The 56,154-nt window shown below is 62.7% G+C and carries 56 protein-coding genes (1 of these 56 only partly in view); 26 read left to right on the top strand and 30 right to left on the bottom strand.

The window, feature by feature from the left end; translation table 11 throughout:
• Positions 1-142 precede the first annotated feature (142 nt).
• Positions 143-1,606: an aromatic amino acid ammonia-lyase gene (locus AB0O52_RS20700; protein WP_364541728.1), complete on the top strand. Its 1,464-nt coding sequence runs from the start codon at positions 143-145 to the stop codon at positions 1,604-1,606.
• Positions 1,607-1,945: 339 nt separating this feature from the next.
• On the opposite strand, the gene AB0O52_RS20705 is transcribed toward AB0O52_RS20700, so the two are convergent.
• The 4 genes from AB0O52_RS20705 to AB0O52_RS20720 form a co-directional block, all read right to left on the bottom strand.
• Positions 1,946-2,320: a hypothetical protein gene (locus AB0O52_RS20705; RefSeq protein ID WP_364541731.1), complete on the bottom strand. Its 375-nt coding sequence runs from the start codon at positions 2,318-2,320 to the stop codon at positions 1,946-1,948.
• A gap of 522 nt (positions 2,321-2,842) precedes the next feature.
• Complete coding sequence (locus AB0O52_RS20710; protein ID WP_364541734.1) at positions 2,843-3,916, bottom strand: serine hydrolase; 1,074 nt, start codon at positions 3,914-3,916, stop codon at positions 2,843-2,845.
• Positions 3,917-3,996: 80 nt separating this feature from the next.
• On the bottom strand, positions 3,997-4,302 hold the full coding sequence (locus tag AB0O52_RS20715) for an antibiotic biosynthesis monooxygenase (RefSeq protein ID WP_234754291.1): 306 nt from the start codon (positions 4,300-4,302) through the stop codon (positions 3,997-3,999).
• Positions 4,303-4,330: 28 nt separating this feature from the next.
• Positions 4,331-5,068 carry a glutamine amidotransferase gene (locus AB0O52_RS20720; RefSeq protein ID WP_364541737.1) on the bottom strand — a complete coding sequence of 246 codons (738 nt, stop codon included), beginning with the start codon at positions 5,066-5,068 and terminating at the stop codon, positions 4,331-4,333.
• 384 nt (positions 5,069-5,452) lie between these two features.
• On the opposite strand from AB0O52_RS20720, the gene AB0O52_RS20725 reads away from it, so the two are divergent.
• The 4 genes from AB0O52_RS20725 to AB0O52_RS20740 all read left to right on the top strand — a co-directional run bounded on the left by AB0O52_RS20725 (position 5,453) and on the right by AB0O52_RS20740 (position 8,708).
• On the top strand, positions 5,453-6,754 hold the full coding sequence (locus AB0O52_RS20725; RefSeq protein WP_364541739.1) for an ammonium transporter: 1,302 nt from the start codon (positions 5,453-5,455) through the stop codon (positions 6,752-6,754).
• A gap of 46 nt (positions 6,755-6,800) precedes the next feature.
• Positions 6,801-7,124: a DUF6221 family protein gene (locus AB0O52_RS20730; protein ID WP_364541742.1), complete on the top strand. Its 324-nt coding sequence runs from the start codon at positions 6,801-6,803 to the stop codon at positions 7,122-7,124.
• A gap of 190 nt (positions 7,125-7,314) precedes the next feature.
• Entirely contained in the window at positions 7,315-7,512 is a 198-nt protein-coding gene (locus tag AB0O52_RS20735; RefSeq protein ID WP_364541745.1) for a helix-turn-helix domain-containing protein, read from the top strand.
• Positions 7,512-8,708: a HipA domain-containing protein gene (locus tag AB0O52_RS20740; protein WP_364541747.1), complete on the top strand. Its 1,197-nt coding sequence runs from the start codon at positions 7,512-7,514 to the stop codon at positions 8,706-8,708. The genes AB0O52_RS20735 and AB0O52_RS20740 overlap by 1 nt, the downstream gene beginning before the upstream one ends.
• A 21-nt stretch (positions 8,709-8,729) precedes the next feature.
• Here AB0O52_RS20740 and AB0O52_RS20745 read toward each other — a convergent pair whose 3' ends face one another.
• The gene (locus AB0O52_RS20745; RefSeq protein WP_364541750.1) at positions 8,730-9,626 is read right to left on the bottom strand and encodes a LysR family transcriptional regulator; all 897 of its coding nucleotides are present in this window, start codon (positions 9,624-9,626) and stop codon (positions 8,730-8,732) included.
• Positions 9,627-9,739: 113 nt separating this feature from the next.
• Between AB0O52_RS20745 and AB0O52_RS20750 the strand changes: the two genes are divergently transcribed.
• The 3 genes from AB0O52_RS20750 to mctP all read left to right on the top strand — a co-directional run bounded on the left by AB0O52_RS20750 (position 9,740) and on the right by mctP (position 12,686).
• Positions 9,740-10,564: an alpha/beta hydrolase gene (locus AB0O52_RS20750; protein WP_364541752.1), complete on the top strand. Its 825-nt coding sequence runs from the start codon at positions 9,740-9,742 to the stop codon at positions 10,562-10,564.
• A gap of 146 nt (positions 10,565-10,710) precedes the next feature.
• Positions 10,711-10,992, top strand: coding sequence for a DUF3311 domain-containing protein (locus tag AB0O52_RS20755; RefSeq protein WP_364541755.1), 282 nt, complete (start codon positions 10,711-10,713; stop codon positions 10,990-10,992).
• Entirely contained in the window at positions 10,989-12,686 is a 1,698-nt protein-coding gene (gene mctP, locus AB0O52_RS20760; protein ID WP_364541758.1) for a monocarboxylate uptake permease MctP, read from the top strand. The genes AB0O52_RS20755 and mctP overlap by 4 nt, the downstream gene beginning before the upstream one ends.
• Before the next feature lie 13 nt (positions 12,687-12,699).
• Here mctP and mmuM read toward each other — a convergent pair whose 3' ends face one another.
• Entirely contained in the window at positions 12,700-13,662 is a 963-nt protein-coding gene (gene mmuM, locus AB0O52_RS20765) for a homocysteine S-methyltransferase (protein ID WP_364541760.1), read from the bottom strand.
• Positions 13,663-13,732: 70 nt separating this feature from the next.
• The gene (locus AB0O52_RS20770) at positions 13,733-15,184 is read right to left on the bottom strand and encodes a DUF222 domain-containing protein (RefSeq protein ID WP_364541763.1); all 1,452 of its coding nucleotides are present in this window, start codon (positions 15,182-15,184) and stop codon (positions 13,733-13,735) included.
• Between the two features lie 193 nt (positions 15,185-15,377).
• Here AB0O52_RS20770 and AB0O52_RS20775 point away from each other — a divergent pair, with 193 nt between their 5' ends.
• From AB0O52_RS20775 to AB0O52_RS20790, 4 genes are all read left to right on the top strand, one after another.
• Positions 15,378-16,289, top strand: a complete 912-nt coding sequence (locus AB0O52_RS20775) for a LysR family transcriptional regulator (protein WP_364541766.1) — start codon at positions 15,378-15,380, stop codon at positions 16,287-16,289.
• 114 nt (positions 16,290-16,403) lie between these two features.
• Positions 16,404-17,561 carry a tartrate dehydrogenase gene (locus tag AB0O52_RS20780; RefSeq protein ID WP_364541769.1) on the top strand — a complete coding sequence of 386 codons (1,158 nt, stop codon included), beginning with the start codon at positions 16,404-16,406 and terminating at the stop codon, positions 17,559-17,561.
• A gap of 177 nt (positions 17,562-17,738) precedes the next feature.
• Complete coding sequence (locus AB0O52_RS20785) at positions 17,739-17,975, top strand: type II toxin-antitoxin system prevent-host-death family antitoxin (protein WP_184741881.1); 237 nt, start codon at positions 17,739-17,741, stop codon at positions 17,973-17,975.
• Positions 17,976-18,001: 26 nt separating this feature from the next.
• On the top strand, positions 18,002-18,379 hold the full coding sequence (locus AB0O52_RS20790; RefSeq protein ID WP_364541772.1) for a type II toxin-antitoxin system VapC family toxin: 378 nt from the start codon (positions 18,002-18,004) through the stop codon (positions 18,377-18,379).
• Between the two features lie 86 nt (positions 18,380-18,465).
• Here the strand turns inward: AB0O52_RS20790 and AB0O52_RS20795 are convergent, their stop codons facing one another.
• The 4 genes from AB0O52_RS20795 to AB0O52_RS20810 all read right to left on the bottom strand — a co-directional run bounded on the left by AB0O52_RS20795 (position 18,466) and on the right by AB0O52_RS20810 (position 22,264).
• Positions 18,466-19,680, bottom strand: coding sequence for an FtsX-like permease family protein (locus tag AB0O52_RS20795; protein WP_364541775.1), 1,215 nt, complete (start codon positions 19,678-19,680; stop codon positions 18,466-18,468).
• Complete coding sequence (locus tag AB0O52_RS20800; RefSeq protein ID WP_364541777.1) at positions 19,667-20,329, bottom strand: ATP-binding cassette domain-containing protein; 663 nt, start codon at positions 20,327-20,329, stop codon at positions 19,667-19,669. Before AB0O52_RS20800 ends, AB0O52_RS20795 begins: the two co-directional genes overlap by 14 nt.
• A complete protein-coding gene (locus AB0O52_RS20805) occupies positions 20,326-21,825 on the bottom strand; it encodes a hypothetical protein (protein WP_364541780.1) in 1,500 nt (499 codons plus the stop codon). Before AB0O52_RS20805 ends, AB0O52_RS20800 begins: the two co-directional genes overlap by 4 nt.
• A 175-nt stretch (positions 21,826-22,000) precedes the next feature.
• Positions 22,001-22,264 carry a hypothetical protein gene (locus AB0O52_RS20810; protein WP_284752975.1) on the bottom strand — a complete coding sequence of 88 codons (264 nt, stop codon included), beginning with the start codon at positions 22,262-22,264 and terminating at the stop codon, positions 22,001-22,003.
• A 1,536-nt stretch (positions 22,265-23,800) separates the two neighbouring features.
• Here AB0O52_RS20810 and AB0O52_RS20815 point away from each other — a divergent pair.
• Positions 23,801-24,475, top strand: a complete 675-nt coding sequence (locus AB0O52_RS20815; RefSeq protein WP_364541783.1) for an NmrA family NAD(P)-binding protein — start codon at positions 23,801-23,803, stop codon at positions 24,473-24,475.
• A 333-nt stretch (positions 24,476-24,808) separates the two neighbouring features.
• On the opposite strand, the gene AB0O52_RS20820 is transcribed toward AB0O52_RS20815, so the two are convergent.
• From AB0O52_RS20820 to AB0O52_RS20855, 8 genes are all read right to left on the bottom strand, one after another.
• Positions 24,809-25,462 (bottom strand): hypothetical protein, encoded by a 654-nt coding sequence (locus tag AB0O52_RS20820; RefSeq protein ID WP_364541786.1) that lies wholly within the window; start codon positions 25,460-25,462, stop codon positions 24,809-24,811.
• Positions 25,463-26,151: 689 nt separating this feature from the next.
• On the bottom strand, positions 26,152-26,787 hold the full coding sequence (locus AB0O52_RS20825) for an ATP-binding cassette domain-containing protein (RefSeq protein ID WP_364541789.1): 636 nt from the start codon (positions 26,785-26,787) through the stop codon (positions 26,152-26,154).
• Positions 26,788-26,798: 11 nt separating this feature from the next.
• Positions 26,799-28,220 (bottom strand): hypothetical protein, encoded by a 1,422-nt coding sequence (locus AB0O52_RS20830; RefSeq protein ID WP_364541792.1) that lies wholly within the window; start codon positions 28,218-28,220, stop codon positions 26,799-26,801.
• A gap of 104 nt (positions 28,221-28,324) precedes the next feature.
• Positions 28,325-28,684 carry a hypothetical protein gene (locus AB0O52_RS20835; RefSeq protein ID WP_364541794.1) on the bottom strand — a complete coding sequence of 120 codons (360 nt, stop codon included), beginning with the start codon at positions 28,682-28,684 and terminating at the stop codon, positions 28,325-28,327.
• Positions 28,685-29,279: 595 nt separating this feature from the next.
• Positions 29,280-29,852 (bottom strand): hypothetical protein, encoded by a 573-nt coding sequence (locus AB0O52_RS20840; protein ID WP_364541797.1) that lies wholly within the window; start codon positions 29,850-29,852, stop codon positions 29,280-29,282.
• A 29-nt stretch (positions 29,853-29,881) separates the two neighbouring features.
• The gene (locus tag AB0O52_RS20845) at positions 29,882-30,157 is read right to left on the bottom strand and encodes an uberolysin/carnocyclin family circular bacteriocin (RefSeq protein ID WP_364541800.1); all 276 of its coding nucleotides are present in this window, start codon (positions 30,155-30,157) and stop codon (positions 29,882-29,884) included.
• A 566-nt stretch (positions 30,158-30,723) separates the two neighbouring features.
• Positions 30,724-30,966, bottom strand: coding sequence for a hypothetical protein (locus AB0O52_RS20850; protein WP_364541803.1), 243 nt, complete (start codon positions 30,964-30,966; stop codon positions 30,724-30,726).
• Positions 30,967-31,048: 82 nt separating this feature from the next.
• Positions 31,049-31,246, bottom strand: a complete 198-nt coding sequence (locus AB0O52_RS20855; protein WP_364541806.1) for a hypothetical protein — start codon at positions 31,244-31,246, stop codon at positions 31,049-31,051.
• 1,172 nt (positions 31,247-32,418) lie between these two features.
• On the opposite strand from AB0O52_RS20855, the gene AB0O52_RS20860 reads away from it, so the two are divergent.
• The 7 genes from AB0O52_RS20860 to bcp all read left to right on the top strand — a co-directional run bounded on the left by AB0O52_RS20860 (position 32,419) and on the right by bcp (position 39,998).
• On the top strand, positions 32,419-33,222 hold the full coding sequence (locus tag AB0O52_RS20860; RefSeq protein WP_364541809.1) for a TIM barrel protein: 804 nt from the start codon (positions 32,419-32,421) through the stop codon (positions 33,220-33,222).
• A gap of 118 nt (positions 33,223-33,340) precedes the next feature.
• Positions 33,341-34,219, top strand: a complete 879-nt coding sequence (locus AB0O52_RS20865; protein ID WP_364541812.1) for a 2-hydroxy-3-oxopropionate reductase — start codon at positions 33,341-33,343, stop codon at positions 34,217-34,219.
• Between the two features lie 147 nt (positions 34,220-34,366).
• Positions 34,367-36,145, top strand: a complete 1,779-nt coding sequence (gene gcl, locus AB0O52_RS20870) for a glyoxylate carboligase (protein ID WP_364541815.1) — start codon at positions 34,367-34,369, stop codon at positions 36,143-36,145.
• A 22-nt stretch (positions 36,146-36,167) separates the two neighbouring features.
• Positions 36,168-37,391 carry a glycerate kinase gene (locus AB0O52_RS20875; RefSeq protein ID WP_364541818.1) on the top strand — a complete coding sequence of 408 codons (1,224 nt, stop codon included), beginning with the start codon at positions 36,168-36,170 and terminating at the stop codon, positions 37,389-37,391.
• Positions 37,384-38,745 carry an allantoinase AllB gene (gene allB / locus AB0O52_RS20880; protein ID WP_364541821.1) on the top strand — a complete coding sequence of 454 codons (1,362 nt, stop codon included), beginning with the start codon at positions 37,384-37,386 and terminating at the stop codon, positions 38,743-38,745. The genes AB0O52_RS20875 and allB overlap by 8 nt, the downstream gene beginning before the upstream one ends.
• Positions 38,746-38,869: 124 nt before the next feature.
• Positions 38,870-39,463, top strand: coding sequence for a winged helix-turn-helix domain-containing protein (locus AB0O52_RS20885; RefSeq protein WP_364541867.1), 594 nt, complete (start codon positions 38,870-38,872; stop codon positions 39,461-39,463).
• 67 nt (positions 39,464-39,530) lie between these two features.
• Positions 39,531-39,998: a thioredoxin-dependent thiol peroxidase gene (gene bcp, locus AB0O52_RS20890; RefSeq protein ID WP_284983164.1), complete on the top strand. Its 468-nt coding sequence runs from the start codon at positions 39,531-39,533 to the stop codon at positions 39,996-39,998.
• A gap of 238 nt (positions 39,999-40,236) precedes the next feature.
• Here the strand turns inward: bcp and AB0O52_RS20895 are convergent, their stop codons facing one another.
• Positions 40,237-41,331 (bottom strand): alanine--glyoxylate aminotransferase family protein, encoded by a 1,095-nt coding sequence (locus AB0O52_RS20895; RefSeq protein WP_364541824.1) that lies wholly within the window; start codon positions 41,329-41,331, stop codon positions 40,237-40,239.
• Positions 41,332-41,672: 341 nt separating this feature from the next.
• Here AB0O52_RS20895 and uraD point away from each other — a divergent pair, with 341 nt between their 5' ends.
• A complete protein-coding gene (uraD, locus tag AB0O52_RS20900) occupies positions 41,673-42,203 on the top strand; it encodes a 2-oxo-4-hydroxy-4-carboxy-5-ureidoimidazoline decarboxylase (RefSeq protein ID WP_364541827.1) in 531 nt (176 codons plus the stop codon).
• Positions 42,200-42,541 (top strand): hydroxyisourate hydrolase, encoded by a 342-nt coding sequence (gene uraH / locus AB0O52_RS20905; RefSeq protein WP_364541830.1) that lies wholly within the window; start codon positions 42,200-42,202, stop codon positions 42,539-42,541. The genes uraD and uraH overlap by 4 nt, the downstream gene beginning before the upstream one ends.
• On the opposite strand, the gene AB0O52_RS20910 is transcribed toward uraH, so the two are convergent.
• From AB0O52_RS20910 to AB0O52_RS20935, 6 genes are read right to left on the bottom strand one after another with little or no spacing between them, the layout of a single operon-like run.
• A complete protein-coding gene (locus tag AB0O52_RS20910; protein WP_336885442.1) occupies positions 42,538-43,308 on the bottom strand; it encodes a 3-oxoacyl-ACP reductase in 771 nt (256 codons plus the stop codon). The genes uraH and AB0O52_RS20910 overlap by 4 nt on opposite strands.
• A gap of 56 nt (positions 43,309-43,364) precedes the next feature.
• On the bottom strand, positions 43,365-44,729 hold the full coding sequence (locus AB0O52_RS20915; RefSeq protein ID WP_364541833.1) for an aldehyde dehydrogenase family protein: 1,365 nt from the start codon (positions 44,727-44,729) through the stop codon (positions 43,365-43,367).
• Entirely contained in the window at positions 44,726-45,532 is an 807-nt protein-coding gene (locus AB0O52_RS20920) for a gamma-glutamyl-gamma-aminobutyrate hydrolase family protein (RefSeq protein WP_364541836.1), read from the bottom strand. The genes AB0O52_RS20915 and AB0O52_RS20920 overlap by 4 nt, the downstream gene beginning before the upstream one ends.
• 4 nt (positions 45,533-45,536) lie before the next feature.
• Positions 45,537-46,937: a glutamine synthetase family protein gene (locus AB0O52_RS20925; protein WP_364541839.1), complete on the bottom strand. Its 1,401-nt coding sequence runs from the start codon at positions 46,935-46,937 to the stop codon at positions 45,537-45,539.
• The gene (locus AB0O52_RS20930; RefSeq protein ID WP_364541841.1) at positions 46,934-47,668 is read right to left on the bottom strand and encodes an FCD domain-containing protein; all 735 of its coding nucleotides are present in this window, start codon (positions 47,666-47,668) and stop codon (positions 46,934-46,936) included. Before AB0O52_RS20930 ends, AB0O52_RS20925 begins: the two co-directional genes overlap by 4 nt.
• A 58-nt stretch (positions 47,669-47,726) precedes the next feature.
• The gene (locus AB0O52_RS20935; RefSeq protein WP_364541843.1) at positions 47,727-49,271 is read right to left on the bottom strand and encodes an amino acid permease; all 1,545 of its coding nucleotides are present in this window, start codon (positions 49,269-49,271) and stop codon (positions 47,727-47,729) included.
• Positions 49,272-49,407: 136 nt separating this feature from the next.
• Here AB0O52_RS20935 and AB0O52_RS20940 point away from each other — a divergent pair, with 136 nt between their 5' ends.
• The 3 genes from AB0O52_RS20940 to purM all read left to right on the top strand — a co-directional run bounded on the left by AB0O52_RS20940 (position 49,408) and on the right by purM (position 52,645).
• Positions 49,408-49,806 (top strand): hypothetical protein, encoded by a 399-nt coding sequence (locus tag AB0O52_RS20940; RefSeq protein ID WP_364541846.1) that lies wholly within the window; start codon positions 49,408-49,410, stop codon positions 49,804-49,806.
• A gap of 62 nt (positions 49,807-49,868) precedes the next feature.
• Positions 49,869-51,488: an amidophosphoribosyltransferase gene (gene purF / locus AB0O52_RS20945; RefSeq protein WP_364541849.1), complete on the top strand. Its 1,620-nt coding sequence runs from the start codon at positions 49,869-49,871 to the stop codon at positions 51,486-51,488.
• On the top strand, positions 51,485-52,645 hold the full coding sequence (gene purM, locus AB0O52_RS20950) for a phosphoribosylformylglycinamidine cyclo-ligase (RefSeq protein ID WP_364541852.1): 1,161 nt from the start codon (positions 51,485-51,487) through the stop codon (positions 52,643-52,645). The genes purF and purM overlap by 4 nt, the downstream gene beginning before the upstream one ends.
• 67 nt (positions 52,646-52,712) lie before the next feature.
• Here the strand turns inward: purM and AB0O52_RS20955 are convergent, their stop codons facing one another.
• The 4 genes from AB0O52_RS20955 to AB0O52_RS20970 all read right to left on the bottom strand — a co-directional run bounded on the left by AB0O52_RS20955 (position 52,713) and on the right by AB0O52_RS20970 (position 55,391).
• Complete coding sequence (locus AB0O52_RS20955) at positions 52,713-53,498, bottom strand: VOC family protein (RefSeq protein ID WP_364541854.1); 786 nt, start codon at positions 53,496-53,498, stop codon at positions 52,713-52,715.
• Between the two features lie 110 nt (positions 53,499-53,608).
• Positions 53,609-54,589, bottom strand: a complete 981-nt coding sequence (locus AB0O52_RS20960; RefSeq protein ID WP_364541856.1) for a TIGR03086 family metal-binding protein — start codon at positions 54,587-54,589, stop codon at positions 53,609-53,611.
• The gene (locus AB0O52_RS20965; RefSeq protein ID WP_364541858.1) at positions 54,586-54,915 is read right to left on the bottom strand and encodes a metalloregulator ArsR/SmtB family transcription factor; all 330 of its coding nucleotides are present in this window, start codon (positions 54,913-54,915) and stop codon (positions 54,586-54,588) included. The genes AB0O52_RS20960 and AB0O52_RS20965 overlap by 4 nt, the downstream gene beginning before the upstream one ends.
• Positions 54,916-55,157: 242 nt before the next feature.
• Positions 55,158-55,391: a DUF3073 domain-containing protein gene (locus AB0O52_RS20970; protein WP_364541860.1), complete on the bottom strand. Its 234-nt coding sequence runs from the start codon at positions 55,389-55,391 to the stop codon at positions 55,158-55,160.
• 244 nt (positions 55,392-55,635) lie between these two features.
• On the opposite strand from AB0O52_RS20970, the gene AB0O52_RS20975 reads away from it, so the two are divergent.
• A protein-coding gene (locus tag AB0O52_RS20975) for a septum formation family protein (RefSeq protein WP_364541862.1) crosses the window boundary here: on the top strand, positions 55,636-56,154 show its 5' portion. It continues 84 nt past the right edge of the window; 519 of the gene's 603 nt are visible here — the first part of the coding sequence; its start codon is at positions 55,636-55,638; its stop codon lies off the right edge, out of view.

Consider the following 56,154-nt stretch of genomic DNA (forward strand, 5'->3'; position numbering starts at 1 on the left):
CCCCGGCATGGGCGTCATCCGCCACGCCGACGCCGGCTACGACCGCGCCATCGACGTCGCCCACGAACGCGGCGTCCGCATCCCCATGGAAGAAACCCGCTAACCAAGACCCGACAACCCCAACTGAGAAAGAATCACCTCCATGATCGAAATCGACGGCAAACAGCTGCGTCTGAGCGACGTCGCAGCCGTGGCAAGTGGCGGAACTAAGGTGACGCTGGCGCCGTCGGCGGTTGAACGGATGGCCGCATCCCAACGGTCCGCCCGTGCGACGGCACTCTCCCGTCCCGTCTACGGGCGGTCCACCGGAGTCGGGGCGAACCGATCTGTCGCGCTGGACGCCTGGGACAAGGACGTCAACGTCCACGGTTTGAACCTCTTGCGCAGCCATGCCGTGGATGCCGGACGGGTACTTGACCGGGAAATCGTCAGGGCAATGCTGGCCATCAGGCTGTCCCAGCTTGCTGCGGGCTCGTCCGGCATCAACCCGTCTGTGGCCCATGCAGTCGTGGACATGCTCAACGCCGATGCCTTGCCGGAAGTGCGGGAATTCGGCGGAATAGGCACTGCGGACCTGCCCGCGCTGGCGGGAACGGCGCTCACCCTCCTCGGCGAGCGCCCCACCATGGACGGCAAGTACGTCCCGGCGCCTCTGGACGCCTGGGCCACCGAGGATGCCCTTCCTTTCATCAGCTCCAGCGCCCTCACTATCGCCCAGGCCGCGCTTGCCCAGCAAAAGCTCGCCACACTGATGGAAAACCTAACCACAGTGAGCGCCTTGTCCTTTGCGGCAATGTCCGGGAATCCCGAGGCATTGAGCCCCGAAGTCGCGCGGGCAGCAGATTCCCCCGCAGTGACCGGGATGGCCGGAGTGCTGCGCGGCCTCGTGGGAGGCAGCGGTGACCCGGCGAGGATCCAGGACCCGTACTGTCTGCGCACCCTGCCTCAGGCCCTCGGCTCGGTGGCGGAGGAACTCGAGGCGCTCGGTATGCTTTTGGAGCGTTTGGTCGTGGCCGGTCATGAAAACCCGCTGGTGTACGGTTCCGCTGAGGATGGAAGCAACGGGGTAGCCCATCACGGCCTGTTCCAGATGACCAGCCTCGCCCGCCGCATAGATGCCCTGCAACTGGCCATCGGTGCGGCGTGCGCAACGAACCTTCGGAGGATCAGCCTGCTGTGCGATCCGGCATACACCGGTCTCCACCGATTCCTTGCGGGCGATGATGCCGGCCAGTCCGGCGTCATGATGCTTGAATACGTGGCAGCCGCAGCGGTCGGCCGCATTCGAGCCAGTGCACAGCCGGTAAGCCTGCAAACGGTGGTGCTCTCGCTGGGCGCCGAAGAAGATGCCAGTTTCGCGAGTGTGGCCAGCTCCCGCATGGATTCCACCGCGCAGGCGCTTTCAACGGTGGTTGGCATCGAACTCCTTTGCGCATCGCGCGCGCTCAGGCTGCAGGGCAGGACGCGAGGAGAATTCACGAGTCCGCAGTTCCGGAAGGCCTTCGACGCCGGTCTATCGTTGCCCGCCGACGTCCAGGACCGGGACCTCCGCCCCGATGTCGACGCTGCGTCCCGCGTGGTGACCCTTCGGGAGTTCGGGAGCTAAGCATACTTAGCTATGGACTGCCGCCCCGGACGGGCGTAACTTAGTACCCAGACACCGCACTGGGGAGGTGGAGTGTTTGGCTTGGCATCTGGGGTGCCGTGGCTTTTCTTTGGTTCGCCCCGTTCTTCTCGCCGTTTTCGGCGCATTGGCGTGGTTGCTGTGGCTGGCCGGTCCTTCGCAGGCCACAGACCTTCCGCCGGCGATTCCTGCTGTCCCGACACCGTCGGTTTCACAGCCCCCGGTTCCCCTCACCGGTCCCATTGGCACGCTCGTCGACAACGTCCCGTCCGTGGTTCCAAGCCCGGGTCAGTTGGCCACAGTTCCTGAAACCGTGGTCAGTCAGCCAACGAAGCAGGTCCTGACGCCAGTCGTCGGACTCGTCGACGCTTTGCCGCCCGTGGTCGAGAACACGATCAAGGAACTCCCGGCCTTGCCCGAGCCGCCTTCCGTGCCGCCGTTGCCGGCCCTGCCGCCCGTGCCGCCGTTGCCCTCCATACTGCCGCCTTCCGTGCCGCAGTTGCCGCCGTTGCCCGAGCCGCCTTCCGTCCCGGCCTTGCCGCCGGTGGCCGCAATACTGCCAACCCACGGACCAAGCGCTCCAGCTGTCCCGACGACCCGCTTTTCGCCCTCGGTCCAGTCCGGACCGGACGCGGTCACCCGGAACCCCGGATTCACAAGGAACACCGGATTCCTGCCGGACGGGGTTGTCTTCATGCCCCCCGCAATGTTGGCGACAACGGATGGGTCGCCGGTCTCCGGCGGACCTCCGCCTGACGCGCCGGTTCCTGAGTCGGTGTCGCCACCCGGGGCAGGATCGACGTCGGGCCCGGAGGGCGGTTCCGCCTTTGGCGCGGCAGATCTGCCGGAACAACGTGCGCTGGCACCGCCACCCCGCCATGGCCCGATCCCCGATAGCCGGCAAAGCCTCTCGGCCGAACCCGCATTCGATCCTGGTTCCTCTCCCGACTAGTCAGGCCGCCCCTGCCCTTTTGGCAGGCACGACCAACTGCGTCGCATCGCGCAGAACACCGTCTTAGTCAGGAGAAGACCATGCAGAACCAAACCCAATTCATAGGAAATTGGCCCGACCCCATGCGGAAGGAGGCATATAGATAGCACCGCGACAGGCGCTCAGCGCATATAAGGGAACAAGGACGGCGGCCGCGCAGTCAATCCGACTGCGCGGCCGGCGTCGTGATGCTGAAAGTCGGTCCAAGTCCTTTTAGAACGGGCCTTTTAGAACAGGCCGTTCACTACGGCCTGGGTGAGCTGGTGGAAGATGTCGGTGCGGGCGGGGATATCGCTCTCGTCCTGGCCTTTGGTGTAGACCACGAATGCATAGGAGTTGGCTCCGTTGGTGAGGATGCTGGCGTCGTGGAGTTCGTCGTCGAGCAGTCCGTACTTGTGGAAAACAGTGATTGCGGCCGGAACCGCGGCGGGGATGAGCGATTCGTAGTTGGTGTTCTGCATGTAGGACAACAACTGTGTGGTGTCCTGCTGGTTCAGGAGCTTCCCGCTGTAGAGGCCGGCCATGATGCTCGCCATTTCGCTGGGAGTCAGCGTGTTGTTCATCGGGTCATAGCTGACGCCGATCGATGCGGCATAGGCCTGAAGCTCCGAATAGCCGACCGCGTCCATGATCAAGGACCAGGAGTCGTTGTCGCTGTCCTGGATCATCTCCTTGAGCTGGAATCCGGCCGTGTAGCCGCCCAAGGGATCGTCAAGGGACACTGCGCCTGTCTCGACAAGGTGGTAGTACGCGGCGGCAGCCAGGACTTTGGCGGTGCTTGCTGCCTCGAACGGCGCCTGGACCCCGTACTGGTGGTTCGAGCCATTGGACAAGTCGATCAGGGTGACGCCGATCTGGTACTGGCTGTTGGCGTCGATGATGGCGTTGATCTCGGAGTCCAACGCCGAGGTCACGCCGGTACCCGCAGCAACCGGCACTGCGGCTGCCCGCGCTGCAGCCGCCGGAGCCGCGGGGGCTGGAGCGGCGGTGGGCGCCTCGGCGGCAGCCGACGACGGCGCGGCGGTCGACGACGGTGCGGCGGCCGACGGCGGTGCGGCTGCCGACGGCGGTGCGGCTGGAACAGCTGCCAACGGCGTAGCGTGGGCCATCGCCGAGACTGCACGAGAGACGGATGAGCGGGCATGCGCAACTGAGTAGACCGTGGCCGTCAGGGTCACGACCAGAACGGCCGCGAAGGCTGTCAGCAAGGCCGATCGACGACGGCGGGGACTCCAGCGGTTCCACCGGCTTCTCTTTCGTCCGGACCCTTGGCCGGGACGACGGGGCTCTTGCTCTTCCATAATGAACCAACCGTAGCTACTAGAGCTATGTGAGAGCTATGAAAATCCTGTCCGTCAGCCACGTGTCGCCTGGGTGAATATCAGGGGTTTCGGAGCGGTGAGCCCAATACCGTGAACCGCGTGCCGCCCATCTCTCCGGACAGCAGGGGCATCGCCTCACTTATGGCCGCCCGGACGCTGTCCAGCTGCAGCGATCCTTGGTGCGCTTCTGCCGATTCCCATAGTTCGCAGACAAAGACCGTGTCCGGCGATTCTTCGTTGACCCCCACCTCGTAGAGCAGGCAGCCCGCGCCCCGGAGTTCCGGTTTCGGTCTGAGCAGGATGGAGACGACGGCGTCGCGCTGGCCGGGTTTCGTGCCGAGGCTTCCCACATTTGCAAAAGTCATGGGCCCATTGTGCTTCATTCCTCCGACGTTATTGAGGAATCGCGTACCTGCGGACAAAGTTGCCGAGGATCTTCATCGGTTCGGTGACCGTGATCTTCCGGGCGTCTGCCATCAGCTGTTCAGCAGCCTCGGGCGGGAAGTATCCGGCGTGGCGGTAGGTGTCGATCCGCGTGACGAGCCCCTCGGCGTCGAGCTCGGGATGGAATTGGGTGGCGTAAAGATTCCGCTTGATCCGGAACATCTGCACGGGGCAAGTGGCCGAACCGGCCAACAACACCGCGTGCCCTGGCAGGACAGTGCAGGCTTCCTTATGGCCGGTAAAGGCGACAAAGCGCTCGGACATCCCTTGGAGGAGCGGGTCTCGGAGGCCCTCCGCCGTGAGTTTGATGGTTACCCCGCCGAGTCCTTCACCGTAGGTCCGGTCAATCACAGCGCCTTGGTGAAGCCCTAGGGTTCCGACCCCATAGCAGGCCCCCAGAAAGGGAAAGTCGGCGGCAACAATCGTGTCCAGCAGGTTTGCTAGTTCTTTCTCCACCCGTTTCTGGACCGGGCTCTTGTGCTCCGCCGGGTCGCTCGAAGTGAAGGGACTGCCACCCACAATCACGCCGGAATAATCAGAGAGTTCAAGCGGCGGGAGGGGCGCCGCCTCCATTCGGATGCGTTGCAGCTGCTCGGGAGCGAGCCCTCCAAAACGAAGATACGCCTGGTACTCTTCCTCGGCCGCGGCGTCTTCGGCGCGAGATGCGAGCAGGAGAAACGGCTTCACAGGCTAAGTGTGCACGCGGCGGCCGTGACGCGCCAGCGTCCGGCTGAAACATCCTTCGGGGGACGGTGAGGCGCCGTTCACGTCGAAGAAATGTGCGGATTCCCTGCCGGGTGGAAGGATTTCACCTTCCTTGGCCCTGGAATCCGCGGAATCACTGGGACCCAGGGGCGCCGCCTCCGGGGGCCACTCGGGCGCGCCGGGATGGCGTTTACATTCCCGAAACACGCCCGTCATGCGTTCTTCACGCCAAGGCGAGTTATGTAACGTCCCTGCAATTTTTCCCCGCATTGCTTGAAACACGGAACCGGAAATATTGGGCCGGGGAAGAACGGGGCCAAGCTACGGCGGTCCTCCTACGGCATTCCGACAAGAAGGGAAACGCGTGTGAATATCACTGCGGAAAACGTTTGGGTGATGGTGTCGGCGGCACTCGCACTGCTCATGACTCCGGCACTCGGCCTCTTCTACAGTGGCATGACCCGGGCCAAAGCCTCCCTCAACATGATCATGATGAGCTTCATCTCCGCGGGCATCGTTGGCGCCGTTTGGATCCTGTGGGGCTATTCGATGATCAGCGGCAAGAGTGTCCTGGGGATTTTCGGCAATCCGTTCAGCAGCTTCGGCTCGGCGGACCTTGTCGGTTCCACCGATCTCATTAAGCTCGGTTTCAGCGCTACCTTCGCCATTGTCACCGTTGCCCTGATCAGCGGCGCCATCGCCGACCGCGCCAAATTCACTTCCTGGGTGATTTTCGTCCCCATCTGGATCACCCTGGTGTACTGCCCGTTGGCGTTCATGGTCTGGGGCGGCGGCCTCCTCAGCCCTGGCGGAGCCATCAGTTCGGTCTTCGGTCAGGTGATTGACTTCGCCGGTGGCACAGTGGTGGAAATCAGCTCCGGCGCTGCCGCTTTTGTCCTGGCGTTGATCCTGGGCAAGCGTCACGGCTTTGGAAAAGACCCGAACCACCGCCCGCACAACCTCCCCCTCATCATGCTTGGCACCGGCCTCCTGTGGTTCGGTTGGTTCGGTTTCAATGCCGGCGCGGCCACGACGTCGGCGCAGGCCGGCTTGATCTGGGTGAACACCCTCGTTGCCCCGGCCGGGGCAATGCTCAGCTGGTTGGTCACCGAGAAGATGCGGCACGGCCACCCCACATCCCTGGGTGCCGCTTCCGGCGTCGTTGCCGGCCTCGTGGCTATTACACCGGCCTGCGCCAATGTGGCTCCCGCCGCAGCCCTCGGCCTCGGGCTGGTAGCCGGCGCAGCGTGCGCCGTGTTTGTCGACCTGAAACACAAGTTCGGCTTCGATGACTCCCTCGACGTCGTAGGTGTACACCTCGGTGGCGGGCTTGTCGGCACGCTCGCGCTCGGATTCATCGCGTTGCCGGTGAACGGCAAAGGAGGAGGACTGCTTTACGGAGGCGGACTCCAGCAGCTCGTGGCGCAGATCGTTGCCATTCTTCTCACCCTTGCGGTGTCAGGAATCATGACGGCAATCATTGCCCTTGTCATCCACAAGACCGTCGGATTCCGGGTCAGCCACGAGGCGGAGCTCGCCGGCGTGGACCTGTCCGAGCACGCCGAGACCGCCTACGAGTTCGGCAGCATGTCCCGGAGCCACTACAACGCCCTCCCCCACGTTGCCGCCGTCGAGCTCCAGCGCGAAAAGCAAGCCGACCCCGCCTAGGGAGGCAGGCATTTCCGCTGCCGCAAGGGACGCGTACGCTCAATTTGTGGATATCGTCGATTTCCTCTTGGACCGCCTGAATGAGGACGAGGCTGCGGCGCGGAAACTCCTCGGCGACCGTTCGGTCTCCGAGGCGGGCAAATGGTACGAGCGACGCCTTCTCATGGAATGCGAATCTAAGAGAAGGCTGCTCAGCATCGTGGAATCCGCACGGCAGACGGCCCTGGCCACGATGGTTCGCGGCTCGCTTGGTGATACGCCGCAGTGGATCCCGGAATCGATCGAATGGACCACGAAATCACTGAATGCCCTCGCGCTGCCCTACTCGGACCATCCGGACTTCGAGACCGAATGGCTGGCAGGTACATAGTAGGCGGGCCTACCACTGCTCAGCGAGCACGCGATGAATCGGCAGGATCTTGCCGAAATGAGGTTTTGATGGCCTCTGAGTAGCTTGAATCATCATCTTCGGCAGAATCTTGCCGATTTTGGAAAAGTGGGCCAGAATGGAGCTAGAAACCCACTAAATCGGCAACATCGTGCCGGATCATCGGAGACTCGTGGAAGACCTAGCGGCGATTGCGGCCAGTATACGGAGAGCACGCAAAGAGGCCGGAATTACGCAAGCGGATCTTGCCGACCTTGCCGGGACTTCCGAAAGGACCGTTCGGGCGATTGAGACGGCCACCGGGAATCCTTCGCTGGGGGCCGTCGTGGCAGTAGCCAACGCCGTAGGCTTGCACATGGCGGCGGCCTGATGGTCGAGGATTTCGAGGAGCTCAGGTTCGTTCGTGCAGCGGACGTTCACAAAGGCGGTGTCTTGGCGGGCCGCCTTGTCCGCACCGGCCACGGCGGCGTCGGTTTTTCCTACATGGCGGAGTACCTGGCTTCCGGCCTGCCCGCGGTTGCCAGTTCGTTGCCCCTGACCGACCTCCCAGTCGAAACTCCCGCTGGCGCTCTGCCCCCGTTCTTCGCGGGCCTGCTGCCGGAAGGGCACCGGCTTAGCGTGCTCAGGGACGCCACGAAAACCAGCCTCGACGACGAACTCACCCTCCTGCTCGCAATCGGAGCCGATACCCCGGGAGACGTCCAAGTGGTCCCTACCGGGGAAATTCCGGTGGAACCGGCACCCCTTGCCGACACATCCAGGCCCGAGGAACTGGACTTCGCCGCCCTCGCCAACGCGGTGGACCGTCATGCCATTCCCGGTGTGCAGGACAAGGCAAGCGCCTCTATGCTCACCACACCGCTGTCTCTCCGGGGGCAACGATATCTACTCAAACTCGACCCGCCCAATCACGCACACTTGCTGACCAACGAAGCGGCACACCTCTCCGCCGCCAAAGGCCTCAAGATCCCTGTAGCCAAGAGCCATATCATCACTGACATGCACGGGTTGCCTGGGTTGCTGGTGGAACGCTTCGACCGCGTCCAGGACAAGGACGGCTCCTGGGTGCGGCTGCCGATGGAAGACGGAGCCCAGGTCATGGGCCTGCCACCAGCTTCCAAGTATTCGGTCACATCGGAGGACGTCGCGGCTGCGCTGGCCGGGCTGTGCAAGGCCCCACTCGTGGCCAGCCGCAACCTGTACCTGCAGTTCGTCTTTGCTTGGCTGACCGGGAACGGCGACCTCCATGCGAAGAATCTCTCGATTCTCGGAGGCCAGAACGGCGGATTTGCCATGGCCCCGATCTACGACATTCCATGCACCTTGCTGTACGGAGACGACTCGCTCGCGTTGCCGGTGTCCGGGAAAACCAAAAACCTCAAGGCGAAGCACTGGGCCGACTTCGCGGCGACCCTCGGCTTGCCACAACGTGCTGCCGACAAGGCCAATGCACTGGCCCTGTCAGCTTCCGGGAAGGTCAACTTGGAGGACCTACCGTTCACCGGGTCACCACTGCGAGGTGCCCTGCGCGAGTTGAGGTTCCGGAGTGGAGAGCTGGCGGGCTGACTGGCGCCTCGCAAGCATTGCCTACGGTGGCTTAGCCACGTATCGCCGTGCATTCGCGACAAGCTGGGTGGTCAAGGGAGAGGCGTCGTTCCGAAGCCAGACCAGTACCGTGGGCACGGGATATGACACTCCGACAAAGGGGCGCCATACGACGCCGGGCGGATCACCAGGCACCACTTGATGCGGCGTTTTGAAGGACACCCCAAGTCCGGCCGCCACCAGGCTCATGGTAGTTGCGATGCTTGGCGACCAGCGGTGCGGGCCTGGAACCAGGCCACCATCCATCATCAGGCCCAGAACATGCTCGCGTACGTCGGGGTCGCCGTCGCGCTGTAGCCAAATCAGTGGCTGCCCGTTTAGGTCCGTGGGGCCGATCGCGGCGAGGCGTGCCAGTGGGCTGCCGGATGGAATGGCGACACCCATCGGTTCCGTTTCCAAGGTCAGCACCCCCAGCCGTTCATCGCGGGGCGGCACTGCATGAACGAAAATCGCGTCAAATTCCTTGTCAAGCAGCTTCAAGACGCCTTCCCTGGCCGCTGCGACTTTGATGTCCACGTCGGGCCCGCTCTCATCCGGGGCAAGACCCCTAAGCAGCTCTGCCAGCAACGGATACGCCACGCCCACCGCCACTCCAAGCTTGAGTGTCCCTTTGGGAGGACTGCGGATTTCTTCCATTGCTGTCAAAGCGGCGTCGTGCGCCTGAATGATGCGTTCCGCTTCCTCCCGCAGGCGACGGCCCGCCTCCGTGAGCGCAACGTGGTTGTGAGTTCGGTCCAGGAGCCGGAGTCCGAGCGACCTCTCCAAGGCCTTGAGCTCCTGGCTCAAAGCCGGCTGGGCGATATGGAGCCGGAGGGCGGCTTTGCCGAAGTGCAACTCCTCGGCCAACACAAGGAATCGCCGGAGTTGGCGGATCTCCATGCATCATCATAAAAATTTGTGATCGTCCGAGTCCATAGCGGTCTTGGACGCCGGAGCCTGCCCGGGCGTCCAATGGAAGGGAAGGATCAACCGGAATCGGAAGGGTGAAGACGATGAGCACCAACGGACGGGCTGCCTTGGTAGAGGCCAACGGCACCACGATTTATGTTGAAGCGGCAGGCCACGGAACACCCGTAGTACTGGTTCCCGGCGCCGGAGGTGACGCCCGACAGTACACTGGCCTGGTTCAACTATTGGCCCAAAACCACAGAGTCATCTCTTATGACCGCAGGAACAACGCTCGCAGCCCCAGACAAAAGGACTGGGAGGAAACCTCGGTTGAGCAGCACGCCGCCGACATTGTTGCCCTTTTGGAAACGTTCGGGACCGAGCCCTGTGTTGTGTTTGGAAACAGTACCGGGGCCCTCGTGGCATTGGCCGCCGCGCTAAAGGCTCCAGAGCAATTTTCCGGGGCAGTTCTGCATGAGCCAGCTCTCCTGAGTGTTCTGGCCAATTCCGACGCGGCCATGGCAACCGTACAACCGGTTATCGCAGCAGGCATGGAAACCGGTGGATTTGCCGGCGGCGCAGAGGCCTTCGTCAAGTTCGCGGCAGCGGACGCCGCTGAGCTCTTGCCACCAGATTTCCTCGAATCGCTCCGGAACAACGCCAGGGTCCTTCTTGAAGCGGAGTTCGGCCCCTTCGCGTCCTGGAGGCCCGAGCCGACAGCTTTGTCTGGACTAACCGTGCCGTTGGCCGTGCTTACGGCAGAGCAGACCGCGCCGTTCTTCGTCGAAGCGGCTGAATGGATAGCCTCCCGCGTCGGCATCACTCGCCAGACGGTACCCGGCGGGCACATGGGATTCCTTGACCACCCTGAGGAACTGGCCAGCGCTATCGACCATATGTTCACCGCCGTCCCACAGGCCGAGGAATAATCCATTCGAAGGCGCACTTCCCCTGTCAAAGAATTAATCCAGAATCTATTCTGTTGATGAACCGGTATATACACGGTCCATAAGGCCACCGGTACGTCCCGGGAAGCCCATCCCGCTCCGGGGGCCGTCTCTATGAGGAGGCGTCCATGTCAACTCCCGATGTGCCGACCCGGGGGCCCGCAAGGCCCGGCCCGTATATTGTGGCCGGGATCCTGCTAGCCATCGCCATTCTGGTTCCGCTGTACGTTCCTGCGTACTCAACTAATCAGCCGCGGCTAGCCGGCATGCCGTTCTTCTATTGGTACCAAATGCTCTGGGTTCCTATCACGGCATGCATGATTGGCATCGCTTATCGGCTGGTAACCAAGGAGGACCGCCGCCGCCGCGAGGCCGCGCGGGGCGCACGCACGAAGGAGCAGGAACAATGAGCAGGCTCGCCGTGCCACTGGCGACCACAGCGGATCGACCCGTCAACGGCGTCGCGCTCACCATCGTCGTCATCCTCTTTATCCTGGTGGCGGGCCTGGGCTTCTTCGCCGCACGCTGGCGCGCGGGCAAGGAGACAGGCCTGCACAGTCTCGATGAATGGGGCCTCGGCGGACGCGGTTTCGGAACCTGGGTGACGTGGTTCCTTCTCGGTGGAGACCTCTACACGGCCTACACGTTCGTGGCCGTCCCGGCGGCAATGTGGGCCACCGGAGCCGTGAGCGGTTTCTTCGCCGTGCCTTACACGATCGTGCTCTACCCGATCGTGTTCCTGCTGATGAGCCGTTTATGGTCGGTCTCGCATCGGCATGGGTTCGTCACGCCGGCAGACTTCGTTGGCGGGCGCTATGGCAGCAGGGCTCTGACGGTTGCGGTGGCACTCACCGGCATTGTCGCGACCATGCCGTACATCGCGCTGCAACTCGTGGGCATCAAAGCAGTGCTCACGGTGTTAGGCCTCGGCAGCGCGCAGAATGTGCTGCTGACTGACCTGCCGCTGATTATCGCCTTCGTCGTCCTGGCCGCCTACACCTACACCTCGGGCCTACGGGCGCCGGCGCTTATCGCCGTCGTGAAGGATCTACTGATCTACCTTGCGGTCATCGTTGCCGTGATCTACCTGCCGATCAAGTTCGGGGGCTGGGACAACATCTTCGGTGCAGCCCAGGCGAAACTCGACGCCATCAGTCCCGCCACCGGCAAGCCGGCCGGCGTCTTCATCCCGGGGGCGGCCAGCTACTCGGCGTACTGGACACTGGCCCTTGGCTCGGCCATGGCGCTGTTCATGTACCCACACTCGGTCACCGGGGTCCTTGCGACCAAGAGCAGGAACACCATCCGCAAGAACGCTGCGGTTCTTCCGTTGTATTCGCTCATGCTCGGGTTCCTGGCCCTCCTGGGCTACGCGGCCATCTATGCGGGCACCAAACCCATTGACCTGAACGGTGCCGTCAATCCGCAGCTGGTGGTTCCGCAGCTATTCCTGGACAACTTCCCCGCGTGGTTTGCAGGGATCGCCTTGGCGGCTATCGCCATCGGCGCGTTGGTCCCGGCCGCCATCATGTCGATCGCTGCCGCCAACCTGTTCACCCGCAACATCTACCGCGACCTGATCCGGCCCGACGCCGACCCTCGGCAGGAAGCGAAGGTCTCCAAGATCGCCTCGCTCGTGGTGAAGTTCGGGGCGCTGATTTTCGTGATCGCAATGGACCAGTCGGCCGCCATCAACATGCAACTCCTCGGCGGAATCTGGATCCTGCAGACCTTCCCCGCGATCGTGGCAGGGCTGTACACCAGGTGGTTCCACCGCTGGGCGCTCTTCGCAGGCTGGGTCGCCGGGATCATCTACGGAACCGTCGCAGCGTACAACGTGGTCAACCCCGTGACGAAGGCCAACTTCGGCGGCTCCATCGCTGCCATTCCCGGCACCAACGTGCAGGTCTATATCGCCGTCGTGGCGTTCGCGATCAACCTCATTGTTGCTGCCGTCTTGTCGCTGGTCTTCCGCGCGATGAAGCTCCCCGACGGAAAGGACATCACCCGGAACTCCGACTACGGAGCCGACGAAGACGATCCGAAAGTTGCACAGCTCCAGCGCGAGTACCCCCTGGGCGAAACGCGAGGCGGCACGTTCTGATCGGACCCGCGCGCTAACGCTTCGTCGACAGCCTTGCCACGGCAGCGATATCCCGCGGCGTCGTCCGGCAGCACCCGCCAATGAGCCTGGCCCCGAGGTCGTGCCAAGTGGCAGCCCCTTCGGCGAGGCTTGACGGGCCTCCTCCGTTTGCTCCGGCGCGAGGCTTCCACGTCTTGGTAACGGCGTCGTAGCTTTCGCCCGAGTTCGGGTACGCGAGCAGCGGCTTATCCGTCGCGTTGCGCAAGGCCTCAAGTGCCGGGGAGACCAGGTTCAACGGTACGCAATTTACGCCGATTGCCGCCACGCGCGGCTGGGCCCCGCACAGCGCCGCCACCTCGGCAAGAGGCGTGCCGTCGCTGATGTGTCCGCCGTCCCGGAGCGTGAAGGAAAACCAGGATTCGACGTCGAACTCTTCCACGAGCGCCAAAAGGGCCTCAGCCTCCGCGAAGGAGGGCAGCGTCTCACAGGCCAGCAGGTCCACCCCGGCCGCCACGAGCGCCCGGATCCGCGGCCGGTGGAACTCCTTGAACTCGCGCTTGGTGAGAACGTAGTCGCCCCGATACTCGGAACCGTCCGCGAGATAGGCGCCATAGGGGCCAACAGATCCGGCAACCAGCAAGGGTCCGGCATCCGGGTTTTCCGCCAAGTACTCGCGCCGGGCCTCGTCGGCCAAGCGAACGCTTAAGGCCACCAGTTCCAAAGCATCCGCCTCGGCAATGCCGCGCCGGGCAAATCCCTGGGGCAGGGCTTGATAGCTCGAGGTGATGGCGATTGCGGCGCCGGCGTCGAAATAGTCGCGATGTACCTGCTTGATCAGTTGAGGTTGTTCCAAAAGGACCTTGGCCGACCATAGCGGATCGTCCAAATCGCAGCCGCGTGCTTCAAGCTCGGTGGCGAGGGCACCATCCACGGTCAGGTCTGCACCGGAGTCGAGCATGCGGGACAAACTGGTGCCGTGACTGCTCCTCCTGTCCATAGCTCGAGCCTACGTTCCTTCCAGTGGGTTTGTACTAGAAAGGCGTCGGCAACGGAAGGGGAAGGGTAGCTCAAGCGGCGCGGGGCTCCGGTCGGTGGGGCCTGCGGAACAGGTCCCCGAAATAATGTGCCGCCATGACGGGCGGGTCGGTGCTTCTTGTCAGTCTGGTTCCGGGCAGGGGTGGGGCTGTTGATTGGTAGGTATGGCCGGTGGGGGTGCGGATGTCCAGGACGTGCCGTGTCCCGGGGCTTGTTCTTGCCATCCAGCCGGGGAGTTCCTTGGTGTGGTTGCAGGCTTCGCACAGGCCTGCGCCGTTGGCCAGGCTGGTTGGCCCGCCGTTGTGCCAGGGAACGACATGGTCGAAATGCCGGATGGGTGCGTCGCAGTAGGGGGTCCGGCAGGTCTCGTCCCGGGCCTGGATGAAGCGCCGCAGCCCTGCCGGGAAGAGCCGCGCCCGCGAATCCGCGGCGACAAGCTCCCCGGTCCCGGGGGCGGTGTAGAGGCGCCGGAGCCAGAGCTTGAGATCCTGACCGCTCTCAGGCTCGCCCGCCGTGAGCAGTGTCCGTGCCCAGGCGGCGGGAACGATGCCGTAGCCGGGCAGCCGTGCCGGCTCGGCATCGCCCTGGAACAGGGTCCGGTCGGTCATGACGAGCTGGACTTCCACCCCGCTGATCCCGCCGGGGGTGCCGGTGGTCCGTTCGACGAGGGCGTCGGCCATGATCTGGCCCCGGGACCGGGTTTCCCCTGCGGAGCGGAGGGTGTCGGCGTGCCGGGACAGGGCCGCGTGCACGGCCACGCCCTGGGCGACGGGGAGCAGCGCGGTCAAATACGTCATGGTGTCCGGTGCCGGGCGCAGGCTGACGTGCCGTTCCTCGGCGGCGTGGCTGGCCCGCCGGGTGACGGAGCGGGGGTCGCGGCGGTAGGCCGCGGTCCGGGCCGCGGCGATGATGGTCTTGTCTCCGGCGCCGTCGAAGGTTCCGGTGTCGGCGGCGAGTTCCTCGTCCACGGCGCAGCGGTCTTCGGCGGACAGGCAGGCCGTTTCCTTCACGAGCAGGGTGGCGCGCCATTCGTTGAGCTGTCCGGTCTGGAGGGCGGCGAGGGTGTGCGGCATTTCGGTCACGAGGGCTGTGGCGAGTCCGTGGAGCCGGGAGCCGCGGGCCGGGGATTCCCGGCGGGCCAGGGCCACCTGCGCGGCGACCCCGCGTCCGCGTTCCTCGGCCGGGATGCCTGCGGCCGCGTCGGCGCTGCGCTGGGCGGCATCGAACGCGACCGCGATCCTCGCCTGCGCCGCGGCGGCCGCGGACTTCAAGTCCTCCAGCCCACGCAAGAGGTCGATCAACTCGGCACTGTCGGCCGGTTCGGTGCCGCCGTCCGCTGCCGCGCCGTTCGCGAGGCCCGGCCGAAGCGAGTGCACGGCATCGATCAGGTCCCGCACCTGGACGCCCCGGACAGCAACGCCCGGACCCGCGCTGCCCGACGGCGCGCCCGATCCGATCAGCTGTGTTCCCCGGTTCCCGGCCATAACCAAAGCCTCGCAGGAACCACTGACATTATTAGGCCCGAGAGCCGCGCCCGGGCGAAAGATCTTGGGAAGGAACCGGATTTTTTCGGGCGGGCCAGCGAGGGATACCAGACAGCCCTGCCATCGCTCGATGCCCTGATAGGCGTAGGCTATCGATCGTTTCGGAAGACCGCCCAGCCAGAGGAGCCGCACCGTGGACACGCGAAAACTGAAGTACTTCCTCGCCGTCGTCGACCACGACGGTTTCAACCGCGCTGCCGAGCATTTGCTTATCGCCCAGCCTTCGCTTTCGCAGACCATCGCGAGCCTCGAGAAGGAGCTCGGCGTTCCGCTGTTCCACCGCATCGGCCGCAGGGCCGTGCTCAGCGAAGCCGGCAAGGAACTGATCGGCCCGGCGCGCCTCGTCATGCGGGATCTCGACGCCGCGCAATCCGCGGTCCAGTCACTACGCGGAATCAGAAGTGGCCGCCTCGACATCATCACCATGCCTTCCCCCGGTATCGAGCCGCTCACGTCCATGATCGCGGCCTTCACCAAGGCCTACCCCGCGGTCCGGCTCAACGTCAGTGCTGCGTTCACTCCCGAAGAAGTGATCGAATCGGTCCGGACCGGCAGCACCGAGATCGGACTGTCCGGCTCCCCTACGCCGATCCTGGTTCCAGGCTTCGAGGTCCTCGAACTCGAAAAGCAACCGCTTATCCTTATCGTCAACCCGCAGGCCGACGTCTTTGGCTCCGAGCAAACAGCCATTCAACGGGAGGACCTCGGAGGCCAGCGCATCATTGCCAGCCAACGCGGCTCCCTCATGCGTTGGCTCGTGGATGATGCCCTGGCACACGGCGTCGAGGTGGAGATCGTCGTCGAAGTCGCCCACCGGACCTCCATCCTGCCCCTGGTTCTGGCGGGTGTCGGGCACGCGGTGATGCCGTCGTCGTGGGCTCCCACCGCGCACAAAGCAGGGCTACGCACAATGCTCATCGAACCGGTGAGTCATTTGGACGTCGCGGTCCTCAGCCGCAGGGACAACCTCACGCCAGCGGCCAAAGCGTTCTTGAAAGTCGCTGCGGAGCACATCGAGAACACCAACAGCCAGTCAAACCAATAGGCCCTACCTATCAGCCGGATCAAAACTAAGTCTTGGACGCCGCCTACCGGCCGCCCGTCTACTTGATGAGGAAGGCAGTGTGACTCTGCCAACAAACTCAACGAGGAGGTAGGCATGAGCGCCACCCAGAAATTCAGCATCGCATCGATCCCCGCAGACGGCGTCGGGAAGGAAGTTGTCTCCGCAGGCCGCCGCGTCCTGGACGCCTTGGCCGCAAACTCCAACGGCAAGTTCGCCTTCGAATGGACCGAGTTCCCGTGGGGCAGCGGCTACTACGAGAAGACCGGCCAGATGATGGACCCCAAGGGCCTGGACGCACTCAAGGACTTCGACGCCATCTACTTCGGAGCCGTCGGCTGGGAGAACGTCCCGGACCACATCAGCCTCTGGGGCCTGCGCTTGAATATCACGCAGAACTTCGACCAGTGGGCCAACATCCGACCGGTCAAATTCCTCCCCGGCATCCAGTCCCCGCTCCGCAAAGCTGACAACACCGAACTCGACTGGATCGTTGTCCGCGAAAACAGCGAAGGCGAGTACGCCGGACTGGGCGGCCGCAACCTGAGCGGCCGCGGCCCGGGCAACGAGGTAGCGCTGCAGACCGCGCTGTTTACGGAGAAGGGCTGCGAGCGCATCATGCGTTTCGCCTTCGATCTCGCACGGACCCGCACGGTCAAGAAGGTCTCGTCCGTCACCAAGTCCAACGCCCAGCAGTACGGCATGGTCCTCTGGGACGAAACCTTCCAGCGAGTCGCCCTCGATTACCCGGACGTGCAGACCGAGAGCGTCCTGGTTGACGCCATGAGCGCCAAGTTCATCCTCCACCCCGAGGAACTGTCAGTGGTGGTCGCGTCCAACCTGAATGCCGACATCCTCTCGGACCTCGGCTCGGCACTCGCCGGCAGCCTCGGCCTTGCCGCGAGCGCCAACCTGAACCCGGAGCGCCGCCTCCCGTCGATGTTCGAGCCGGTCCACGGATCCGCGCCGGACATCGCAGGCAAGGGCATCAGCAACCCGATCGGCGCGATCGCCAGCGCCACCCTGATGCTCGACCATTTCGGCCTCCATGAAGAGGCCCGCCTGGTGGAGGCCGCCATCGAGCAGACAACAGCCGCCGGGTTCTTGACCCGCGACGTCGGCGGCGAGGCCAACACAGACGAGGTCACCGAAGCGATCATCAAGGCACTTAGCCACACCGCGGAGGTCCCTTCCCAACACTCGCAAGCTCGCATCGGGGCCCTCGGGACGCCGCTTAGCGCCAGCCTGCGGTGACGTACGACGGCAGCTGGCCGGCCGCCGTCGTACGCGGCGTCGCGGGCCGCTCGGTGCTGGCGCGGGAGCGGTGGTCCGAGATGTCGCTTCGCGCGTCTACACGCGGGGGGGCTTGTTGGACGTTTTGCGCCGCACTAGAACTCAGATTCGCCGTATCACCGGTGATACAATTTATGCATGGGAACTGTGACAGTGCGCGAGCTAAGGAACCATGGCGGCGAAGTCCTTGAGCGGGTCGCTCATGGCGAGACGTTGATCGTCACCCGCGACGGCCACGAGGTGGCCGAGCTCCAGCCCGTCCGCCGGCGCAGCCGCCAAACAGAACAATTGATCGCCAGCCGCCGGCACCTGCCGCGCGTGGACATTGAGACATTCCGGGCAGATCTGGACGAAATCCTGGACGCGGGCCTGTGATCCATGGGACCCCGGAACGGGGAATTTTGGACACATCCACCGTCATCGGGCTCGGAGACCTCGCCGAGTCCGAGTTGCCTCATGAATGCCTCATCAGCGCCGTAACCCTCGCGGAACTCTCGGTCGGACCTCTGGTCGCCGCCACAGACAAGGAACGGGCGGCGCGGCAGGCGCACCTCCAGCAGGCGGAAGCCGACTTCGACCCGCTCCCCTTCGATGCGGCCTGTGCCCGGGCCTTCGGTCAGGTGGCCGCGTCGCTGCGCCGGAATGGCCGTAAACCCAAGGCACGAGCTTACGACGCCCTCATAGCCGCAACCGCGATCGCTAATAACCTCCCCCTCTACACCCTCAACACCGCAGATTTCGAAGGTATAGAAGGACTCAAGGTTCACTCCGTCCGCTGAGTTCTGCCCTAACAGACCCAGCGCAGCCTCCCGGCTCCTTCCCGGATACGCGGCAAACAAGGTTCCGGATCTGGCGCGCGCCGGAGCTACAGGTCCCTCAGCGACGAATCCGCGTCGAGCCGAGCGAGTCTTGCGACGTGGCCAACGGCTCCGAGGCACAAGAACAAAGGCACGCAGAAGAGCGCACCGAGCACGAGCAGCCAGTTCGGCATTGCCCACGCAGCCACCGGCAGGAGGTCGAGCTGAAGTCCGCTGAAGACCGCCGTTCCTACGATGGAGCAAAGAGTTCCCAGGAGCGTCCCAACCACGCCGATGATGAGACCCACTGCTGCCAGCTCGACCATGTAAACCCCTGCTATCGAAGCCCCCGACCAGCCGATGGCCTTGAGGAGACCCACTTCGCGGGCCCTTTGCTTAATCCAGCTGCCACCGACCGACACCCCAACCCCGAGGCAGAAGATGATCAGGAACCCACCGATCACCCAGCTGACAAGGGCAAGAAGGGCAAACAAGCCTGACAGGGACCGGATTTGGCCCGCGACGCTATTCACTGAGTATCCGAGCGCTCGGACTTGATTTTGTATATTGACCACTTCGTCTGCCGAGTCAACGCGAACATAAGCGCGGGGATAGGCCAGCGCTTTTTTATCCGGCCGGGCATTGGCAAGCGTTGACTTGAGTACCTTGCTGGATACGTACGCGGCTTGCGCGCCATCGGTACCGGGCGACGAGTTGTCATAGATGCCTGCCACGCGCAGAGATATGTAAACGGGTTCCCCGTTACCGGGGCCGATTTCCTTTGTGTACACGAAGCTCATTTCCTTGCCGAGTAGCTGAGCATAATTCTGGCCTTGACCCTTGTCGGGAAGCAGGATCTGGCCTTCCCCAGGGCCGCCTCCGGAGACGTCTCCGAGCAGTACCTTCGGGGTGATACCGCTGATAAAGGGTGTACCCATGAACGCGCCGGGGTTGTTCGGAGACGGCCAGTTCGCAGGATCCTCTATGGCTAGGTCAATTTGTGCCCAGCCGAAGGACCCCACCACATGATCGATTTGGTCGAACCGGGACAACGAGTCGTCGGTGATCTCGCGAGCTGAGTCTGGACCTACTGAAGTTACCTCAACATAATTCAAGGCGGAGTTGGTGGTGATCTTATTTGAGTATGAACTTATGCCGGCCCCCACGATGCTGTCGGCGAAAATGAATACAGCAATGCCAAGACTCATCAGGACCGCGAGCGGCCTCAGTTTCGAGAGGGAAAGGCGCACTGACCTGGCAGCAAAGAGCCTATTTCTGTTCAAGGAGCAACTCCTTCATGGGAAGCTGACGATGGGCCACCTGCTGGAAGACTTCGTCGTGCGAAGCGACCAGGACACCGCACCCGCCGGCGGCGCCTGTTCGCATGGCGTCCAGGATGGCTTCGGTATTTGTCGCGTCAAGGCCCGAACTTGGTTCGTCTGCCAGGAGTAGCGACGGTTGGTTGACCAGTGCGCGGCAAAATGCGACTCTTTGCTGCTGCCCGCCGGAAAGCCTCTTCGCTTGCCGGTCAGCGACCGCCGCAAGGCCGAAGCGATCCAGCTGCGCCGTAATCGTTGCGCGTGTCATGGGCTGGCTGCTGGCAAGGAGAATATTTTCCAACGCCGTAAGTTCAGGCAACAGGTTACTGCTCTGGAAAACCATTCCAATTTGGCTCGAGCGGACAAGACTCGCCGTCCGCGACGATGCATTGGTTCTGTTGTCACCGTTGATCCACACTTTGCCGGCATCGGGGGTTGACAGAAGGCCGGAGATATTGAGGATCGTTGACTTCCCCGAACCTGACTCGCCCCGCAGCCAGACGATTTCACCAGCCTCAACGTTCAGGCTGATTCCAGGAAGGACCAACTGTCGAGTCCCGCGCTCATCTGCAAAAGACTTCGCGATCTCCTCAAGACGGAGTACGGAGGTCACTTGTTCTCCCCGAAGTCGTAAGCACCTGGGACCGCGATCATGGCGGCTGAAACCGAAAGGCTACACGGTGACGCTTTGTCTGCTTCCATGCGATACAAGGACCGATATTCTTCGCAGCCTTTCAGAGTCCGGAGTCCCTCGGCCGCCTTATCGAAGTCGTTTGATCCAAGTCCGGAGCGACTTGCGTTCGTCATCGCGGTCAATGCCCGAAAATAGTTCAGGCCGTTTCCTTTGGGTGAACCGATGAGCTGCGGGAGAGCGGACTGGACTGCCGGGAACATTGATCTCACTTCCTCGCTGTTTGAGAAGTACATGGAGTTGGAGAGCGCCATTAGAGCTCCGGAGAGTAGATCTTCAACTCCGGGGTCTGCATCGAACGCCTCCAGTCGCCCCAACCGGACACTGGGCTCAAGCTGCACCAGAACATCCACCAACTCGATGTACCCGCTGAGATTCGCGAAGGTCACGGTGTCCGGAAGCGCGGCCCTCCCTCGGTCGATGACCGCACCGTAGCTCCCCCAGGACGAGGAGCCAGAGCGCTTAAGTGCCACAAGGGCCTTGAGTTGAGTGACCGGATCGGTTTCGGGCGACTTCAATACCCGTTCCAGTTCATCTCGGGTTCGCTCACTTGCGAGCTCTGGGAAGTTCGTGTCGAGGAGTCTCGCGGCAAGATACGTCCCATGGACCGACCCATTGGCGAGAGACGACGAACGGATAAGTCCTGTCTTCTGGTCGAGCCGCGGTGCAATCCGGTCCCTGACAAGTCGTTGTGCCTCGTTCTGCGCGTCCAGCAATTCCAGGGAGCGCAGCATTGAGGCGATCAGCGCATCATCATGCACCTCCCTTGAATCCAGAAGCCCGACGATATGGTCTTTAGCTTCGTTGGGAACGACGAGATCCTTTCTAAGAGCTGCTCTCGCTTCGAGAGCAGCTTGAAAGTCAAGGGTCGATTCATAGTCGTTGGGGAGCTTCTTGGAATCCACGTTTTTCAACGCTCGTTCCAATTCGCTGGGTTTCCGCATTTGCAGAGCCGAATAGGAATCGAAGAGCCGCCAAAGAAGATAGGGCTTGTTCTTGATCGAGTTGACGTCAATGGCCCCAAGCCGCACGAGCACTTCTTCCCGAAATGACCTTCCACCGATCGCGGACCAACCTTGCATCCTACCGATATCAACCCAAAACCAGAGCGCGGCGATCTCGGCGCCTACATCCTGCTGCCTCGGAGGAATCGCGGCATTAACCAGTCCCGCATCCAATTCGGCAGGCAAAGATGCGCGAGCAGCCCTAAGCAACTTGAGCGCCGACCAGAGCGTCGGCAGGTCGGTCGAGGTCTGCCCTCTGAGCGCCTCACGGACGGATCTATTGGCGTCGTCTGCGGCCAGCAGGTAGGAACCAAGGTCCGCGGAGTACAACGCGGTGGTGTACAGATCCCCGCGCTCTTTGTCTTCCCCTTCGGGCATCCTTATTAGGCCATTGATTCCCTGGAGCTTCTTCAAGTCATCTTGTATGGCAGAAACATCGTTAGTCGGCGCGGCGAGACCGGCACTGCAGGCAGGCAGGCAAAGCAAAGCTACGGTTAGCGCCGCCAATAGTTTGGCGTTTCGTGTGTGCTGTAACTTTCGAAGGCATATACCCGGGATTCTTTTCATTACTGCAGTGCCGATCTCTTCGCTATACGCGTGCGGAAGCAGTGCGCAAATTGCCGTAGTAGTAAGCAGTGGCCGCCACATCCGCACCTAGGTAGAACGCTCCCCAACCCATGCAGACAGTGCCGCTCAGATAGGATCCGCGGGCACCGTTACTGTTGGTCCACTGAAGTGTCGCGGGATTGCTCGTTCCGGATCCCGATACGTTGACACCCTTGATGCTGATGGACCCAACTCCGTACTGATAGAAGGATGTCGTGTTGCGGATCCAGTTTGGTGATACGTTCATTACCGCCGATGAGGAAAAACTCCCACAACCGCCATTTGAAACCGACTGAATCCACATATTTGCCGTGATCGGTTGCCTGTTATCGAAATAGGCGGTGCCCGACGCGCTAGTGGCCTGTGCACCCGAAGCCGCCCCAATTGCCATGAGGGTCGTCAGCCCGCCTGCCGTAACTGCGTTCCTTACATTCCTAACCATTTTCATTCGATTCCCCATTTTCAATTACTGGTCTGTCTTGGAATTCCAACCGCTTTCCGGTCAGACATGAATATCGAAGATGCTCTCCACCCTGACGCGATCGCACGGAACTAGTCCGGGAGCGTGCTCGTGAGTCCTTTATTGCAAGTAAGGGGGAGCCCGCTCTCGACCCCAGATCAGACACGCCACGAACAGGACCACTGCCAGCGCGAGAACAAACAGCCTTCCCATCGCCGATGCCTATAGCCGACTGGCGGATTTGTTTTGGGTCTCCTCTGGATCGACGACGAGTGTCATGGTTCCAAGACAGATCGCGCCGATCGTCCAAAGGCATATCGGAAGCGATCCGGGGAGACTAACGGTCGACGCTCCCATGAAAACGCCACTGCCCATCCCGCTGATCGCGAACAGACCAGCATCGCGTTTCGGACTTCGCTTTGTTGTGAGCACTAGGACCAAGGCAACCGCGCCAAGAGCCAAGGAGGTCCAGGCAAGCGGTGGCGTCTTCGGTTGGTGAAGGAGCCCGACAATAGTGCTGCCAGCGACACACGCGAGCACGAAGACTGTGGCCGTCCTGCGGATGGTTGATGAAAAGATCACTATCGAACCCTTTCTCTGGGGGGCCCGAGCGGCCGTCGCAAAAGAACTAGGGCCGCCTGGGCGACAGGGAACTAGGGTTCGCATGCGCGTCGCTTTATCTGTACGCTTCGATAGCGTCTCTTCGGTAATAAACGGTCGTGCGGCGGAACTCAGCAGCCCTGATTGCAGTGGGCGCGCGATGACCGCACCAGAACGGGCTGGCGTTGGCGCTTGGACTTCCCAAGCAATCAAGACGCGATTTTCCATGAATCCCCCAATCCATCTATGGTTCCGATTTGAAATCGAAACCCGTACAGGAATGCTAAGGGCGAAAACGGCGACTCAGTGTTGAAAACAACGAATTAAGTGGAGCCGTTGACGAATCTAAGTGGTCAAACATGGCAACACGTAGACGGAAACGTGGCAACACGTAGACGGAAACGCAAGTTTTCCTTATGCTCAGGCCAACGTCAGTTTGACCTCATCGTCCACGTTCCGGCCAAGGAACACTATCCGACCTTCCCGGGGAAGTCTCTACGGTGCTATCGCCGATCAATGTCCGACCCAAAAGCACCAATGGGTTGTCGGGTCAAGACGCGAACTTCGTTCGTCTGCAGTCCGCCGCGCTCGCCACACACTTAGTCCTGCACGGTCGGCGCCCCACCCCAACGCTGGGTCCGGCCTCAAACTAAAATCCCCTCACGCCGCTGATACCCGATACCGCGCGTTCCCGGCTATGTTTTCATCGTCATATAAGTCGGAATGGTCCATCAGCGCCCGTGCCGCGGCAAGCGGGCTTTGGAGATCGATACCGAGGGCAACACCAACCTCGCCATCGCCGCGCACCGGCCCGGCGTCCGGCGGTTTGTCCTGGTCAGCATCCTCACCGCGGACCAGACGCCGGATGTCCCGCACTTCTGGCACAAGAAGCTCAGCGAGGACAAGCTGGAGGCTCTTGAGGTTCCGTTTGTCGCCCTTCGCCCCGGCGCGTTCCTCGACCAGTTAACCAGGATGGGTGGCGACCCGTTCGAGAAGAAGCGCCTCACATGGTTCGGCACCAAGACCATCCCGCTGGCCTTCGTCCTCGCCTCCGACCTCGCCGGATACCTCGCGGCAGCGGTCGACGCCGATGTCGCCGACGGCGAACGGATCGACATCGGATGGGACCGGCCGGTGAGCGTCCAGGACATCGCCGACATCGCTTCGACTTATGCGGGCGGACCTGTGAGTGTCCGCTCGATGCCCGCCTGGTTTGTCAACGGGCTAGGCGCGGTGATGGGTCCGTTCGTCCCGATGGTCAAGGACATGAGCTCCATGCTCGGCTGGTTCGAGACGGGCAAATACGTCGCAGACACCAGGCGTCAGGCGGAAGTCTTCGGACCAGTCCCGACGCCGGAAGACGCCGTCGCGCGCTTCGCCCGGAGTTTAGGGCACTAAGGGATAGCTGGCGCGGGTTCGTGGTCGCCGGGGTCAGCGGGGTTTATCCGGGCTTCTTCAGCATCCGCGACGAGAACAAGCGTGGCGATGGCCATCGACCCAATTGTCCAGAGAGCCAGATCGAAGGCGAACCAGGAAATCCAACAGTCGAGGCTCCCAGAAACCCGCTGCTACATAGGCCGCTGACTGCTAAAAGGATGGCATCACGTTTCGGACGCAGCCTTGTGGCCAGGGCTATTGCAAGGACGGTTGCAGCGATCGCAACGGAGGCCAAGTAAAAGCGGCAGGCCAGTCGGCGCCGAGACCCTTTTTCGCGAAAGTCGGACGGCGCAGTCAGTCCTCCGGAACCACGGTCTGCCTCGGGCGAACAAGGTAAGCCTCTAGACCGGGGGCACTCAGCACCGCAGCGACCGCCGCGACCGAACCTCCAACGAAGACTGATCTCGCGTAAATGTCGTTCCCAACAAACCAGGCGCCATCGTCCGGTATCCAATTCATGGCAAGTCGGGTCGGCGGAAAATCGATCGGTTCGAGGGCAAGCTCAATGCTTCCACTCCTGACATGCATGACCCTCTGCTCGCCAATGGTGATGGTTGGACTCTCGCGTACCGCCTCCAGCAGAGAGTCGTAGCCTTCCCAGGCCAAGAAAGTGAAAGCGGAAGATTGAGTGTGCTTGGCCAAGACCGCGGACAGCCGAAGAGCAACTAAGCTGTCTATGGTGCCAGTCTCCGGTTCGTAGTATTCGTTCGGATCAGGGTTGACTATCGAAACGATCTCACTCCATTGGGTTTCGCTGTCGACGGTCATCGCGCTGCCCGCAATGACCGACCATCGCAGACGTTGGCCTTTGGAGGTCCTCACCGGATTCATAACGCGTGCAAAGGCGGGAAAGCTGTGGGGTACCAGGCTGGCAAGTGCAGCAGAAGGTTGCCCATAGATCTCCCCCGAATACCAGCTGAGCACTTCTTCCTGATTCAGAATGATCACTATCCTTTTACGAGAGCTATCTGATGTCGAGCGGAAGGACCCAACTCACAGTGTTCACGAACCTCTCAGAATGCAGTTCTGGTTCTGCTAGGTACTCTGCACCAATCGACACGACGACGCTTCCGCTGCGGGGCAATGCATCTCCAGGCAAGCTCACAAGCAGCGAGTTGTCCTGCACGCTTGTGGTGCAGGCGGCGTCGACTGTCGGGCTGCAAACAAAGGACCGGTCCGGTGCCGCCAAAGGATCAACGTAATCAATTGACCCATCAAAAACAGCGACCCGCAGATACTCAGGAATTATTGCGTCACTCAGGGTGAACTGAACAGGAGCAATTCCAGCTATTGCAAACGCTGATGGCATAGTCCCTGTCCGGTCTAGGCTTTCCGTATGATCTCCATGCTTCCAGTCAACTGCATAAGGACTGACCTGTGTTGGAAACCAAAGTCATCCTTTCCGACGAGACTTAAGCCAGCGGCTCGCAAAATCAGATAGGGCGACGAAGGCAAGCGAAAGAGCAAACGCCAGGGCGACCGTGAGTGCCTCACGATTTACATTTCTGCCCGTCCACAAACTGTTGTTGACAAGCATCAAAATGATCGTCATGAGCCCAGCCCTTCCGAAGCGCGATATCCATACTTTTTCGTTCGGACCTTTCGAGCCTTCCAACGGTTACCTCCTCCCTTACGACTCATTTCGCCCCCAAGCTTCCTGCGTCCAGACCGCCCACGGCTTGCGACTTGAGATCCTCAAGCCGGACGGTAGCCGCTTCCGGGAGCAAGTCCGGGAGTGAATGGGTCACGATAACCACGAGCTTGGACTCCGCCCAGCGCCTGATCTCGTCAACCATGTAGGCAACACCCTCGGTGTCAGTCCCGTTGAACGGTTCATCCAGCACCACGCAATCGAACTGGCCGACGGTGTTCATGACGTACCAGAGTTTGCGCACATTCCCTGTGGACAGGTTCCCCGCGTTCTCGCCTAGCCACGGTTCCATACCCAGCTGGGTCGCCCGCAGTATTTCGGGGCCAGGATCGAGATCTCGTGCAATACAGGCAAACACAAGGTGGTCACGGGCGGTCATCTGAGCGAAGAGCGCCGCTTCGGACCGGCACACCCTCCGCCTGTTCCTACTTCCAGGGTCATCGGCGCTCGCTCCGTTGACGAGGACCGTTCCGGCCCACGGGGACAGATAGCCACTGGCCAGTTCTACGAAGGTCGATTTTCCGGATCCGTTCTTTCCCTGCAAATGGATCAGTGCGGGTCCGCTGAAAGCGAAGGACACGTTTTCGTAGACGGGACGTTCGGAGGAATATCCGGCAAACACGCGGTCAAAGACTATTTGTGGGAGAGAATTCTGCGTTGCAGGCAAATCTTTGCACCTCCAGTGAGAAGAGCCGTGTAAGTGGCGGCGGCAATGGTTGCAGGGGCATCGCCAATGAGGAGAAGCCCGAGCAACGGAACTGCAAGCAGCAGGCCAATGAACGCTGCCACTAGGGACATTTCCATCGAGCCGTCGGCCTGCTTGACTTTGACCTTGCTGTAGGCGTTTCCAATGATGTTGCTGCCCGCAATCGACCACGGAATCAGGAGGGTTTCCAGGGGCAGGGCGCCTGTCGCAGCCCAGACGATAATTCCGATCGCTGGTGCCGCAAGCAGCGCCAGCAGCACTGACTGACTCAGGGTCACACCCCATGCAAGAGAATTGAGGCCGAACCCGGATTCCCAGCTGTACCTCAGCTGCGGAAGAAGTCCGATGGGATTGTTCGCCTTGCACAGGAGTTCATTCCCGACAACTCCAACCATGAAAACGATGCAGGCGGCCGCGTTCTGAATTCCGGGGATCTCCCGAAGGAATTCCGGCCCGATCCCGCCCACCCGAAAGCCGATCGCAGTGGCGGCAGCCAGAAGCAGGCAGATTCCGATTCCACGGAACAGGACAAACGACTTGTCCCTGACGAGATTGACTGTGAGGACCCGCCAGAGCATGGCGACCGGCGTCGTCGTCTTCCATACGGACTCCCTGACGCGCGGCGGAATCCGGGCGGTTACCGGAAACGATTGGCTCCGGATCGCCCCAACGTTCCGGAGTGTGAGAAAGGAAAGCACGACGACGGCGACCGCCACCGCCGTCGCGATCCAGCCGCCTTCCGCACCGCTTGCGTTGAGTTCCAAGTCAAACCCGGGAGGTGTCGAGGTCAGTGACTGCAGTCCTCGGGCGAGGATGGCGCCTAGGAAAGCGGCCAGGAGACAGCCCCCGGCGAAGACTGTCCACCCCGCTGCCAGACTCGGGACGCGAGGGTCAGTTGCGGCCAGCTTGGAACTCCAGGCAAGCCAGGACGCAGCGACGGCGAACGGGGCAGCTAAGAGGGTCAGTGCCAATGGGCCTCCGCTTCCACCTTCCTCTTGCACAACAACCCATGCCGCGGTGCAGACGGCGCCTGACAAACCAAGCAAGATGCCGGCCCGAGGAACCGCCTCGGCCAGGAACACATGGTGCATTGAAACATCGGTCGCCCGGAAGAGCTCCCTGTTTGGATTGAACCGGACTGCAAATCTCCGGCTACTGAGTGCTTCCCGTGCGAGCGCACCGACGGAGATATAGGCGCAGACGGCGAGTGCCAACAGGAGGATTGCCGTCGTTGCAGCGCTGCCCGCGCGGGTACCCGCGCCGTCGAGCGATGACGCCTCCTGCAGCAGCCGCATCACGAATAGCGATCCAGCTAGAACAGCACCGACCAGCGCAATCCCGCTAGCCACTCCAAGCGCCACGAGTGTTCGAATGGATATTGGCCATCCCGTGACCGCCAATATGCGCACTCCCGAAAACTTGTAAGCGGCTCTCAGACTTCCCATGCCGGTGCCTAGAGACGATTGACGGATTCGCTTTGGGCAGACTCCGCGTCGACGATGAGGGCCACGGTTCCGATACAGACGGTGCCTATCGTCCAGAGCCATATCGGAAGCGTGCCCGGAAAGCCCACCTTCGCGGCTGCAATGAACACGCCGCCACCCATCCCGCTGATGATGAACAGAACCGCGTCGCGCTTGGGGTTTCGTTTTGTTGCGAGCACTGTCAACAGGGAGATTGCTCCAACGGCCGAGGACGTCCACGCAAGGAGTGGAGTTCTTGGTTCGTGAAGGAGCCCCACGACGATACTGCCAACGAGACACGCGAGTACGAGAATGGTGGCGATGGTTCGGACCGTTAATGAGTAGATCAATGTCAGACCCTTTCTAGGATTCAGAGGGCTAGAGAAACCGCGGCCGTTGCGAGAGAGGCTGCGAAAATGGCCGCAGTCGTTTTGGAGGAAGAGCTCGACCACTGCTTTCGGAACATGAAGGGCGAGCATGTCCCTACGAGGACCACGTATACGAATGTCGCCCAGTGGTCCTTCGGGGATGCAAGCGTCAACAGAAGGCTGACTAGCTGGACTCCCAGGATGGACACGATTGCGGTGCACCCCAGTAGCCCGACTCGGAAACGGAGTCCTCCACGCTCTAGCCCGGGAAAGAAGGTGCTCTCGGAGATGGATGTCAGCGAAAAGTACAGCGTCGAAAGTAGTGTTGAGAGGACGACTCCGACGTAGAACCCCACATTCACCGCGAGCTCGGCAACTGCAGGATCGCTAATCGCCCTAGCGGCATCAGTCTGCGCTACTTGTCCTGCTACGACTCTGTGAAGCTGTTGACTCCTCAACAGCAGGAGCCCCAAAAGTGCCCCGGCGCAACACAACCAAACAAGAGGAGACGTATTTCTTCGCGGTCTCCGAGAGGGCTTATCTCCGGCCGGCTGTTCCACACTCAACGAATATGACGTCATGGGGCGAATCCTTTTGTAGCTAGAACTGTGGCTTCGAGAAGGGCTGCGGCAAGGACAAGGACCCAAGCAATTCCGAACATCTTCAGGGCCAATGGGAACTTTGCGACATACTGCCGCAGCGGTCCTGCCTCCTCAGAAGGGGAAAGAGCTGACCGGATAGCGGCGACGACGGGAATGAGGCCAGCCCCGGCGCCGAGCAGAAGGCCTAGAAATTCGACCGGTGCATAAATCCAAATCGAAGCCACCACCTCACCAATTCCCATGTGGGTCCGCCCGAGGCGCATCGTGGAGCCGATGTAGATTGCTGTAAGTGGCCACGCGATCAGCGTCGAGGCTCCCCCGGTAATGACGCCGGAAAACAGGAGACACAAGGCGGGTACATTTGCAGCGAGAATCCGTCCCAGCGCAGATAGCCAGGTAAGGCCAGCTTCAGGGGACACAGGCTGAAGCGATTCGGATTGAATCGCGATGTCCGTTTGGAAACCGACGATGAATCCGGCAAGCATGAGCGCCAGGGACAGCATCATCGCAACGAGGAGCAATGGCTTATCGCCGTTCCTGACGCTCATGCGCAGTTTCGGTTCCGTCGGTGCTGCGGCTACGCGATCGCTGCCCGCTTACCCCATCGGAGGATCGCCCAGCGCGCTGTCGCGACAACTGCCGCTGCTATGCCGCCAGAAAGCACCCCCATCACGATGGCGAGGGCAATCCCGCCAACTTCTATTGCACTTACGATCTGTGAGGCGAACGCATGCGACAGGCCGAACATTCCGGCGATGTACATGACGCTCGCGCTGGCAAGGGCAAGTCCTGCCAGGCTGACCGCAGTTGCGAAAGTGACCGACTTGATGGACGGGCGGATCGTTGCTTCCATGGTTCCTCCTTGGGTTGTGACCGAGACCGGTGATCCGGTCCCGCTCACAATCCAAAGGCATGTTTTACCCGTCTCAGTGGTGAAATCGGAAAACTCAGTGGTCCGAAACCCAAATCTCCGTGCAAAAAGGCCGTACACGGAGGCGTAAATCGCGTTCATGGAGTCTCGTCTACGTGTTGCTGATAAGTAACCCGTAGCGTCGTTGAGGCTGTGGGTTCGGAATTGAGGACGGGGTGGTTTGGGGCCAAGCCCGTGTTTCACGGGACACGCGACAGTGGTTCCGCGCCATCGACGCCGACCACCCCGGAAAACAGGACTGATGCATCCGCCACCAATGCATGTACACACGGCTTTGAGCTTCGGCTTGCTTGCCCTGATGTACCAGGGTCATGGCTTCATAGAGCAGTTCCTCCCAATGCGCTCCAAACGCAGCGCGCCAGAACAGCTACAAAGGAGCAAGCACAATTGCAAGCGCGCGGATGAACGTCTATTCGAGCGCCAGTTGTAAGTTAATGTCAGACCTTCCGGGTTCTGGTGAGCAGAGGAAGTCATCAAAAAGGCAGACTCTAGGGTTCGCTCTCTGTTTGGCGATAGGCCGCCAATGCGTCTCTGCGGGCCCAGCGAACGACGAGAGCGATGTCGAGGACGAAAGAAACGCAAAAGAAGGCAACAAAGACGGGAAATGGTGCTCCAGCGAGGAACAGGACGCCCGCGATCCCGATAAAGACGACGCCGCTGATCAAGTTGTATCGACGCCGGCCCGGAGTCGCGCGCATTGCTGTCAGGAGTTCATCTAGGTAGTAGAGCACGTCCCTCCTCTCTGACGGCCGCCCTCAGCGGCAATATCCACCGGTATAACGGAAAGCCTGCCGACCAATCGGGGCGCGGGTATCACTGACCGTTTCCTTCGATCTTTGATGCCTTGGCGCAGCGCACGAACTTCCACAGCGAAATAAGTGAAGCCATTACGAGGACGACTCCGGAAATGATGCTCCACGGTGATTCGCGGTGAATGGTCGAAAAGATGTATGCGGAGTAGAGACCAAAGATGAGCGCCAGTAGAAGCCAAATGATGGCGTTGCTTTTCATGGCAAGTTCCTTGGCCCTTGGACGCCGGTAATCCATCGACCCACAGCTGCGGCAAAGGTCTGTTGCTGGCTCAGCTTCAATTCCCAACCCCCATAAGCTTGCCTGTCGCACTGACAACTGATCCTCCGGAGCGGCTCCGATTCCCGATTGCTCGGGGCCGTCCTTGTGAAGGAGGCTAACGCCAAAAAAGCCGTCTCAGTGTAGAAATACGGAAACTCAGTGCTAGGAGACCTGAATTTCCGTGTGAAATCGAGCAATCTCCGTGTGGTCGGTGGCCCTTCTCCGTGTAAATCGAGGTTGAACACGTAGAGCGGCATCGTCCGGCCTGGATCGAGTCAGTTCGACTTAGGCACAACCAAACCGGCTTAGGTCCTTCGAACCATCGCCCGCGTAGCCTCCCCCTTGTACTCCAGCGCTGTGAATCCAAGAGCACGCAGACAGCGAACCCCTTTCGGGCTAGCCGGCAATACCGGGATCGGCGTCGCCGGGGGGCAGGGCTACTTTAATGACTTCCTTGGCAAACGTCACACCTGCACCCCACTCGACACCTTCGCGCTTCGCGAGCCACGCAACACACTGTATGCTGGCTCGTCCAACGACGCTATCCACGTTTTGCCCGCCACATGGGAGCAATACCCGTGAGAACGATCGTGAAAGCGAAGCCAGTTAGCAGGATCCGCGGCACCCGGCCGGAAAACCACACGGCGCCGCCCCAGCGGTATCAGGATGAGCATTAATTCACGGTCTGCGTGCCAGACCCGCTTAGCGCGGACTCGACGAAGTATCTCGCTCCGGTAGCCGAAGAAACAGGCCGCAGCAAGCAATTCGCGAAAGGACGCTCTAGCCTGCGCCGCGACAGCCCAGGCAATGATCCCCGCCAACCACGACACATCGAACTTCGTCGCCAATCGCGGCGTTCCGAGACCGGAACCTTCGCGCGGCGAGCGCGCATGATGTTTATCATCTGTATCCCACCCCACCCAACAGCACCTCTTGGTATCCCAAACCCCCTCCCCACGGAACACCCCCTTGACTCCCACCCGCTCCTTCCCTAAACTTTTCATAAAGCAGAATCTAAATTCCACAAAGCGGAAATTCAACAAGGCGAACTGGCCCTAGAGAACAAGCCAAGAGGAAGATGGATCCCAAGCCCTCCCGGAAGGACACCTACGATGACGTACACAGTGAACTGCTCCATCCTCCTGACGGAGCTCCCCCTGCTCGAGCGCCCCGCGGCCGCGAAGGCTGCCGGCTTTGACGCCGTCGAATTCTGGTGGCCCTTTGAAACCTCCGTCCCGTCGGACGCCCAGGTAACCGAGTTCGAGAACGCCATCAAGGACGCTGGCGTTCAACTCACCGGCTTGAACTTCAACGCCGGCAACATGCCCGGCGGCGACCGCGGCCTGGTTTCCTGGCCCGCCCGCTCTTCCGAGTTCCTGGACAACATCGACGTTGTCGCAGGCATCGGCGAGCGGCTCGGCTGCAAGGCCTTCAACGCCCTCTACGGCAACCGCGTGGACGGCGAATCGGCCGAAAAGCAGGACGCCATCGGCGCCGAAAACCTGGCCAGCGCCGCAGAAGGCGTCGCACGCATCGGCGGCACAGTCCTCCTCGAGCCCGTCAGCGGCGCACCCAAGTACCCGCTCCTGAAGGCCGCCGACGCCCTCAAGGTGATCGACCGCGTCAAGGAAGAATCCGGCGCAACGAACGTCAAGCTCCTCGCCGACTTCTACCACCTGGCAGTCAACGGGGACGACGTCGCAGCCGTCATCGAGAACCACGCGAAGGACTTCGGCCACATCCAGATCGCCGACAACCCCGGCCGCGGAGCGCCCGGAACCGGTGAGCTTCCGCTCGGCGAATGGATCGCCCGCAGCCGCGAACTCGGCTACGGAGGCTACATCGGCCTCGAGTACAAGGAACCGCAGGAAACGGCCTTCAGCTGGGCCATCCGCCAGCGCGCCAACTCCCACTAGTCCCCACCTGCCCAACTGGGTAGCAGTTGATGTCGTTTAGAGCCCTCAAAACGACATCAACTGCGAGCTAGTTGGGTCCAGCACACCTGAGCTAAAACAGACTTCAGTAAGGAAAATCATGAGCAACGTTGCAGTTATCGGACTCGGAATCATGGGTCTTCCCATGGCCATCAACCTGGTCAAGGCCGGCCACACCGTCACCGGTTTCAACCGCAGCCAGGACAAGATCGACAAGCTCGTCTCCGAAGGCGGCAAGGGTGCCACGAGCATCGCCGATGCCGTCAAGGACGCCGACGTCGTCATCACCATGGTGCCGGACTCGCCCGACGTCGAAGGTGTCGTCAGCGGGCCGGATGGTGTCTTCGCCAACGCGAAGAAGGGCACTCTCTGGATCGACGCGAGCAGCATCCGCCCGGACGTCGCCGCCCGCCTCTCGGCAGACGCCGTCGCAGCCGGCATCCGCCCGCTCGACGCACCTGTGTCCGGCGGCGAACAGGGCGCCATCGACGCCGTCCTGTCCATCATGGTAGGCGGCGACGCGGCGGACTTCGAAGCGGCACAGGATGTCCTCAACGCGGTCGGCAAGACCATCGTCCACGTCGGCCCCTCCGGCTCCGGCCAGACCGTCAAGGCAGCGAACCAGCTGATCGTGGCCGTCAACATCGAGGTCCTCGGCGAGGCCATCGCCTTCCTTGAGGCCTATGGCGTGGACACGGACGCAGCCCTCAAGGTCCTCGGCGGCGGCTTGGCCGGCTCCAAGGTCCTCGAGCAGAAGGGCCAGAAGATGCTCGACCGCAACTTCGACCCCGGCTTCCGCCTGGCCCTCCACCACAAGGACCTCGGCATCGTCACCTCTGCAGCCCGCGAAGCCAACGTCGCAATCCCGCTCGGCGCCGTCGTCGCACAGCTCGTCGCCGCCACTGTCAACCAGGGCGACGGCGGACTCGACCACTCGGGACTCTTCAAGCAGGTCCTCCAGCTCTCCGGCCGAAAGTAAAGCCGGGCCGCAAGTAAGCCGCCCGCCCGAAAAGGCGGAAACAAGCGAAAACCAGCAGCCGGCGTCGGGCACTTCCGACGCCGGCTCCCCCAGACACACCCAAAAACCGCCCGTAGCGGGCAAAACAGACTTTTCAAGGAGCACACCATGACGAAGATGCGCACTGTAGACGCAGCCGTCGCCATCTTGGCAAAGGAAGGCGCCATCGAGGCGTTCGGCCTGCCAGGCGCGGCAATCAACCCCTTCTATTCCGCGATGCGGGCACATGGCGGCATCCGCCACACCCTGGCCCGCCACGTTGAAGGCGCCAGCCACATGGCTGACGGCTACTCCCGCGCAGCGGACGGAAACATCGGTATCTGCATCGGCACCTCGGGCCCCGCAGGAACGGACATGATCACCGGCCTGTACGCAGCCTGGGCAGATTCCATCCCCATGCTCTGCATCACCGGCCAGGCGCCCGTTGCCAAGCTGCACAAGGAAGACTTCCAGGCCGTGGACATCGAATCCATCGCCAAGCCGGTCACCAAGATGGCCATGACCATCCTGGAACCGGGCCAGGTTCCCGGAGCCTTCCAGAAGGCCTTCCAGCTGATGCGCTCCGGCCGTCCCGGCCCGGTCCTGCTGGATCTGCCGTTCGACGTCCAGATGGCGGAGATCGAGTTCGACATCGACGCGTACGAGCCCATCGCCGTCGAAAAGCCGAAGGCCAGCCGCAAGCAGCTGGAAAAGGCACTGGACATGCTCACCGCAGCCGAGCGCCCGCTGATCGTCGCCGGTGGCGGCATCATCAACGCAGGCGCCTCCGCGCAGCTGGTTGAACTGGCCGAACTGCTCAACGTTCCGGTCATCCCCACCCTGATGGGCTGGGGCACCATCCCGGACGACCACGTGCTGATGGCCGGCATGGTGGGCCTGCAAACCTCGCACCGCTACGGCAACGAGACCATGCTGGCCTCGGACTTCGTGATCGGCATCGGAAACCGCTGGGCCAACCGCCACACGGGCGGCCTGGACACCTACACCGCCGGCCGCAAGTTCGTGCACGTCGACATCGAGCCCACGCAGATCGGCCGCGTGTTCTCGCCGGACTTCGGCATCGCGTCCGACGCCGGTGCGGCGCTGGACGGGCTGATCGAGCTGGCACGCGAGCGCCAGGCAGCGAAGTCCCTGCCGGACTACTCCGCGTGGGTTGCCGAGTGCACCGCACGCAAGGGTTCCCTGCAGCGCAAGACCCACTTCGAGAACGTGCCGATCAAGCCGCAGCGCGTGTACGAAGAGATGAACAAGGCTTTCGGCAGGGACACCACCTACGTGTCCACCATCGGCCTCTCGCAGATCGCCGGCGCGCAGTTGCTGCACGTTTTCGGCCCGCGCAAGTGGATCAATGCCGGCCAGGCCGGCCCCTTGGGCTGGACATGTCCTGCGGCCCTGGGCGTTGTCCGCGGCAAGCCGGACGAGACCGTTGTTGCCCTGTCCGGTGACTACGACTTCCAGTTCATGATCGAAGAACTGGCCGTGGGCGCACAGTTCAACCTGCCGTACATCCACGTGGTGGTGAACAACTCGTACCTGGGCCTGATCCGCCAGTCGCAGCGCGGCTTCAACATGGAACAGAACGTGTCCCTGGCGTTCGAGAACATCAACTCCCCTGAAACCAACGGCTACGGTGTGGACCACGTCAAGGTTGCCGAAGGCCTCGGCTGCAAAGCCATCCGCGTGGAAGACCCGTCCGACCTGCCTGCCGCGTTCGACAAGGCCAAGGCACTCATGGACGAGTTCAAGGTTCCCGTGGTGGTCGAAGTGATCCTGGAAAAGATCACCAACATCTCCATGGGCGTTGAAATCAACGGCGTGAACGAGTTCGAAGAACTGGCCGAGCGCGGCGAGGACGCCCCCACGGCGATCATCGCCCTGCTGGACTAGTAAGTACTGAAGGAGGTACGGAATGCGTGTGGTCATAGCCCCGGACAAGTTCAAGGGATCGCTCTCAGCCCCCGAGGTCGCCAGCCGCTTGAGCACGGGATTGCGGGCAGGTTTTGCCGCCAGCCGCCCGGGCGAGGGCTTTGAAACCACGCTCATTCCAGTGGCCGACGGCGGCGAGGGGACTCTCGACGCCGCCGTCGGCTCCGGCTTCACCCGCCGCCGCGCGACGGTCACCGGGCCCACCGGCCAGCCGATCACGGCCGAGTTCGCCGTCCGCGGCGAGGAAGCCGTCATCGAAATGGCCGCGGCCTCCGGACTCGCGGTGCTGCCAGGCTTCGGCAACGGGAGCGCCCCGAACACCGAAACGGCCAAAAGCTCCACAAGCCAGGGCACCGGCGAACTCATCCGCGCGGCCCTGGACCTCGGCTGCCGGCACATCATCCTCGGCGTCGGCGGCAGCGCCAACACCGACGGCGGCGCCGGCGTGCTCCAAGGCCTCGGCGCGGTCCTCCTCGACGCCGAAGGCAACGAACTCCCCGGCGGCGGCGCAGCACTGGCGCGCCTGGACCGGATCGACTTCTCGAACCTCGACGTCCGCGTGGAGGTCACCGAGTTCGTCCTGGCGTCCGACGTCGACAATCCCCTTTTGGGCCGCACCGGCGCTGCCGCGATCTTCGGACCGCAGAAGGGCGCGACGCCGGAAGACGTCGCCACGCTCGACGCGGCCCTGGCCCACTTCGTCCAGGTGCTCGCCAGCGAAATCGGGTCCGAAGCCCGGGACGCCGCACAGGCACCGGGCGCAGGCGCGGCAGGCGGCGTCGGCTACATCGCCATCGCGGCGCTGGGCGCGGCACGCAGGCCGGGCATCGACGTCGTCCTCGAATTCACCGAACTCGAACAGCGGCTCGCGGGCGCGGACCTCGTGATCACCGGCGAAGGCAGCCTCGACGAACAGAGCCTGCTCGGCAAAACGCCCATGGGCGTGGCGCGGGCAGCAGCGCGTTCAGGGATCCCCGTGATTGCCGTCTGCGGCCGCAGTACGCTGAGCCTGGAACAACTTACGGAGTCCGGTTTCGAGTCGGTCCACGCGTTGACCGAACTCGAATCCAATGTAGAGAAATGTATAGCTGAAGCAGGGCCGCTGCTTGAAGAATTGGGTCAGCACATCGGCGTGCGCCTGTCTGAAAAATCGGCACCCACCCAAGACGCAGCGCGAACCGAGACCAAGGAGCAACTCCATGTCTGAAGAAACCACCACTACGCACGGCCCGTTTGACCTGGTCATCCGCGGCCAGCGCATCCTCACCACCGCCGGCATCACCGCCCGCGAAGTCGGCGTCCGCAACGGCGTGATCGTCGCGATCGAACCCCTGGGGAACGGCCTCAGCGGCACCGAAGTCATCGAGCTCGGCGACGACGAAACCCTCATTCCGGGCCTGGTGGACACCCACGTGCACGTCAACGAGCCCGGCCGCACCGAATGGGAAGGCTTCGCCTCCGCCACCCGCGCTGCAGCCGCAGGCGGTGTCACCACCATCATCGACATGCCGCTGAATTCCATCCCGCCCACCACCAACGTGGAAGGCCTCAAGCTCAAGCGCGAAGTTGCCGAGGACCAGGCGTTCGTGGACGTCGGATTCTGGGGCGGTGCCATCCCGGGCAACAAGAAGGACCTCCGCCCGCTTCACGACGAGGGCGTCTTCGGCTTCAAGTGCTTCCTCCTTCACTCCGGCGTGGACGAGTTCCCGCACCTGGACGCGGACGAGATGGAAGAGGACATGGCCGAGCTCAAGTCCTTCGACTCCCTCATGATCGTCCACGCCGAGGACTCCCACGCGATCGACCACGCACCCCACCCAGGCGGCGCCCACTACTCCACGTTCCTTGCCTCCCGCCCCCGCGGCGCCGAGAACAAGGCCATCGCCGAGGTGATCGAACGCGCCCGCTGGACCGGCGCCCGCGCCCACATCCTGCACCTCTCGTCCTCGGACGCGCTGCCCATGATCGCTTCGGCCAAACGCGACGGCGTGCACCTCACCGTGGAGACCTGCCCGCACTACCTGACGCTCATGGCCGAGGAAATCCCCGACGGCGCCACCGCCTACAAGTGCTGCCCGCCCATCCGCGAGGCCTCCAACCGCGAGCTGCTCTGGCAGGGCCTGCAGGATGGCACCATCGACTGCATTGTCTCGGACCACTCCCCCTCGACGCTTGACCTGAAGGATCTGGAAAACGGCGACTTCGCCGTAGCCTGGGGCGGCGTCTCCTCGCTGCAGCTGGGGCTCTCGTTGATCTGGACCGAGGCACGCCACCGCGGCATCTCCCTGGAGCAAGTGGTGTCCTGGATGTCCGAGAAGCCCGCAGCCTTGGCCCGCCTCCACAACAAGGGCCAGCTGGCGCTCGGCTACGACGCTGATTTCTCCATCTTCGCGCCCGACGACGCTTTCGTCGTCGACGTCAAGAAGCTCAAGCACAAGAACCCGATCACGCCGTACGACGGCAAGGCGCTCTCCGGCGTCGTACGCAAAACATACCTGCGCGGCAGTGAGATCGACGGCCGGACGCCCAGCGGCAAGCTGATCCGCCGCGGCGGCGTGTAAGGCCACAGCCATGGCTGTCAACGTCCATGCCCCGTACGGGCAACTGCCCGCACGGCTCAACGCCTCGCGGCACCAGCCCGCCGCCCGGCCCTCCGCGCTTCGGCCCGGGCTGGTTCGCCCTGGGATGATCCCGCGCGGCCTGGCCGTGTGGGTGCAGCCCGGCGAAGGCCGCGAGATCGATGCCGAGGTTTGGGCCCGGGCCGCTGAAGCGGTCCTGGCCCGGGCCCGCAAACTTGCTCCGGGGGCGGAAGTCCTCCTTTGGCCCGCCGCCGGAGCTGCAACGTCCGGTGATTCTTCCGGTCAGGAGGCTTCCGATCCGGGTGCGTCCGACGCCGCTTCGGCGCCGGAAGCGTCCGATGCCGCTGCCAACCCGCCTGTCGCCTTAGCCGGCCGACGCAGCACCGTGGCAGTGGACCTAGCCGCGAACACCGTGCTCCTCGATGGTGTCCCTGTCAGCTTCACTGCGATGGAACACAGCCTCCTCCGCTACCTCGTGGAAAACCTGTCCCGGCCCATCCCACGTGAAGAATTGCAACGCTTTCTGGAGTCACTTGACTGTCCCGGCGCGGCATTTCGGTCCATCGACGTGTATGTTGGACGCGTCCGGCGCAAGCTGGGCTCAGCCCGCCATGTCATCGCCACAGTGCGTGGAGGCGGCTACCAGTTCGTGCCCGGACCAGGCTCCACAGTCCGCGGACCAGCGGAATACTGCATCTAGGCAGCCCGTTACACCTACAGATTGATCGCCGGCCACGGCGGTTGCCCGTCAAGTCAAGGATTGCAACATGACCCAGAAACTCCTCGCCGGAACCCAGGCCCCCGATTTCGCGCTGCTTAACTCCGAAGGCCAGAAGGTCTCCCTGTCCGATTACCGCGGACGCAACGTCATCGTGTACTTCTACCCGGAAGCCGCCACCCCCGGCTGCACCACGGAGGCATGCGACTTCCGCGACAGTCTCTCCAGCCTGCAGTCCTCCGGCTACGAAGTCCTGGGCATCTCCCCCGACGCCCCCGAAAAGATCGCACGCTTCGCCGGCGACTTCTCCCTGACCTTCCCGCTCCTCTCCGACGAGGACCACGCCGTGGCCCTCGCCTACGGCGCCTGGGGCGAGAAGCTCGTGAACGGCGAAGTGGTAGACGGCCTGGTCCGCTCCACCGTAGTGCTAGACGGCGAAGGCAAGGTCAAGCTGACCCAGTACCAGGTCAAGGCCCAAGGCCACGTAGCAGCCCTCAAAGCCGAACTCGGCCTGTAACGCCCGCTCACAAACAAGCCCACCCGGGCCAACGCCCGCTCACAAACAAGCCCGACCGGCCCGACGCCCGCTCACAAACAAGCCCACCCGGGCCAACGCCCGCTCACAAACAAGCCCACCCGGCCCGACGCCCGCTCACAAACAAGCCCACCCGGGCCAACGCCCGCTCACCTGACCGGCACTTTTCGGCCAGAAGTGAGCGTGCGTTTGGGATTTCGCCGTCATAGGTGAGCGAGCATCAGGCTTTAGCGATCGCTTCTTCCAGCGCGCCAAGGACGAGCTTTACCGATGCCCTGTTGGCGTTCGGACCCATCATGCCGATCCGCCAAACGGTCGACGTAAACTCGCCCGCCCCCGAGCCGATTTCCATACTGAAGTTCTCCAAAAGGTAAGAGCGGACGGCGGCCGAGTCCACGCCGTCGGGCACTTTGACGGTGGTGAGGCTCGGCAATCGCGAGCCCTCCACGGCAAACAGTTCGAGCCCCATCGCTTCAAGGCCATCCCGCAACTCGGCTCCGGCCGCACGGTGCCGCGCTTGAACAGCCGCGAGCCCCTCGGCCAAGATGCGATCCAATCCGGCCTCGAGCCCGGCGATCATGGTCACCGGCGCCGTATGGTGATACGTCCGGTTGCCACTCGCCGCGCCAACATACCCACCCAAAAGGCCGATATCCAGGTACCACGAACGCGGCTCTTTGATGCGCCGCTCGAAAGCACGCTCGGACACGGTGAACGGGGACAAGCCAGGGGGCGCTCCCAAACACTTCTGCGTCCCGGCATACCCGACGTCGATCCCCCAGTCGTCAGCCAGGAGTTCCAGCCCGCCGATGGATGTCACGGCGTCCACGATCAGCAGGGCGTCACCTTTGCCGGCGCCCAAAGGCGCGACGTCGGACAGGACACCTGTGGAGGTTTCGGCATGGACGGCGGCAATAACCTTGGGATGAGGGTGCGCGGCGAGGACCCGCTCCACGTCCACGGGCCGGCCCCATTCATGGTCTACGCGGACCACCGTGGCGCCGCAGCGCCGGGCAACCTCACACATGCGCTCCCCGAAAAGCCCGTTGACGGCAATTACCGCCACGTCGCCGTCGGACACTGTATTAACGAAGGCAGCCTCCATGCCGCCGGATCCAGTGGCACTCAACGGCAGGGTGCGGACATTCCGGGTTCCCCACACATTTCGAAGTCCTTCGCATGTCCGGTCCAGGCGCTCTATGAAGACCGGATCCAGATGCCCGATGACCGGATACGCCAACGCGGCAGTCACTTCCGGATAGCAATTGCTGGGACCCGGTCCGAAGAGATACCGGGAAGTCAGGACCTCTGGCATGGCGGAACTCCTTTGGCTCGTTGCTGACATTGTCCACTAGACGGCAAACGTGAGCGAGCGTTTCAGGAAACACCCCCAAAGGTGAGCGAGCGTTTCAGGAAACACCCCCAAACGTGAGCGAGCGTTTCAGGGGAGGGCAGGGCGGGGCGGGAGGTCCGGGGTGCGGTATTCTCTTGACACCACGGCAGTCATTGGATTCACTATTACGTATGCTGAAATAACAGTTCCATGATGTGGAAGACCTGAGGTGCGGAGGCGCGCAGGTCCATCCGGCAGGAATCGCCGGAGTTCCGCATAGCCAACACCATGGATGCCAGCACTCGCACGAGGAATGAACAAGCATGCAGCTTGAAGTATTCAACAGCGTGGACCGTGCGGACGCGATCGACGTCCTCCGCCCATGCCTGGACATCCAGCGCTGGGTGGAGCACATCGCAGATGCGCGCCCCTTCAGCGGCTTGGACTCCTTGCTCGATTTCGCCCGGGAAACCGCCGAGCCTTTCACGTCGGACGAAGTGGCGGCCGCGATGGCCCACCACCCCCGGATCGGCGAACGGCCCAAGGCCCAGACCACCGAAGCCGCGATGTCCCGCTCCGAACAGGCTGGCGTCGACCCCGGCGATGACGGCGTCGTCACCGCTTTGGCCGAAGGCAACCGCGAGTACGAGGCAAAGTTCGGCCGCGTCTTCCTGATCCGCGCCGCGGGCCGGACAGCCAAGGAAATCCTGGCCTCCCTCCAGGAGCGCCTGGGCCACACCGCGGAAGAAGAAGACGTCATCGTGGCTGGCCAGTTGCGCGAAATCGCACTGCTGCGCCTTGCCGGCGTCATCAGCGAAACCAGCGCGAGCAACGAAGGAGTGTCCAACAAATGAGCGTTTCCCAGATAACCACCCATATCCTGGACACCGGTTCCGGACGCCCGGCCGCCGGTGTCGCCGTCGTGCTGTCTGTGCGCGACGGCGACAACTGGCGGCCCGTGGCTAGCGGCACTACCGATGCGGACGGCCGGATCAAGGACCTGGGTCCTGAGAGGGTCGACGGCGGCAGTTACCGACTGAACTTCGCAACAGGTCCGTATTACAAGGCCCAAGGCGTGGACACCTTTTTCCCTGAGGTGGACTTGAGCTTCACGGTGTCCGACGCCGGCGAGCACTACCACGTGCCGCTCCTGCTCAGCCCCTTCGCGTTCTCCACGTACCGCGGCAGCTAGTCGATCGGTGTGACGTAGGCTCCCGAGATGCCGCCGTCAACCATGAAGGTCGACGCGGTAATGAACGAGGCGTCGTCGCTTGCCAGGAAGGCGACCGCAGCGGCCAGTTCTTCGGGCTCGGCGAAACGTCCCAGGGGCACGTGGACCAGGCGGCGCGCTGCCCGCTCCGGATCGGAGGCGAAGAGTTCCTTCAACAGAGGGGTGTTGACCGGTCCGGGGCACAGTGCGTTGATCCGCACACCCTTGCGCGCGAACTCGACGCCCAGCTCGCGGGTCATCGCCAGCACGCCGCCCTTGGAAGCGCTGTAGGAGATCTGCGAAGTTGCCGCACCCATCACGGCCACGAAGGACGCGGTGTTGATGATCGAGCCCTTGCCCTGCTCCAACATGTACGGCAGCGCGTATTTGCAGCAGTAATAGACGCTCGTCAGGTTTACCTCCTGGACCCGGCGCCAGGCATCGATTCCGGTGTCCAGGATGGAAGCGTCGTCCGGCGGCGAGATGCCGGCATTGTTGAAGGCGATATCGACGCTGCCGTAGTGGCTCTTGGCGGCGGCGAACAGGTCGATGACTTCCTGCTCGTCCGTGACGTTGACCTTCACGAAGATGCCATCGACGGCAGCCGCGGCTGCTTCTCCGGCTGCCGGATCGATATCGGCGATGACCACGTTGGCACCCTCCGAGGCGAAACGCTTTGCCGTGGCCAGGCCGATCCCGCTGGCGCCGCCGGTGATGACGGCTGTGCGGTCCTTGAGTCGGTTTGAAATGAATTCGGTCATGGTGATCTCTCCTTGAATGATGGGGCTTCCAAAGTTTGGTGGGTTCAGTGCGCGATGAAGACGTTCTTTACTTCGCTGAAGGAATCAAGTGCGTCAGGACCCAGCTCGCGGCCCAGGCCCGATTGCTTGAAGCCGCCGAACGGCGTCGAATACCGGACTGAAGAATGGGAGTTCACCGAGAGGTTTCCGGCATCCACCCCGCGGGCCACGCGCAAGGCCCGGCCAACGTCTTGGGTCCAGATGGAGCCGGAGAGGCCGTATTCGGTGTCATTGGCGATCCGCACGGCGTCCGCCTCGTCGTCGAAAGGAACGACGACGACGACCGGTCCGAAGATCTCCTCACGCACCGCCGGGTCGTCGAAGGAGTCCGGGGCCAGGACTGTGGGCGGGAACCAGAAACCCGGCCCTTCGGGCACCTCGCCCTGGAAGGCTATGGGCGCTCCCGAGGGCACAAAGCCCGCGACGGTTTCCCTTTGCCGGGCGGAAATCAGGGGCCCCATGACGGTACTCTCGTCAGCCGGGTCGCCGACTTTGACAGCCCGGACAGCGGGCTCCAAAAGCTCAAGAAAAGCATCGTAGGCGGACTTTTCCACCAGGATCCGGGACCTTGCACAGCAGTCCTGCCCGGCATTGTCGAACGCACCACCGGGAGCTGCTGCAGCTGCGGCCTGAAGGTCGGAGTCGGCGAACACAATGTTCGCGCTCTTGCCCCCCAATTCGAGCGTCACCCGCTTCACTTGATCAGCACAACCGGCCATGATCTGCTTGCCAACCCCGGTGGACCCGGTAAAGACGACCTTTCGCACCGCGGGGTGGGTCACGAAGCGCTCCCCCACCACGGAGCCCTTCCCCGGGATGATGGTCAGCACGCCGTCGGGCAGGCCGGCCTCGCGCGCCAACTCGCCCAGCCTCATCGCCGTCAGGGGCGTAAGTTCCGCTGGCTTGAGGACCACCGTGTTGCCTGCCGCGAGGGCCGGGGCGAAGCCCCACGCCGCGATCGGCATGGGAAAGTTCCACGGCACGATAATGCCGACAACGCCCAATGGCTCGTGGAACGTCACATCGAGGCCTCCGGCAACGGGGATCTGCCGCCCGAAGTGCCGCTCAGGGGCCGCCGAGTAGTAACTGATGACGTCACGCGCATTGCCCGCTTCCCAACGGGCATTGCCGACCGTGTGTCCGGCATTGCGGACTTCCAGTTGTGCGAGGTTCTCCAGATCGGCGTCGACGGCGGCCGCGAACCGTCGCAAGAGCAGTGCCCGGTCCGACGGCGACACCTTCCGCCAGGTTTCAAAGGCGCCAGCCGCGCGTGCAATCAGTGCGTCGGTCTCGGCGAGGGATGCGAGTTCAACAGTTTGAAGGAATTCCTCGGTGGCCGGATTGATGATGTCAAAAGTTGTGGCACTCACGCCCAGCTCTTTTCTGTCGGTTTGAATTCCGTCGTTGGGTCGACGCGCTCAGCGCCAGGCTCGCCGTCCCGGTACCTTCTGGCAGCCTCAACGAACCCTTCAAAGAGGCGCAAGTCGGAACGATTTTGTTCAGGGTGGAACTGAACGCCCAACGCCCAGCTTCCTTGGGTCGACTCGACGGCCTCGATGGTGCCGTCCGCCGCGTACGCCGTGACGCACAGCCCTTCGGCAACCCGGTCGAGAATCTGGTGGTGATAAACAGGCGCCGATGCCCGCTCGCCCAGGAGCTCGGCGATAATGCTCCCCGGCCGGGTACCGAACTGGACTTCGCCATAAACCCCCGGAGCGGGTTGGTAGTTGGCGTCAGGAAGCACATCCGGCACGTGCTGGATGAGGTTTCCGCCCAAGGCCACGTTCAGGATTTGCGCGCCGCGGCAGATGGCAAACAGAGGAACCCCCTTCTCCAATGCGGCCAGCGTCAAGGCGATGTCGTGCTCGTCCCGGGCGGGCTGGCTGCGAGTGCTCGGGTGAGGCTCGGCGTCGTAATTTCCGGGGTCGACGTCGGCTCCGCCCACCACAATCAGGCCATCGACGAGGTCAAGTACGGAGGTATCCGTTCCGATAGGCGGCAAGAGAAGAGGGGTGCCGCCGGCCGCCACGACGGCTTCCAAATATGTCGCCGGGAGCAACGCTGCCCGCGCATCCCAAACCCCCCATTTCGCGTCTTGCAGGTAGGTAGTCAGGGCGATCCGAGGCCGTGGGCTCGAACCTGGATCCGGGGCAGGCGTCTGGTTCCGAGTCATTGCCCTACAGCCTTTCAAACCCGCGGCGTAGCTCCCAGTCCGTGATGGCGGACTCAAAAGCTGCCAGTTCGACGTCGGCGTAGTTCACGTAGTGCCGAACCACTTCCTCACCGAAGACTTCCTTGGCGACCACGGAGTTGGCGAACAGATCCCGCGCTTCCCGCATCGTCGTCGGCACGGTGGGAGCGCCCGAAGTGTAAGCGTTGCCGAGGGTTGCCGGTTCGAGTTCGAGCTCATTTTCGATTCCGTAGAGCCCGCCGGCCAGCATGGCCGACAATGCCAAATACGGGTTGACGTCGCCACCCGGCAGCCGGTTTTCCAGCCGCGCGCTTTGGCCATGCCCCACGAGGCGCACCGAGCAGGTGCGGTTGTCGAGGCCCCAGGCGACCGCCGTCGGGGCGAACGAGCCTCTGACGAACCGCTTGTAGGAGTTGATGTTGGGAGCGTAAAAGAGCGTGAATTCCCGCATCGTCGCGAGGACTCCGGCGATGAAGTGGTCGTAGGTTTTGGTGCGGGCGCCCGTGGCCTTGTCCCAGAAAACCAGCTCATCGTCGAGTCCGCGCAGGGACAGGTGGATGTGGCAGGAATTGCCCTCGCGCTCGTTGGGCTTGGCCATGAAGGTGATGGATTGGCCCATGTCATGTGCGATGTCCTTGGCCGCGGTCTTGTAGACGGAATGGTTGTCCGCCGTGGTGACCACTTCGTCGTACTTGAACGCGATCTCGTGCTGTCCGAAGTTGCATTCACCCTTGGCGGATTCCACCGTCATGCCCGCTGCGTACATCTCGTTCCGGATCCTGCGAAGCAGGGGTTCCACGCGCCCGGATCCCAGGAGCGAGTAGTCCACGTTGTATTGGTTGGCAGGTGTGAGGTGCTTGTAGTCCAGGTCCCATGCCTGCTCGTAGGAGTCGTTGTAGACCACAAACTCAAGCTCGGTTCCGGCAAGTGCCTTCCAACCGCGCTCGGCCGCCTTGGCCGTCTGGCGCTTGAGCATGGCGCGGGGTGAAACAGAGACCGGAGTACCGTCGGTCATGGACAGGTCGCACTGGATCAGCGCACTCCCCTCGCGGTAGGGAAGGACGCGGATGGTGTCCAGATCCATGTCGAAGAGCATGTCTCCATAGCCCTTTTCCCACGAGGAAATGTCATAGCCATCCACGGTGTTCATTTCGGTGTCGACGGCGAGGAGGTAATTGCAGCCTTCGGTGCCATGCTCCAGGACGGAATCCAGGAAGAATTGCGCGTGGAGGAGCTTGCCCTGCAACCTGCCCTGCATGTCGGTGAAGCCAAGAATCACGGTGTCTATGGCGCCCTCGCCAATCTGTGCCTTGAGTTGCTCAACGGTGAGCATACGGTCATTGCGAGGGTGAACAGTGTTCGAAATGTCGTTCATGGTGCTGCTCATTTCAGTAGTCCCTTGAGTAGTGCGGCAGTGGACTCGCAGTGCAATTCCATGACGCTTCGGGCCGCTGCAGGCTCACCGTCGAGGATGGCCTGCACTATCAATCGATGTTCTTGGTTTGAATGTTCGATATTCCGCTGCAGAAAGGGGATTTCTGCCAGGAATTCGTGGATCTTGGTCTGGATGGTGGTGCTGGCTTTGTTGAGTTCGGACGACCCCGCAACAGCGGAGATAGCCAGGTGGAGGCGGGCGTCAGCTTGCCTGTATTCCACCGGTGAACCCGCGTTTTCAACCTCGGCCAGGGAATCGGTCAGAAGCCGGCGCTGATCCTCGCTGAGCCGCATCGAGGCCGCCCGCTGGCACGCCCCGGGTTCAATCACCGAGCGGAAGATGAGGATGTCGCTGATTTCCTCCTGCCGGTCCTTGTTGCCTGGACGCTCGGGCGGACGGGCGTTGCCGACCGGTTCCACGATGGTTCCGCCGCCCCTCCCGCGGACGGTCGTGACGAAACCTGCCGCGCGCAATGCGCTGATCGCTTCGCGCAGCGTGGCCCGGGAGACCTGCATGCGCTCGGCCAAGTCGCGCTCGGGCGGGAGGCGTTCGCCGGTCTTGAAGATCCCCAACTGAATTGCCGATCCCAAGTGCTCGACGCACGACTCGAAGGCCATGTGTCCGCGCACGGGCAGCAGGACCGTATCCAACAGTGGGGATTCAATCGGTTCAACGAGGAACATGGCGACCTTCCTGGCTGGGAGGCCGCCGGCGAAGAACCGCCGGCGGCCCATGGTTGTGCTAGTTGAGCAGCTTATCTGCGTCGATTGTGAGGTGCTCCTGTTCGGCACTCGTCATGAACGTCCGACGCCCCGTGGTGTACCAAAGCACCGTGGCAAGGAGGAAGACGACCACGACGGCGATTGGCGCGTAGTTAAAGGTGTCGATGGTGATGTCTGCGACGGGCGGAAGAACGAAGAGAATCACGATGATGGCGACCCACACGATCGCGATCCAGTTGATGACGGGACTCCACTTCCCCAGGTGCCACGGACCCGGCACGAAGCTCTTGTTGAGCCTGCGGAGGAGTACGGGGGTGATGTACGCGATGTAGAGGCCAATGACGGCGACGCTCGTCACGGCAAAATACGCGGTCGTATTGAACAGGGCAGGCGAAGCGAGCACAATGGCGCAGCCAACGCAGAGCCAGATGGAATTTGTCGGGGTGCCGCTCCGGGCGTTGACTTTGGCCCAGATGCGGGAACCCGGCAGTGCGTTGTCTCGGGAGAACGCGTAGGTCATGCGCGAATTGGCGGTCACTGACGCCATGCCGCAGAAGAACTGTGCGCCTACCACGATGGCGAGCAGGAACTTCGCTACGCCGGGGTTGCCCAGCGCATCCAGGAAAATCTGTGCGGGCGGCAAGCCGGTTGACGTAGCTGCAAGGGCGGTCAGGCCGTCCTCTGAGCCGTTCGGGATCGCCGCGACAAGTGAATAGAGCAATATCCAGCCGCCGATGATGGAGACGACGACGCTCATGACAATCCCCTTGGGGGCCGCGATGGCTGCGTTCTTGGTCTCTTCGGCAACGTGGGCCGAAGCATCGTAGCCGGTGTAGGTGTACTGCGACATGAGCAGGCCCATGAGGAAGACATACGGGCCGAAGGTGAAGCCGGTTTCGTTGTGCCACGCCGTCATGGTCCAGTTGAAGGACTGGTGGCTCGTGGGCATGATCCACAGCGCCGCCACGATGATCGCGACGCCTACAATGTGCCACCAAGCGGAGACATTGGACAGGAAACTGACAATCTTGACGCCGAAACTGTTGAGCAGTGCGTGGATGATCATCAGGACGACGAACAGGGCAAAGGTAGCGCCGGCGGTGGGCTCGACGCCGAAAGTCAACGCGGCGAAAGCCATCATTGTGGTGGCGCAACCGAAGTCGATTGCGGCCGTGACGGCCACTTCACCGAGGAAATTGAACCAACCGACGTACCAGGCCCAGGCCCTCTTGTTGCGTTTGGCGAGCCTGCCTGCCCAGAAATACAGGCCACCGGCTGTGGGGTATCGCGAACAAACTTCGGCCATGGAGAGGGCCACGCACAGGACCAAGAGGCCAACGATTGGCCAACCCAGGTTGATGGCAGCCGGGCCGCCGGACTTGAGCGCAATGCTGAAGGAGGTAATGCAGCCAGCCAAGATTGAAATGATGGAGAACGAGACTGCGAAGTTGGAGAAGCCGGACATGCCGCGATGTAGCTCTTGCTTGTAGCCAAGCTCGGCGAGGGCCGCAGCATCTGCGTCTTGCACAGCCTGCACCTTCGCTGCCGTAGAACGATCACTCATGATTATTCTCTTTCTAAACGGAAGGGGGGAACGGGCCGACACCGCTCGCATCGATAGTGACCCACTTCACACCCATCTGTCAATGGTCTGACTTCAGACCACAAACCATCCTCCTCGAAACGGTAGTCTGGAAGGCATGGTTTCTGAGGAGTCGAACATCGACGGCACGTCACAAAGCGGCACGTCACCAAGCGGCACGTCACAAAACGGCACGGCGCACAACGCCAGGTCAGAGGACGGCGCTCCCGAACGCCGGGGGATCACGGTCCGCCGCGCGCCGAAGTTCGTTCCATTCATGGGCCTGGGCGGGGTGCTCGGCATCATCGTTGCAGCGTTCGTGGCCTACGGGATCCCCGGCGACGAGAGTTTCGACACCGGCGCGGTCTTCGGGTTCTTCCTTGTGACCTTTGCCGCTGGCGGCGTGCTGCTCGGTGCCATCGCGGCCCTCGTCCTGGACAAGGTCAGCGTGCGGCGCTCCCGGCGTGCCGTCGTCGAGTCCGTACCCAATCCGACAGTGGACGACGCCGAGGCATAGGATCCCGGTCACAATGCCGCGTGGGGGAAAGTACCACGCCAACATCATGCGACAATTGACCAGTGGCACGTGGCGACGGAAAACTTTCTCATGATCTTCTCCCCGACGAAAAAGGACCTCAGGACGCTTGTGGCGTCTTCGGGGTCTGGGCGCCGGGCGAAGAAGTAGCAAAACTCACCTATTACGGGCTGTATGCGTTGCAGCACCGCGGACAAGAATCGGCTGGTATTGCTACCAGTGACGGCAAGCGCATCAATGTCTACAAGGACATGGGCCTCGTGTCCCAGGTCTTCGACGAGACAACGCTGAACACCCTCACCGGGCACCTTGCCGTTGGCCACTGCCGCTACTCCACCACCGGAGCAAGCCACTGGGCAAACGCGCAGCCCACCCTGGGCGCGACCGCCACCGGCACCGTTGCCCTCGCGCACAACGGCAACCTGACCAACACTGCTGAGCTCCGGGAAATGATCCTCGAGCTCAACGGCGGTCAGTTGACCGGAGAAATGAAGCAGGGCAACACCTCGGACACCGCCCTGGTCACCGCGCTCCTCGAGGGCGAAGAGGGCAAGACCCTTGAACAGACCGCTCTTGAGCTGCTTCCCAAGATCCGAGGCGGCTTCTGCTTCGTGTTCATGGACGAAGGAACGCTCTACGCAGCCCGCGATACCTTCGGCATCCGTCCCCTGTGCCTTGGCCGCCTTGAGCGCGGCTGGGTTGTCGCCTCGGAACAGTCCGCCCTGGCAACCGTCGGTGCGAGCTTCATCCGCGAGATCGAACCCGGAGAGTTCATCGCCATTGACGAGAACGGCGTGCGTTCCCAGCGTTTCGCGGAAGCGACGCCGGCGGGTTGCGTTTTCGAGTACGTCTACCTTGCGCGCCCCGACGCTTCGATTGCCGGGCGCTCGGTGTACGAGTCCCGTGTGGAGATGGGCCGCCAGTTGGCCCGCGAAAACACCCAGGTAGCGGACATCGTCATCCCCGTTCCCGAATCCGGAACCCCCGCAGCGGTCGGCTACGCGGAGGAATCCGGTATCCCGTTCGCGCACGGCTTCGTCAAGAACTCCTACGTGGGCCGTACGTTCATCCAGCCCTCGCAGACCCTGCGCCAGCTCGGCATCCGGCTCAAGCTCAACGCCCTCGAATCCGTGATCCGCGGCAAGCGCGTGGTAGTGGTGGATGACTCGATCGTCCGCGGCAACACCCAGCGTGCCATCGTCCGGATGCTCCGCGAGGCCGGCGCTGCAGCCGTCCACATCAAGATCTCCTCCCCACCGGTCCAGTGGCCCTGCTTCTACGGCATCGACTTCGCGTCCCGCGCTGAACTGATCGCCAACGGCGCCACTATCGAGGAAATCTCCCACGCCATTGGAGCGGATTCGCTGGCCTACATTTCCGAAGACGGAATGATCGGAGCCACCCAGCAGCCCCGGGAACGCCTCTGTACTGCCTGCTTCACAGGCCGGTATCCCATCGAACTCCCGGGTTCGGACAAGCTGGGCAAGAACCTCCTGGAGCGCACCGACCTCGGCGGGCTGCCGACGTCGGGCATCTCCGCCGAAGCCGCGACCGCGGACTCGGACGACCCGGCCAACAAGCCCGGCGCCACGGGCTGCGACCCCGGACCCGACGCCGAGTTTGAGAACCTGCTGACCGACGCCGATAAGAAAGAGTCTGTATGACCTCCGCTTCCTCCGCCGCTGAGAACACAACCGGCATCACCTACGCGTCTGCCGGCGTCGACGTCGAAGCGGGCGACCGCGCCGTCGAACTCATGAAGGACGCCGTCAAGGCGACCCACAACAGCTCGGTCCTCGGCGGCGTCGGCGGTTTCGCCGGCCTGTACGACGTCTCCAAGCTGCTCACGTACAAGAGGCCGCTGCTGGCCACGTCCACTGACGGCGTCGGCACCAAGGTGGCCATCGCCCAGGCCATGGATATCCACGACACGATCGGCTTCGACCTGGTCGGCATGGTGGTGGACGACATCGTGGTGGTCGGCGCGGAGCCGCTCTTCATGACCGACTACATTGCGTGCGGCAAGGTTGTGCCCGAGCGCATCGCGGACATCGTCCGCGGCATCGCCGCCGCCTGTTCCGTGGCGGGCACCGCCCTGGTGGGTGGCGAGACCGCTGAGCACCCGGGCCTGCTGGGTGAGCACGAGTACGACGTCGCCGGTGCAGCTACCGGTGTTGTCGAAGCCGACTCCCTTCTTGGCCCGGACCGCGTCCGCGCCGGCGACGTCGTGATCGGCATGGCCTCCTCGGGCCTGCACTCCAACGGCTACTCCCTGGTCCGCCGCGTGATCAACCACGCCGGCTGGGCCCTGGACCGCCAGGTCTCCGAACTCGGCCGCACTCTGGGCGAAGAGCTGCTGGAGCCCACCCGGGTCTACGCGGCCGACTGCCTGGACCTCGCCCGTGCCTTCCCGGTCAGCGGCCCGGGTGCCGCGCCCGGCGCCGTGCATGGCTTCAGCCATGTCACCGGCGGCGGCCTCGCAGCCAACCTGGCCCGCGTCCTGCCGCAGGGCCTCGTGGCCACGGTTGACCGCGCCACGTGGGAACTGCCGCCCATTTTCAAGCTTGTTTCGGAGCTCGGCAATGTTCCGCTGGCCGACCTGGAGCGCACGCTCAACCTCGGCGTCGGAATGGTGGCCATCGTCTCGCCCGAAATCGCCGACGCCGCAGTGGGCCGCCTCAACGAACGCGGCCTCCCGTCGTGGGTCATGGGTACCGTGGCTGCGGACTCCGATTCGATCATGAAGAGCGGCCCGGACTACGTCCAAGGTGCAAAGGGCGTCGACGGCGGCGCCGTGCGCCTCGTGAACGCCTACGCCTAAGGGTTCTTAACGCAAACGAGTGCCCACCCAATTGCCGATCCGGCAGTTGGGTGGGCACTCGATTTGTTTAGGAGCTTTCGCCGGCCATCACGCTGAAGGCTGCTCCGGCGGGATCGCCGAGAACTGCCATGCGGCCGACACCGGGGACATCGAAGGCAGGCGCGAAGACCTGGGCTCCGAGTTCCACGGCCTTCGCCACGGATTCATTGACGTCCGCGACGTTGAAGTAGGTCATCCAGAACGGCGGCATACCCTCCATGGGCTGCTTCATGGCGCCGGCCACGGACTTCCCGTCCACCACGAACTGGGTGTATTCCTGCAGATCGCCGGCCGCGGCCGTCTCGCTGGAGCATCCAGTCACGGATTCGTAGAAGGCGACGGCCTTGGGGACGTCGTTTGTCTGCAGCTCGCTCCAGACCACCGTGCCCGGTTCATTGACCAGGCCGGCGCCGTGGTGGTTTCCGGCCTCCCAAAAACCAATCTGCGCACCCGTCGGATCGGCGGCGACAAACATCCGTCCGCTCCCATTGGGGACGCTATCCGGCGGGAAGATGATTTTGCCGCCGGCGGCCGCCGCGCGCTCAGCGGCCTCATCGACCGAATCTACGGCGAGGTAGTTGGCCCAGAAGGACGGTACACCGGCCGCAGCCATGTCCGGCATCTGCTGCATCATGCCCGCTACGTAGCGGTCCTGCAGCTTCGCCATGTAGTAGGTGCCGCCGTTGCCGGCGTCCATCGCGTCCAATTCCCAGCCGAACAGATCGCCATAGAAGGCCTTGGAAGCCTCAATGTCCGACGACGACAGGTCCACCCAACACGGAGTTCCCTGCTTGTAGCTATCAACCTGCGGCATTGCTGTCCCTTCGTTGAGTAGCTGGCTTACGCCAGCGAATACCACGTTCAAGGTAGTACGGGGGTCTGACACTGACAACAGCCAGCGGGTGCGCGCCCCTCAGGAATCTTCTACGCGTGAACAGTCCGGCCCGTGAAAGCGACCAGGCGCTCCAGGCTGGATGACGTCTCGGCGACTTCCTGGGCCGGGGCGAAGCTGCCGCTTGCGCGGACCTGCTCGCTGATGGTTTTCTGCGCGAGGACCTCGACGTAGTCGGTGAGCTCATCTGCCACCGACACCTCCAGGCCCAGGGCCTTGGAGAAGTCCCAAGCGTGGACCAGGAACTCGAGGTTGAGGATGGAGGCGACCATCGTGGCCGGTAGCTCTGCGAAGCCCATGTCGATGGTGCCTTCGAGGCCGCGGCGGTAGAAAGCTTCCAGCGTGGGCTGGGCGAGGTCGGCGATCCGCACCTCAGGCGACTTTCCGGCGTCGTCGGCTACGTCGGCACCCAAGGCCTTGGCGATGCCGCCAATGGATCCGGCAAGGTGGTCAAGCAACTGCGAGACGTTGAAGTCGGCGCATGGAGTCTGGGTCTGCGCGTCGGCTTCGGTGACGTGCGCCAGAACGCGCTGCACGATGGCAAGCGTGGCGTCCGCAGAAGTGAGTTCGTTGAGATCGGCAGGGGCTGCTGCCCATTCGTCGGCACCGGCGTCGCCCGTGGCGGCCTCCGCGAGGAGACGGTCGAGGTAGTGGTTCCAGCCCTCGGAGTGGGCGGCGACGGCTTCCGGCGTCGGAAGGCCTTCGTGCACCAGGCGCACGGTGGTCCCGCCGTCGGCAGGCTCAAGGGTGATGGCCACGGTGGAAACGTTGTCCGCGGGGGCCTCAGGCTGCTCCCAGCCCCAGGTGAAGACGACGCGCTTGCCCGGCTCGATTTCAGTGAACGTTCCTGCCGCGTGGTGACCGGGGGTGATCGTCCAGCGGTATTCGCCGCCTACCTTGAGGTCGACGCGGGCGGCAACGGTCTGCCAGCGGCGAAGGCGTGCAGGCTGCGTGATGAGTTCGAACGCCTGGTCGACGTTGAGGGGAAGAAGAACGGTCTTGTCGTAGATCATGGTGATTCCTCTGTTGTTTGAAGTCGGTCGGTGGTGAAGTTTTGTGCGTCAGCGAGGAGCATGTCCAGCTCAGCGGTCCAGAACTGCTCAAAAAGCATCCGTAGTTCCCTCATGCCGGCATTGTCCAAGCGGTAGAAGCGGTTGCGTCCTTCTTTGCGGGCAGCAACGAGGCCTACCTGCTCCAGCAACAGCAAGTGCTGAGAGATGGCGGATCTGCTCACCGTGAATTCGCCAGCCAGCTCCGTCACGGTCCGCTCACCCGCCGCAAGCATGTGCAACAGACGCCGCCTGTTCGGCTCCGCGGCAACTTCCAGTCGGTCGAGCATGATTAATACGTTAGCCGTCACTAACGCATTTTGTCAACAACTTTCGAGAGCGCACTATCAACAGCAACGCGGCATCAGCGAGGACTGACCGGCAAAAGGGCACGAAAAAGGCCCGCAGGGTGCGCCAATATGGCGCACCCTGCGGGCTCTGCGTTTCGGGAGGCATCCGGGGATGCCAGATGACTTCGTGTACGACGGCGGTACGCAACTCGATGCCGAAAGGCACCTGATTGTTGCTACGGCTAAACGATACGGCGGGTGTCTACCTCGTCGTCATCGTCTTCCAAGTCCTGTGCGTACTTGTCCTCGTAAGCCGAGTAGTCCGGCTCCGGCGGATCGTCCGCAAATCGGCTCGTCGCACGACTTGATGGCCCAGTCAGCTCCCGCTGAAGGGCCGAATAGTCAGTGTTCGGGGAGTAGTACTTGATGTCCCGAGCCTGCTTGGTAGCTTTTGCCTTTTGACGGCCGCGCCCCATGGCGTGACCCCCTTTTGTACTTGGACCGGAGGTGGTCACCTTGGCGATCGGTGAGGCCCCGGAATGTTTGGTCAATTTGTCGTATGTCTAGATTACATGCTTTCTGGAGCAACTGCGTGCCACGACCTTCGCGAAAGCAGCGTCACAGTTCCACCTGGCAAGTACCTCCATTCGTTGGCATGAAAAACTTGGGTAGAGTCGCCCTAATATCAGGCCGCACGTATGAAAGGCAGCAAACTCAGACATGGGCCAGGACAACACGATCCCGGGCAACAACGGTACAGGCGACAACGAGTCGCCGGTAGACCCTGCTTCAGGGACCCTGCGGACAGCCCTGGACGCCATAACGCGGTATCGGCTCATCATTGGCGGCATCGTGCTGGCTGTATTGGTCCTCATCGGGGTAGTGATCTGGGTCCTCGTTGGAGCCCTCGCCAACCGTCCTGTGGCCGCGCCCGCTCCCGCCCCGGCCACGTCCACCAGCCGCGGCCCGCTCCCGGCGGATGTCGAGGCAAAGGACTACCAGCTCGGCGATTGCTTCGCCGATTTCGACTCCAATGCCACCAAGTCAAAGGTGGTGGACTGCACCACCGACCACTCGGCCCAGCTGGGCGCCATCTTCCGGTACAAGGCTGACGACACGTTCCCCGGTGCCAACGCGTTGCGTGACAAAGGCCGCGAAATCTGCCGTGACGTGATGCTCAACGAGGCCTCCACCAAGTACGCGCTCCTGCAGCAGAACGTGTACCCGAGCGCCAGCAGC

Source organism: Arthrobacter sp. NPDC080073, assembly GCF_040686575.1.
Classification (GTDB): Bacteria; Actinomycetota; Actinomycetes; order Actinomycetales; family Micrococcaceae; genus Arthrobacter.

What these genes read in the sequence shown, in the direction of transcription:
- AB0O52_RS20865 (WP_364541812.1), top strand. Translation starts at nt 33,341, where the DNA reads ATGAGCAACGTTGCAGTTATCGGACTCGGAATCATGGGTCTTCCCATG.
- AB0O52_RS20840 (WP_364541797.1), bottom strand. Translation starts at nt 29,852, where the DNA reads ATGAGCGTCAGGAACGGCGATAAGCCATTGCTCCTCGTTGCGATGATG.
- AB0O52_RS20930 (WP_364541841.1), bottom strand. Translation starts at nt 47,668, where the DNA reads ATGTTCCTCGTTGAACCGATTGAATCCCCACTGTTGGATACGGTCCTG.
- AB0O52_RS20755 (WP_364541755.1), top strand. Translation starts at nt 10,711, where the DNA reads ATGTCAACTCCCGATGTGCCGACCCGGGGGCCCGCAAGGCCCGGCCCG.
- AB0O52_RS20845 (WP_364541800.1), bottom strand. Translation starts at nt 30,157, where the DNA reads ATGGAAGCAACGATCCGCCCGTCCATCAAGTCGGTCACTTTCGCAACT.
- AB0O52_RS20815 (WP_364541783.1), top strand. Translation starts at nt 23,801, where the DNA reads ATGGTCCATCAGCGCCCGTGCCGCGGCAAGCGGGCTTTGGAGATCGAT.
- AB0O52_RS20810 (WP_284752975.1), bottom strand. Translation starts at nt 22,264, where the DNA reads ATGAACGTATCACCAAACTGGATCCGCAACACGACATCCTTCTATCAG.
- AB0O52_RS20955 (WP_364541854.1), bottom strand. Translation starts at nt 53,498, where the DNA reads ATGCCGCAGGTTGATAGCTACAAGCAGGGAACTCCGTGTTGGGTGGAC.
- AB0O52_RS20935 (WP_364541843.1), bottom strand. Translation starts at nt 49,271, where the DNA reads ATGAGTGATCGTTCTACGGCAGCGAAGGTGCAGGCTGTGCAAGACGCA.
- AB0O52_RS20960 (WP_364541856.1), bottom strand. Translation starts at nt 54,589, where the DNA reads ATGATCTACGACAAGACCGTTCTTCTTCCCCTCAACGTCGACCAGGCG.
- gcl (WP_364541815.1), top strand. Translation starts at nt 34,367, where the DNA reads ATGACGAAGATGCGCACTGTAGACGCAGCCGTCGCCATCTTGGCAAAG.
- AB0O52_RS20745 (WP_364541750.1), bottom strand. Translation starts at nt 9,626, where the DNA reads ATGGAGATCCGCCAACTCCGGCGATTCCTTGTGTTGGCCGAGGAGTTG.
- AB0O52_RS20860 (WP_364541809.1), top strand. Translation starts at nt 32,419, where the DNA reads ATGACGTACACAGTGAACTGCTCCATCCTCCTGACGGAGCTCCCCCTG.
- purM (WP_364541852.1), top strand. Translation starts at nt 51,485, where the DNA reads ATGACCTCCGCTTCCTCCGCCGCTGAGAACACAACCGGCATCACCTAC.
- AB0O52_RS20700 (WP_364541728.1), top strand. Translation starts at nt 143, where the DNA reads ATGATCGAAATCGACGGCAAACAGCTGCGTCTGAGCGACGTCGCAGCC.
- AB0O52_RS20970 (WP_364541860.1), bottom strand. Translation starts at nt 55,391, where the DNA reads ATGGGGCGCGGCCGTCAAAAGGCAAAAGCTACCAAGCAGGCTCGGGAC.
- bcp (WP_284983164.1), top strand. Translation starts at nt 39,531, where the DNA reads ATGACCCAGAAACTCCTCGCCGGAACCCAGGCCCCCGATTTCGCGCTG.
- AB0O52_RS20740 (WP_364541747.1), top strand. Translation starts at nt 7,512, where the DNA reads ATGGTCGAGGATTTCGAGGAGCTCAGGTTCGTTCGTGCAGCGGACGTT.
- AB0O52_RS20885 (WP_364541867.1), top strand. Translation starts at nt 38,870, where the DNA reads ATGATCCCGCGCGGCCTGGCCGTGTGGGTGCAGCCCGGCGAAGGCCGC.
- AB0O52_RS20785 (WP_184741881.1), top strand. Translation starts at nt 17,739, where the DNA reads ATGGGAACTGTGACAGTGCGCGAGCTAAGGAACCATGGCGGCGAAGTC.
- uraH (WP_364541830.1), top strand. Translation starts at nt 42,200, where the DNA reads ATGAGCGTTTCCCAGATAACCACCCATATCCTGGACACCGGTTCCGGA.
- AB0O52_RS20965 (WP_364541858.1), bottom strand. Translation starts at nt 54,915, where the DNA reads ATGCTCGACCGACTGGAAGTTGCCGCGGAGCCGAACAGGCGGCGTCTG.
- AB0O52_RS20920 (WP_364541836.1), bottom strand. Translation starts at nt 45,532, where the DNA reads ATGACTCGGAACCAGACGCCTGCCCCGGATCCAGGTTCGAGCCCACGG.
- AB0O52_RS20705 (WP_364541731.1), bottom strand. Translation starts at nt 2,320, where the DNA reads ATGAAGACAACCCCGTCCGGCAGGAATCCGGTGTTCCTTGTGAATCCG.
- AB0O52_RS20750 (WP_364541752.1), top strand. Translation starts at nt 9,740, where the DNA reads ATGAGCACCAACGGACGGGCTGCCTTGGTAGAGGCCAACGGCACCACG.
- AB0O52_RS20770 (WP_364541763.1), bottom strand. Translation starts at nt 15,184, where the DNA reads ATGGCCGGGAACCGGGGAACACAGCTGATCGGATCGGGCGCGCCGTCG.
- mctP (WP_364541758.1), top strand. Translation starts at nt 10,989, where the DNA reads ATGAGCAGGCTCGCCGTGCCACTGGCGACCACAGCGGATCGACCCGTC.
- mmuM (WP_364541760.1), bottom strand. Translation starts at nt 13,662, where the DNA reads ATGGACAGGAGGAGCAGTCACGGCACCAGTTTGTCCCGCATGCTCGAC.
- AB0O52_RS20875 (WP_364541818.1), top strand. Translation starts at nt 36,168, where the DNA reads ATGCGTGTGGTCATAGCCCCGGACAAGTTCAAGGGATCGCTCTCAGCC.
- AB0O52_RS20780 (WP_364541769.1), top strand. Translation starts at nt 16,404, where the DNA reads ATGAGCGCCACCCAGAAATTCAGCATCGCATCGATCCCCGCAGACGGC.
- AB0O52_RS20855 (WP_364541806.1), bottom strand. Translation starts at nt 31,246, where the DNA reads ATGAAAAGCAACGCCATCATTTGGCTTCTACTGGCGCTCATCTTTGGT.
- AB0O52_RS20925 (WP_364541839.1), bottom strand. Translation starts at nt 46,937, where the DNA reads ATGAGCAGCACCATGAACGACATTTCGAACACTGTTCACCCTCGCAAT.
- AB0O52_RS20715 (WP_234754291.1), bottom strand. Translation starts at nt 4,302, where the DNA reads ATGACTTTTGCAAATGTGGGAAGCCTCGGCACGAAACCCGGCCAGCGC.
- AB0O52_RS20940 (WP_364541846.1), top strand. Translation starts at nt 49,408, where the DNA reads ATGGTTTCTGAGGAGTCGAACATCGACGGCACGTCACAAAGCGGCACG.
- allB (WP_364541821.1), top strand. Translation starts at nt 37,384, where the DNA reads ATGTCTGAAGAAACCACCACTACGCACGGCCCGTTTGACCTGGTCATC.
- uraD (WP_364541827.1), top strand. Translation starts at nt 41,673, where the DNA reads ATGCAGCTTGAAGTATTCAACAGCGTGGACCGTGCGGACGCGATCGAC.
- AB0O52_RS20895 (WP_364541824.1), bottom strand. Translation starts at nt 41,331, where the DNA reads ATGCCAGAGGTCCTGACTTCCCGGTATCTCTTCGGACCGGGTCCCAGC.
- AB0O52_RS20710 (WP_364541734.1), bottom strand. Translation starts at nt 3,916, where the DNA reads ATGGAAGAGCAAGAGCCCCGTCGTCCCGGCCAAGGGTCCGGACGAAAG.